We start from the raw sequence: 57,671 nt of genomic DNA on the forward strand, positions 1-57,671 counted from the left end.
GACATCAATTAAAACAAAAGGCCCAGTCGAAAGACTGGGCCTTTTGTTTATATAACATCACGAAAAGAAGGGCCCATTCGTTAGAATGGGCCCTTCTTGCATCTATGCTTACACGTATATAACTATAATTACCGCTATTTAAATGATGTGAACCTACACCTCGGCAATTTTCAATGCTTAGCCATGACGAGCACAAATCAATACTTTTAACTCTTATGTACTTATTATTCAGTATTCTAACTGGGGCTCTAACGGGCTGAGTGGGACGTTTTGATAAGTATTAACGAGCGGTTGGTGATGTTGCAGAATATAAAACAGCATTTGCTAATGCATTATATTAGTTGGTTATTTTTAAGAGGTTGGAAATAACAACGGTGGATCGGAAAAGGTAATCACTCCGCGCTTATGCTGTTTATCTGAGAGCGGATAAGCGCGGAGGAGGAACGGTAAAACCTTATTTGGTCAGGGCGACAATACCTAATGTCAGACCAGCCAGTGCCGCTGCACCGCCAGCGATCGCGCCTGCTGTTTCCCAGTTGTCCTGTGTTGTACCCTTCATACAGGTATTGGTGTGAACCAAACGACCCTGATCATCGTAAACGGGTACGCAAGGTGAGTCGTGAGCACAGCCAGCCAGCAATGTGGCCAGAAGGGTTACCAGAATGAATTTTTTCATGATATAGCCTCTAAAGAGTCCGTTTCAATACGGCAGAAAGATACCGTATTACGGAATGGCTTATTTTATCATCTTCACTATAGCGCCCTGATAGGGGAAATAATCTCAATTTATGTGTTACGTAAATATCATGGAGAACAAGTATTGAAATCGTCGAAATTGTGAAGAAATAATGTAGGAGAAAATAATGAATACCGGATTCATTCAGAGGATTTAAGGGGGAAAGCTGTAACGCCTTGAGACGTTATAGATAATGACGTTCACGGGATCAAAAAAGGCGCCCTGAGGCGCCTTTGCAGAGAATTAATGGAGATTACTCCGTATGTTTGCCAAATCGGCGCCGGACGACGACGAAGAAAACCGGGACAAAGAAGATTGCTAGCAGCGTTGCCGTTAGCATCCCTCCCATCACGCCGGTACCCACCGCATTTTGTGCTCCGCTGCCTGCGCCATGGCTGATCACCAACGGCATTACGCCGAGGATGAAGGCCAGAGAAGTCATCAGGATCGGACGTAAGCGCATACGTGATGCCTCGAGCGTAGCTTCAATGATCCCTTTCCCCTCTTTATCCATCAGATCCTTAGCAAATTCGACGATCAAGATGGCGTTTTTGGCGGCAAGACCGATAGTTGTAAGTAGGCCAACCTGGAAGTAGACATCATTATTCATACCACGCAGTGAGGCCGCGATCAGTGCGCCGACGACGCCTAACGGCACGACTAGCATGACGGAGAACGGTATTGACCAGCTCTCATAAAGTGCCGCCAGGCACAGGAAGACGACGATCAATGAAATTGCATAGAGTGCAGGAGCCTGGTTGCCGGACAACCGTTCCTGATAAGACATACCCGTCCAATCAAACCCGATACCCGCAGGCAGCTTAGCAGCTAGCTGTTCCATGAGCGTCATAGCCTCACCGGTACTTTTACCGGGAGCTGCTTCACCCAGAATCTCCATTGATGGCAGACCGTTGAAGCGCTCCAGGCGCGGAGAGCCATAAACCCAGCGTGATGTTACAAAGGCAGAGAACGGAACCATCTTCCCGTTGCCGCTGCGTATGAACATATTATTGACGTCGCTTGGCAGCATACGAAACTTCGCGTCAGCCTGCAGATAGACTTTCTTCACGCGGCCATGGTCGATAAAGTCGTTAACGTAATACCCGCCTAATGACGCTGAGATTGTTTCGTTGATATCCGACAGCGAAATGCCCAACGCCTGCGCTTTCTCCTGGTCAACATCAAGCTTGAACTGAGCTGTATCTTCTAGCCCGTTTGGACGGACACGGACAAGCTGATCAGGGTGTTGCTGCACCATGCCTAATAGTTGATTACGTGCCTGAGTCAGGGCCGTGTGGCCAAGGCCGCCTTGATCGATAAGCTCGAAGTCAAAACCCGTTGCGGTACCCAGCTCAATAATTGCAGGCATGTTGAATGGGAATACCATCGCATCTTTAATGCGGCTGAACGCTATCGTGGCACGCTTAATGACTGACTCAGCGTTGTTCTCATCGCCACGACGTTCATCCCAGGGTTTTAAACTGACAAACGCCATACCGGAGTTCTGCCCCTGACCGCCGAAGCTGAAGCCGTTAACGGTAAATACGTTCTCGACATTGGCTTTTTCATCATTCAAATAATAGTGCGTTACGGTATCCAATACTTTCTGCGTGCGCTCTTGCGTTGCTCCCGCAGGGAGCTGGATCATGGTCATGAATACACCCTGATCTTCCTCCGGCAGGAAAGAAGTTGGCAAGCGTACAAACAGTACAGCCATCCCGACCACAATCAGCAGATAAACAATCAGATAACGGCCCGTGCAGCGGAGAATGCCACTTACGCTATTGGTGTAGTGGTTTACGCTGCGTTCGAACTTCGCGTTAAACCAGCCAAAGAAACCTTTCTTCTCATGATGATCGGCGGACGCCGGCTTAAGCAGCGTAGCGCATAATGCGGGTGTCAAAATTAAGGCGACCAGAACGGACAGCGCCATCGCCGATACAATGGTAATAGAGAACTGGCGATAGATAGCGCCAGTTGACCCACCGAAGAAAGCCATTGGTACAAAGACTGCAGATAGCACCATCGCAATGCCGACCAGCGCTCCCTGTATCTGGGTCATGGACTTATCCGTTGCTTCAACCGGGGATAGCTTCTCCTCAGCCATTACGCGTTCGACGTTCTCGACCACCACTATCGCATCATCAACAAGCAAGCCAATGGCAAGCACCATCCCAAACATGGTCAATGTGTTAATTGAGTAGCCAAAGATTGCCAGTACTGCGAAGGTCCCCAGCAGTACAACCGGCACCGCAATGGTCGGAATGAGCGTTGCGCGGATGTTTTGCAGGAACAAATACATCACAAGGAAGACGAGAATGATAGCTTCAAATAGCGTTTTAACAACTTCATGAATAGAGAGGGTGACAAAGGGGGTGGTGTCATATGGATAGACCACCTTCATCCCCTGAGGGAAATAGGGCTGTAGTTCTGCCAGTTTGGCCTTAATGTCGTTCGCAGTATTTAATGCGTTGGCCCCTGTCGCTAACTTGATCCCAAGGCCTGATGCAGGTTTACCATTAATTCGTGCAACCACGTTGAAGTTTTCACCGCCAAGTTCAATATGCGCAACGTCACTTAAATGCACGACTGAGCCATCGGCATTGACGCGTAGAGTGACTTTGCCGAATTCTTCAGGATCTTTCAGGCGGGTCTGCGCAATAATGGACGCGTTAAGCTGCTGCCCTTTTACTGCAGGCGTTCCACCCAACTGGCCGGCCGCAATTTGGTCGTTCTGTACCTTCAGTTGGTTGATAACGTCTACCGGCGTCAAATTGTATTTATTCAGCAAATTGTTATCGAGCCAGATACGCATCGCGTACTGAGCACCGAATAACTGCACATCGCCGACGCCGTTTAGACGGCTGATAGGATCCTTCACGTTAGAGGCGATGTAGTCGGAGATATCGTCTTGTACCGTACTCGGGTTATCGGAAATAAAACCGGCGACCAACAGGAAGCTGCTGCTTGATTTCTCGACGCTAATCCCTTGTTGCTGAACTTCCTGTGGCAGCAGCGGCGTCGCCAGCTGCAACTTATTCTGAACCTGAACCTGAGCAATATCGGGGTCGGTACCGGATTCAAAGGTTAACGTAATGGTCACTGAACCCGCGGAGTCGCTGGTTGAGGACATGTACATCAGGTTATCAATACCGTTCATGTTCTGTTCGATAACCTGAGTGACGGTGTCCTGCACTGTCTGCGCATCAGCTCCGGGGTAAGTAGCCGAGATGGCAACGGCTGGTGGGGCTATTGTGGGGTACTGAGCGATAGGTAATTGCAAAATAGCTAAGCCGCCGGCAATCATCATGATGATTGCCAGCACCCAAGCAAACACCGGTCGGTGGATAAAAAACGTAGACATGGGATCGGTACCTTATTGTGCCGCAGGGGCCGTAGTATCTTCTTCAGCTTTTACGGTGACACCCGGGCGTATTTTCTGCAGGCCACTGATGATCACTCTCTCGCCGGCTTTCAAACCGCTGGTAATAAGCCAATGGTCACCAATGGCTTGTGTTGCCACCACGCTGCGTGCCTCGACCTGATTTTTATCGTTAACCAACAGGACCGTTGCGTCTCCACGCGGCGTACGAGTCAGCCCCTGTTGCGGAACCAGCATGGCATTCGGGTTTACGCCTTCATCTACACGTGCGCGGACAAACATGCCCGGTAACAGTTCGTGCTGTGGATTGGGAAAAATAGCTCGTAGAGTAATTGACCCCGTGCTTTCATCGACGGTGACATCAGAGAACTGCAATGAACCTTTCAACGCGTAAGCCTGTCCATTTTCCATCAGCAGTTGAACGCTTTTAGCCTCGTTACCGTGTTGCAGGCTCTCTTGTTTGAGCCGCATGAAATCGCTGCTGGACTGGGTGACATCGACGTAAATCGGGTCGAGCTGCTGTACGGTCGCTAATGCATCGGACTGGCCGTTAGTGACCAGAGCGCCTTCCGTTACGCTGGACTTCCCAATACGGCCTGAAATTGGCGAGGTAACCTTGGTGTAGGCTAAATTAATCCGTGCATTCTCGACGGCAGCTTTGGCTGCCATAACGTCAGCATCGGCCTGGCGAGCCGTCGCGACGGCCTGGTCGTAATCCTGCTGACTGATGTATTGAGTACCCAACAAGGGAACGTAGCGTTTCACCGTCAAATGGGCGATTGCCGCGGCGGCCTGCGCTTTTGATTCATCGCCTTTTGCACTGCTATAGGCTGCCTGGTAGGTTGCAGGATCAATTTGATACAGCGATTGTCCAGCCAGAATATCGGCGCCTTCGGTGAAATTACGCTTAAGGATGATTCCACTGACCTGCGGTCGAACTTCGGCAATACGGAATGCGGTGGTGCGGCCCGGGAGCTCTGTGGTGATGGACAATGGCGCGTTGTTCACAACATGCACGGTCACTTGGGGCATTGGCGCGTGCGCTTGTTGATCTCCTGAATTATCACAACCGCTGAGCAGCGCGGTGGTGATAATTAAGCTAGATATAAATTTAACTCTGGCGTAACTCGTCATTGCAGTTCCCTTATAGACTGATAACCCATTTTGGCTAATAATCTGTGGAAGAAATAATGAATAAAAAAGCAGTTCGTCATCCTACAAATAAACAATGATGGATGTAAGTGTTAGTTATTTTAGTCTGGCCAGCAAAAGCACGAAAACACAAAATCATTGTGTCTAAATATTTAATTTTTGTGGGTGGGGGAGTTATATATTCATCGCTGTAATATATTTTTATAAATTCATTCGTTGTGTGTATTTATTGATTTTATGATGCGATAAAACTTTTTGCTAAATACTACGTGTAACTTGAGTGGTAAATTTAATCCAGTTTGACTATTCCAATCGCCGCATATTGATAGGGAAACGAAACCCTGTATGGCAAGAAGAACGAAAGAAGAGGCGTTCAGAACCCGGCAGATGCTGCTTAATGCTGCGATTGAGCAGTTTGCGCTACATGGCGTCAGTGGTACGACGTTGACTGATATTGCCGATGCGGCTGGTGTTACACGCGGCGCTGTTTATTGGCATTTCACCAGTAAAAATGAATTGTTTAATGCCATGTGGCAGGAACAGCTACCGCTGAGAGAATTGGTGCATCATAAACTGATACAGTTGGATGATACTAATCCATTAGAACATTTGAAAAATAAATTCATTATCGCTTTGCAATATATTGCCGAGACGCCAAAACAGCGTGCATTGATGCAAATCCTCTATCATAAATGTGAATTCAACAATGAAATGTTGTCAGAACCTGAAATCAGGAAAAAGATAGGTTTTAATTATGAGCTTATGCGGAGCACATTCCAGATGTGCGTGCGTAATGGTCTATTACCGGTTGATACAAATATCGAAATTATATTGATAATATTGCACAGCGCTTTTAGCGGGATTATCAAAAACTGGCTAATGGATCCGCAGCAATTCGACCTTTACCAACAGGCGCCATTGCTGGTCGATAACATTATGGCTACCTGCTATCGTCAGCGTCGCTGACCTGGCCGGATTTCGTGTTAGTGAATGACGGCGCCTGAAATTAATTCATTTAACCGCCCTCGCGCTGTCCTCCGCATGCGGTATCTGTCATCTTGTGTTCTACTGATCCTGCTTATAATGAGGTTTTTATGCATGATGACTTTCGCCAGATTGGGGATTTTCAGGTTGCCGCACTGAGTGATGGCAATATGGAAGCCAGCCTGGATCTACTATCGGGGATAGAAATAACGGATGCAGGGGAAATACAGCGCAGCGCTGGCGTTGTTGAACCTGGCAATCTCCACATTTATGGCTACCTGATTTGCGGGCGTGGGCGCACCATTCTGGTGGATTCAGGGACGGGTGGGGTAAATAACGTTGGCGGTCAACTGAAGTCCAATTTGCTCCGGAGAGGCGTTACGCCCGATCGCATCGATACGATACTGCTGACTCATGCTCACCCGGATCACATTGGTGGGCTACTGGATGATAACCATCAGGCGGTTTATCCCTGTGCTGATGTCTACCTACATCCCAATGAATTAGCCCACTGGCTCGATGATGAACGATTTGCACAGGCAAACGAGCGCGCACAGCGTAATTTTACCCGTGTACGCAAGACGCTGGATGTCTATGGCACACGAGTCCACGTTCTTAATGAACGGCCTATTGTGGAAGGTCTTTCCGCTGTACCATTACCAGGTCATACGCCGGGGCATACGGGCTATAGAATTGATGCGGATGATAGGAGCCTGCTTATCTGGGGAGACATTGTGCATTTCCCTTATATTCAGACGGCGCGGCCGGAGGCAACGGTGGCCTTTGATATCGATCCTGTACAGGCGCAGGCGTCACGCCAGAGGATTATGGCGCAGGTAGCGGAAGAGGGCGTGCTGGTGGCGGGAATGCACTTTGGCGGTTCGGGATTTGCTTTGGTGCTGCCGGCTGAGCGCGGGTATCAGCTGATCTATTCTGCGGTTTAAAAAGAGCAATAAAAAAGGCGCGTCCCCATGCCGAGTAGCGCCTTCTTAAACAGCAACTTAACTGATTAGTATCAGTTCATGCCATATTTTTTCAGTTTTTTACGCAGAGTACCGCGGTTGATACCCATCATCAGGGCGGCGCGGGTCTGGTTACCACGGGTGTATTGCATCACCATGTCCAACAGGGGCTGTTCTACTTCAGCCAGTACCAGCTCATACAGATCATTAACATCCTGACCATTCAGTTGAGCAAAATAGTTCTTCAGTGCCTGTTTAACCGAGTCACGCAGGGGTTTTTGAGTTACCTGGTCCTGAGAGTTAACGGTAGAAACGGTCAGTACGTCAGAATTTACGCGTTGTTCGAACATAGTTCTGTCAGCTCTTTATTTCTAATTACGCAAAATTTTCGAAGTATGCCTCCAACGCCGCCAGCTGTTCGCCGGCATCTTCAATGGCGTTGAATGTGCGCCGAAACTGGTCATTTGGAGCGTGTTCCTGGAGATACCAGGATACGTGTTTACGCGCAATTCGGTACCCTTTAGCCTGACCATAAAAGTCATGCAGTTCCCTAATATGCGTACAAAGCAAGCGCTTCACCTCTGCCAGAGGCAGTGGCGGGAGCAGCTCCCCAGTGTCCAGATAATGCTGGATTTCCCGAAAGATCCAGGGTCTTCCCTGAGCCGCACGTCCTATCATCAGGGCATCAGCCCCCGTATAGTCGAGTACAGCCCTGGCTTTAAGCGGGTCAGTAATGTCGCCATTCGCGATAATCGGAATGGAAACGTTCTGCTTAACTACCCGAATGCTGTCGTACTCAGCGTCTCCGTTAAACAAGCAGGCGCGGGTGCGTCCGTGAATAGTCAGAGCTTGAATGCCACAGTCTTCAGCCAGTTTGGCAATTTCTACACAGTTACGGTGTTCTGGAGCCCAGCCAGTGCGAATCTTGAGTGTGACAGGAACGTCCACCGCCTTAACAACCGCGTTCAGGATAGCGTTCACCTGATCCGGGTATTGCAGTAGGGCTGAGCCTGCAAGCTTGCGATTCACCTTTTTTGCCGGACAGCCCATATTGATATCAATAATCTGGGCACCGCTTTCCACATTAATGCGGGCGGCTCCGGCCATCTCTTCAGGATCGCTACCGGCGATTTGCACGGTACGAATACCTGGTTCATCAACGTGCACCATCCGTAGACGAGATTTGTCGCTCTCCCAAACCTGAGGGTTTGAGGACATCATCTCGGATACTGTTAAACCTGCTCCCATCTCGTAACACAGCGTCCTGAATGGTCTGTCAGTGATGCCAGCCATAGGTGCTGCAATCAGGCGATTTCTGAGCTGATATTGTCCGATGCGCATGAGTTAAGAAATGACCATACTGTGACTGCAAGGCGGCGTATATTACGCATTTTTCGCACGAGATGAAAGGCCAAACTTTGAGCAATCAGATGTTGTAGATCAATGAATCTCAGCGTTGGGAGTGAATTGTTAATAAATATCTATATTAATCATCACATTAAATGGAAGTGGATGATTTGTGCTCAATCATAAATTCGTAAAACTTCTCGCGATTTCTTACGTAAAGGGGATGACTCGACCGATAAAGAGATGATTTTATGAACGAAAACGGAGCAAGAAATGAGATCTGCTTCTCATTTATGGCGCTGATGGCCGATATAACAGGGGAAAATGCGGCCCGAAGGCCGCATCGAAAAACGATTATTTTTTGCGCCCGGTAATGCGGCACCACTCTTCTTTCTCCACCACAGGGTCGAGTTCAAAGAGATCGGCATAGGCTTCGCACACGCTTTCAGCCTGGCTTGCCAGGATACCAGAAAGTCCCAGCAGACCGCCTGTAACGGGCAGTACGCTGATTAATGGAGCCAGCTCGCGTAAAGGACCCGCCAGGATGTTAGCAACCACCACATCGGCTTTCATGGCGTCTGGTTGGTCTTGCGGCAGGTACAGTTCCAGACGCTCAGAAACGCCATTACGCTGGGCGTTGTCACGGCTGGCCTGAATCGCCTGAGGATCGATATCGATCCCGATGGCTTTGGCCGCACCCAACTTCAGCGCGGCGATCGCCAGGATCCCCGATCCGCAGCCAAAGTCGATAACCGTTTTACCCTCTAAATCCAGCCCATCTAACCATTGCAGACACAGAGAGGTTGTTGGGTGGGTACCGGTACCAAACGCCAGGCCCGGATCGAGCATGACGTTGACGGCGTTTTCATCCGGCACATCGCGCCAGCTCGGACAGATCCACAGCCGCTCACCGAAACGCATGGGGTGGAAATTGTCCATCCATTCGCGTTCCCAATCTTTATCTTCCAGTTGCTCGATTTTGTGCGCAAAGCCTACACCCAACAGCGGGTGCTGCTCGAGGAGGGCAACCACCTCTTTCATGTCGGTTTCTGCATCGAACAGGCCGATAACGTCGGTATCACCCCACAGGCGAGTTTCGCCCGGCAGTGGCTCAAATACCGGCGTGTCATGCGTATCCTGGAAGGTGATGGAGACCGAGCCGGCTTCCATCAGCGCATCGCTAAGGTCTTCGGCATTTGCGCCGGTAGTGTTCAGTTTTAGTTGGATCCACGGCATGGCAAAACTCTTTATTTATCAGTAGAAATTACGGCGTCCTGTGGGACGGGTTGACCGAAACGGTTCCCCACCACAAACGCCAGCAAACTTAGCAGTAATGAAGGCACAATCGGATGGAAGCCCAGATACTGAATTTTAAATGTGGCGAGCACGGCGTACAGTACGCCGCCGACGATCATCGCGCTCAGCGCGCCAGCTGCATTCGCCCGCTCCCAGTAGAGGCCCAGCACCAGCGGCCACAGGAACACCGCCTCCAGGCCGCCGAAGGCCAACAGATTCAGCCAGATAATCATTTCCGGCGGACGCCAGGCGGCCAGCATCATCAAAATACCCAGCACCAATGTGGTCCAGGTCGAAATGCGCTTCAGACGGTGTTCATTACGTATTTTAGCCGGACGCGCACTGAGCCACAGATCTTTCACGATAGTCGCAGAAGCTTGTAGCAAATGAGCATTAACGTTCGACATGATAGCGGCCATCGGCGCGGCAAGAAACAGGCCTGCCGCCCACGGCGGTAATACCTGTACCATCAGCGTAGGGATGACCAGATCCGGTACGGTCAGATGTGGCAGCACCGCGCGGCCCAGTGCGCCAGCAAGATGCATTCCCAGCATCAGCAGCGCCACCACGATAGTACCGATGATAATACCGCGATGCACCGCCTTGCTGTCTTTATACGAGATACAGCGTACCGCAGTATGCGGTAGGCCGATGACCCCGAAGCAGACCAGTACCCAGAATGAAGTCATAAAGGTTGGCGTCAGGATATCGTCAGCCCCTTGCGGAGACACCAGCTTCGGATCGATCTGTTCCAGCGTTTCGACCGCGTTATGCAGCCCCCCTGCCGCGTGAACCACACCGACCAGCAGCACGATGGTACCAATGAGCATAACCATGCCCTGCATCGTATCGTTGAGTACGCTGGCGCGGAAGCCGCCAAACGCGGTATACAGCGCAATGGTGATGCCGAAAATCAGCAAACCATTTTCGTATTTAATACCCGCCGCGGTTTCCAGCAGGCGGGCGCCGCCGATGAACTGCACCGCAATGGCACCGACAAAAGCAACCAACAGGCTGATGCTGGCAATCCATACTACCGCACGGTTTTGATAACGCGCTTGCAGCATGTCATTGAGGGTAATCGCATTATAGCGGCGAGCCAGAATCGCGAATTTCTTACCCAGAACGCCCAGCGATAGCCAAATAGTCGGCACCTGAATCATCGCTAGCAGCACCCAGCCAAGGCCGTATTTATAGGCGGCTCCTGGGCCGCCGATGAACGAGCTGGCGCTGATATAGGTGGTGGTCAGCGTCATGGCTAGCACCAGACCCCCCATAGAGCGACTGCCGAGGAAATACTCGCTGAGGAATGATCCGCTACTGCGCTTACGCATGGCGTACAGCGACAGACCGAACACGACCATCAGGTACAAAACCAATACGATGATAATTTCAGTTTGCATCGTTATCCTCCAGCGGGATATCACGGAAGATAAAGCGCACCATCGCCCAGCACAGCAGTATAAAAATCAGCGGCATCAGCAGGCAGGCCATCTCAAACCAGTGCGGCAGGCCGGTGAAACCCTGCATCGAATCTGGTAGGTAAGCACTTGCTAACCATGCAGCAAGATAGAAAAGGGTTAGCCACAGCGCCCAGCGCGCCTCTTTATGGGCCTGAACAAAACGCTTGTCCATTTTTTGTCCCTTGTGGATGAAGAAAGCGGGGATTGTACCGCAAGGAAAAGATGAGGGGAGAGAAAAAGAAAAAAGGCCGGAAATTCCGGCCTTTTGCTGCGATAACAGGATTATTTTTCCTGTAATCCGAGTTTTTTCTCCAGATAGTGGATGTTAGTTCCACCATGCTGGAAGTGCTCGTCGCTCATAATGCGCATCTGCAGATCTACGTTGGTTTTGATGCCATCGATGATCAGCTCCTGCAGCGCATTCTTCATGCGAGCAATCGCCACGTCGCGGGTCTCACCGTAGCAGATGAGTTTGCCGATCATTGAGTCATAGTACGGTGGCACGGTGTAGCCCGCGTAGATATGAGACTCCCAACGAACGCCAAAGCCGCCAGGCGCGTGGAAACGGGTAATTTTACCAGGGCTTGGCAGGAAGGTATTCGGGTCTTCGGCGTTGATACGGCATTCTACCGCGTGGCCACGAACCTGAACTTCTTCTTGCTTGATGGACAGCGGCTGACCGGCAGCAATACGCAGCTGCTCTTTGATCAGGTCAACGCCGGTGATCATCTCGGTAACCGGGTGTTCTACCTGGATACGGGTGTTCATTTCAATGAAGTAGAACTCGCCGTTTTCGAACAGGAACTCGAAAGTACCCGCACCGCGGTAGCCGATATCCACGCAGGCTTTCGCGCAGCGTTCGCCGATGTAGCGACGCAGTTCCGGGGTAATGCCCGGTGCTGGTGCTTCTTCGACAACTTTCTGGTGGCGGCGCTGCATAGAGCAGTCACGTTCAGCCAGATAAATAGCGTTACCCTGACCATCAGCCAGTACCTGGATCTCGACGTGGCGAGGATTTTCCAGGTATTTTTCCATGTACACCATGTCATTGTTGAAGGCTGCTTTAGCTTCAGCTTTGGTCATGGCAATGGACTGCGCCAGGTCGGTGTCGCTGCGCACAACGCGCATACCACGACCGCCGCCGCCGCCGGAGGCTTTGATAATCACCGGGTAGCCGATGCGTTTAGCATGAGCGCGGTTAGCGTCCATGTCGTCGCCCAGCGGGCCGTCAGAGCCTGGAACGGTCGGTACGCCGGCTTTTTTCATCGCGGTGATGGCGGACACTTTGTCACCCATCAGACGGATGGTGTCAGCTTTCGGGCCGATGAAGATAAAGCCAGAGCGTTCAACCTGCTCCGCAAAGTTGGCGTTCTCAGAGAGGAAGCCATAGCCTGGGTGAATTGCAACAGCACCGGTAATTTCAGCAGCGCTGATGATAGCCGGGATGTTCAGGTAGCTTTTCACGGATGGAGCCGGGCCAATACAAACCGTCTCATCCGCCAGTAATACGTGTTTTAAATCGCGATCCGCTGTGGAGTGCACGGCGACGGTCTTGATGCCCAGTTCTTTACAGGCACGAAGAATACGCAGTGCGATCTCGCCGCGGTTAGCGATGACAATTTTATCCAGCATCTTCGCCTCGTTACTCGATGACGACCAGAGGCTCGTCAAATTCAACCGGTTGACCGCTTTCTACCAGGATTGCTTTCACAGTCCCGGCTTTGTCAGCTTCGATCTGGTTCATCATTTTCATCGCTTCAACGATGCACAGGGTGTCGCCCACGTTAACTTTCTGGCCCACTTCCACGAATGCTTTAGCATCCGGGCCTGGTGTGCGATAGAAAGTACCAACCATTGGGGAACGTACGATGTGACCACTGATTTCAGCTTTAGCCGGAGCTTCAGCTGCAGCTGGTGCTGCTGCTGCCGCAACAGGTGCCTGCGGTTGCATAACAGGCGCTGCGTAGGCCTGCTGCATCACTGGATAGCCGGTGCTCGGTGCTGAGCGGCTGATACGTACAGACTCTTCGCCTTCAGAAATTTCCAGTTCGTTGATGCCAGACTCTTCGACCAGCTCGATCAGTTTTTTAATCTTACGAATATCCATGAGTGGGTTCCGTACTCTTTGTTTAGTGTGATTGTGACAGGCGTTTTACCGCCGTCTGTAAAGCGTATGAATAGCCGTCAGCCCCAAGTCCGCAGATAACGCCAGAGGCGATATCGGACAGATATGAGTGGTGGCGGAATGGTTCGCGCGCATGCACGTTGCTCAGGTGGATCTCGATAAACGGAATACTCACCGCCAGCAGCGCATCGCGAATGGCAACGCTCGTGTGCGTGAACGCGGCCGGATTAATCAGGATATAGTCAATGTTGTCTTTAGCCTGATGAATACGGTCGATGAGGACGTACTCGGCGTTAGATTGCAGACTGTCGAGCGTGACGTTCAGCGTTTCGGCTTCCGCGTTTAAGCGGCTAACGATCTGGGAAAGCGTCAGCGTGCCATACTTCTCTGGCTCACGGGTGCCTAACATATTCAGGTTCGGGCCGTTCAAAAGCAAAATGCGAAACTTGTCAGTCATTGTGCTGCTATCTCCTGCAATTCTCGGGTAAAAAACAAAATATACCTTCGATGCGCGATTGTCACCTTTTCAGAGGCCTAAAACCACTGTCGGGTAAACCAAGGTCGCACATTATAACTATTTCGTAGCATTTGGCAGCTAAATACTGGTCTTATCAGGGAAGATTATCAACCGCTATCGTGTAAAGAACACCGAACGATAAAAGAAATGCGGGAAAACGCACACATCGTGACGCTAACGCCACCATTGGCGAAACTTCTTATATCGGCACGCTAACAGTTCGATTGCGCACCCGGCGTAAATCACCGGCTGAGGTGAGATAATCTTCACCGACCAGAGAAAATGTATCGGCGCGAGGATCGCGACAAGATAGACGAAGTTATGCAAAAGCTGCCAGCGACGTCCCAGTTTTCGCTGCATCGCCTGTGTTGATGTTACCGCCAGCGCCAGCAAAATCAGCCAGCAGGCAAAACCTAATAGCAGGTAAGGGCGCGTCACAATTTCTTGTCCCAGCAACGAAAGATTCTGAATGCCTAACTCCAGCAAACTGTAGCTGGTGAGGTGGATTGTCGCCCACGCAAAGCACCACAGCCCTAGCAATCGGCGAGTGCGTATCAACATCGGTTGTTTAGCGTAGCGCGACAGCGGGCTGACCAACAAGGTTGCCAGAAGCAATTTCAGAGCCATCCTACCGGTAAAATGCTGGATATCTTTCACCGGATCGGCGCTCAACTGCCCTTGCGACACCGCCCAAAATAACCAGACGAACGGCAAAAATGCGGCAAGATGCAGTAAAACTTTCAGCCAGGTGACCTGTTTTAACGTCAGACGCATTAGAAATTCTCCCGTAGGTCCATGCCGCGATACAGCGAGGCAACTTCGTCAGCATAGCCATTAAACAGCAAGGTTGGCTGGCGTTTCACATCGAGAATGCCGCCGGAACCAATAAAGCGCTCCGTCGCCTGCGACCAGCGCGGATGGTCAACGTGTGGGTTTACGTTGGCGTAAAAACCGTATTCGTTGGGGGCCGCGAGATTCCAGGTGGAATCCGGGCGATCGCGGGTGAGCATGATGCTGACGATCGACTTAATGCCTTTAAAGCCATACTTCCACGGTACGGTCAGACGAATCGGAGCACCATTTTGCGGCGGCAGCGCTTTGCCATACACGCCGACGGTTAGCAATGTGAGTGGATTCATGGCCTCGTCCAGGCGCAGTCCTTCTATATAAGGATACGCCAGGCCGCCGCCGATAAAGCGATCCTTTTGCCCCGGCATATTCTCCGGTGAGTAAAGGGTTTTGAAGGCTACGTATTTCGCATTGCTGGTGGGCTCTACGGCGGCCAGCAGTTTGTGCAATGGGAAACCAATCCACGGCACCACCATCGACCAGGCTTCCACGCAGCGCATACGATAGATTCGCTCCTCCAGCGGGAAGCGCTTCGTCAGATCGTCGTGATCGAGGGTCAGCGGTTTCGCGACTTCACCACCGATGGTCAACGTCCACGGATGGGTGGGCAAGCTGCCAGCATTGGCCGCCGGATCGGCTTTATCGAGGCCAAATTCATAAAAGTTGTTGTAGCCGGTGACTTTATTTTCCGGCGTGAGCGTTAATTGGCTTTGCCACTGAGTGGGCTTATTGAAGGTCAGGGCTGGTCCAGACGGGGCGGGTGGACGGTCATTACCTTTAAACCAGTCCGTAAGGCTGGAGGCATGCAGCGGAAGGGAAGCGGCCGCGGTTCCGATGCCGAGCATCTTCAAAACCTGGCGGCGTTTCAGCATAAATACAGACTCGGCGGTGACGTCTGATTCGGTTAATTTTTTAGGGCTCATTGTGCTCTCCGTCATGCTTTTTTCTAAGCATGACGGAGGCAATCTGTTATTGCGAATTTATCACGAAAAATTGCAAATTAGGCGATTTTGACCAGCGTACGACCCTGGATCTGGTTGTTGATAATCTTGTCGGCAAACTCGGGAGCCTGTGCCAACGTAATTTCCGTAGCGCTCTGTGCAAAGAATGATTCCGGTAAATCGACAACCAGGCGTTTCCAGGCTTGTGCGCGACGATCCGCTGGCGTCATCACTGAATCCACGCCTTGCAAACGGACGTTGCGCAGAATAAACGGCATCACGGTTGTTGGCAAAGCGAAGCCACCGGCCAGGCCGCAGGCCGCCACGCAACCGCCGTAGTTCATCTGTGCCAGCACTTTTGCCAGTACTTTATCGCCAACGGTATCAATGGCGCCGGCCCATATCTGTTTTTCCAGGGGACGGGTTTCGGCAAACTCTGCGCGGTCAAGAATACGGCTTGCGCCCAGCGCTCGCAGATAGTCATGGGTGCTTTCGCGTCCGGAGACTGCGGCCACCTGATAGCCGAGCTTATGCAGCAGCGCGATAGCGGTACTGCCAACGCCGCCGCTGGCACCGGTAACAACAATTTCACCGTCTTCAGGACGAACGCCGGCTTCTTCCAGCGCCATCACGCACAGCATGGCGGTAAAACCTGCGGTACCGATGATCATGGCTTTACGGCCATCCAGACCCGCTGGCTGTGGCACCAGCCAGTCACCGTTAACGCGAGCGCGATTGGATAGGCCACCCCAATGGTTTTCACCCACGCCCCAGCCGGTCAGCAACACCTGCTGGCCCGGCGTAAAGCGCGCATCGTCGCTGGCATGAACCGTGCCGGCGAAATCAATCCCTGGCACCATAGGGAAATTACGGATGATTTTCCCTTTTCCCGTAATCGCCAGCGCATCTTTGTAATTCAGGCTGGACCACTGGACATCAACGGTGACATTACCCTGCGGCAGCAGACTATCGTCAACGGCCTTTACTGCGGCAACGGTTTTGCCATCCTGCTGTTCTAAGATGAGAGCCTGCATAACCCTTCCTTACGTGGACTGTGTAGTGAAAAAATTTACCCAGGACTATACTCGTTTATCATCATCTGATAACGATTTGGCGCAATAAATTGCCAGATCCGCCAGGTTTGGTAGTATGCCGACCTGGTATGATATGTTAGTGCTTACTTCTGGTAAGACACGGACGCTAGCTCCCGATATTCTGTCGGGTACGTTTAACCTACGGAGTTAACTCAGGGATGCGATTAACGACGAAGTTCTCCGCCTTTTTCACGCTCTTAACCGGGCTGACCATCTTTGTGACGTTGATAGGCTCCTCATTGAGTTTTTACAACGGCATACAATATAAGATAGCCAATCGCGTTCAGGCCGTGGCCACCGTGCTGGATAACCGTCTGGTCAACACCTCGTTTGATAAGCTGGATAGCCAACTTGATGAGATTATGGTGCCGCTCGACATCGTCCGTATCGACTTTACGCTCGACGGCAAATCGCTGTTTCATCATGCGCGCAATAGCAGCTACCTGCCGGTTGGCAGCCACTACCAGTACCGTGAGATAGCAGTCCCTTCACTCAAACATCCCGGCATGACGATTCACCTGGTCTATCAGGATCCGATGGCGAACTACTTTCGCTCGCTGCTGACCACGGCACCGCTGACCGTCACGATAGCCTTTATGGTGTTGGTGGTGTTTATTGCGGTGCGCTGGCTGCGTCGGCAGTTAGCAGGGGAAGAGTTGCTGGAGATGCGCGCGGTTCGGATCCTCAATGGCGATCGCGGTGCGAAAGCGAAAGGCAATATCCACGAGTGGCCAACCCGTACCAGCAGCGCACTGGATACCTTGCTCTCTGAAATACAGTTTGCTGGAGAGCAGCGAAGCCGCCTCGACACGCTGATTCGCTCTTACGCTGCGCAGGACTCAAAAACGGGCCTAAGCAACCGCCTTTTCTTTGACAACCAATTGGCGACGCTGCTGGATGACCAGGAGAACGTTGGCTCTCACGGCATCGTGATGATGATCCGCTTGCCTGATTTTGATTTCCTGCGCGACAACTGGGGGCGTGCGGCAGCCGAAGAACATGTCTTCACGCTGATTAATCTGCTCTCTACTTTTATTATGCGTTACCCCGGCGCGCTGTTAGCGCGCTATCGCCGTAGTGATTTCACCGTATTGTTACCGCACCGTACTTTAAAAGAAGCGGACAGCATCGCTGGGCAATTGCTGAAAGCGATTGATGGGCTGCCGCTGGCGAAAATTCTCGACCGCGACGACATGATGCACATTGGCATCTGCGCATGGCGCAGCGGGCAGACCACCGAGCAGGTGATGGAGCATGCCGAGGCGGCGGTGCGCAACGCTGTCCTGCAGGGGAGTAATAGCTGGGCGATTTACGATGATTCGCTGCCGGAAAAAGGGCGAGGCAACGTGCGCTGGCGCACTCTGATTGAACAGATGCTCAGCAGAGGCGGCCCGCGGATTTACCAAAAACCGGCGGTCACTCTGGATGGAAAGGTTCATCACCGTGAGCTGATGTGCCGTATCTTCGACGGGAAAGAAGAGGTGATTGCCGCTGAGTATCTGCCGATGGTACTCGAGTTCGGATTGGGTGAAACGTATGACCGCCAGCAGATTGGCCGCTTGATTCCGTTCCTGGGATTCTGGCCGGAGGAAAATCTGGCGATCCAGGTCACAGTAGAATCGTTGATCCGACCGCGTTTTCAGCGCTGGTTGCGCGATACATTAATGCAATGCGAGAAATCGCAGCGTCGACGCATTATTTTTGAACTTGCAGAGGTAGATGTCTGTCAACATATCACGCGTTTACAGCCGATCGTGCGTTTAATTCATGCTCTGGGCGTTCGGGTGGCGGTAACACAGGCGGGATTGGCGTTGGTCAGTACCAGCTGGATTAAGCAGTTGGAGATTGAACTGATTAAAATCGATCCCGTTCTGGTGCGGAATATTGAAAAACGGAGTCAAAACCAGCTGCTGGTGCAAAGTCTGGTGGAAGCGTGTAAAGGAACATCAATACAGGTTTTCGCCGCTGGCGTTCGCAGCCGCAGTGAGTGGCAGGTACTGACCGAATGCGGAGTTTTCGGCGGTCAGGGCGATTTTTTTGCCGCCTCACAGCCACTTGACTCAAATGTGAAAAAATATTCGCAAAGATATTCGGTTTGACCTGCTGTTTAACGTGTTTATCACGTAGAATGACGCGCGCGGTTTTTTCTGGGAGTGTGCATGTCCGCTTGCCAGAAAAATAACGCATCACGCATGTGACGACCTTTGACAGGTACAAATCCAGGAAGGAGCTGCAGTGAGTCTCCCTGCACTGAAGGAGTCAGGTTGGATTTGTAACAAAGGTAACGAACTGCACTAATTTTCACCGTTGCAGATGATTTTTGCGCCTTGTCGCTGCCACGTGTGGTTGGTAAAGTAAGCGGATTTTATTTTTCCGCCCCAGCTTTCAGGATTATCCCTTAGTATGTTGAAAAAATTTCGTGGCATGTTTTCCAATGACCTGTCCATTGACCTGGGTACCGCGAATACCCTGATTTACGTAAAAGGACAAGGCATCGTATTGAATGAGCCTTCCGTGGTCGCCATTCGTCAGGACCGTGCAGGTTCGCCGAAAAGCGTTGCTGCCGTTGGTCATGATGCAAAACAGATGCTTGGCCGTACGCCGGGCAACATTGCGGCCATCCGCCCGATGAAAGACGGTGTTATCGCCGACTTCTTCGTCACCGAAAAAATGCTCCAGCACTTCATCAAACAGGTTCACAGCAACAGCTTTATGCGCCCAAGCCCGCGCGTACTGGTGTGTGTGCCAGTTGGCGCCACTCAGGTTGAACGTCGTGCGATCCGTGAATCCGCTCAGGGTGCAGGCGCGCGTGAAGTGTTCCTGATTGAAGAACCAATGGCTGCTGCAATCGGTGCCGGTCTGCCGGTTTCTGAAGCAACTGGTTCCATGGTTGTGGATATCGGTGGCGGTACCACTGAAGTGGCCGTTATCTCCCTGAACGGCGTGGTTTACTCCTCTTCTGTTCGTATCGGCGGCGACCGTTTCGATGAAGCCATCATTAATTATGTACGTCGTAACTACGGCTCTCTGATTGGTGAAGCGACCGCTGAGCGTATCAAACACGAAATTGGCTCTGCTTATCCGGGCGATGAAGTGCGTGAAATCGAAGTACGTGGCCGTAACCTGGCTGAAGGTGTTCCACGTGGCTTCACGCTGAACTCCAACGAAATTCTCGAAGCACTGCAGGAACCGCTGACCGGTATCGTGAGCGCGGTGATGGTTGCGCTGGAACAGTGTCCGCCAGAACTGGCTTCCGACATCTCCGAGCGCGGCATGGTGCTGACCGGTGGTGGTGCGCTGCTGCGCAACCTCGACCGTCTGCTGATGGAAGAAACCGGTATTCCAGTTGTCGTTGCTGAAGATCCGCTGACCTGCGTAGCGCGTGGCGGCGGCAAGGCGCTGGAAATGATCGACATGCACGGCGGCGATTTGTTTAGCGAAGAGTAGTCAGCATGAAGTTCGGGGTAGCCAGCAGGCTACCCTCAATTTCACTGACACGAGAATACGCATAGCCTATGAAGCCCATTTTTAGCCGTGGCCCGTCGCTGCAGATTCGCCTTATTCTGGCGGTGCTGGTGGCGCTGGGTGTCATTATCGCCGACAGCCGCCTGGGTATGTTCAGTCAAATCCGAACGTACATGGATACTGCCGTCAGTCCTTTCTACTTTGTCTCTAATGGTCCTCGTGAACTGCTGGATAGCGTTTCGCAAACGCTGGCTTCACGCGATCAGCTAGAGCTTGAAAACCGCGCATTACGTCAGGAGCTGCTGTTAAAAAATAGCGACCTGCTGATGCTGGGTCAGTACAAACAAGAAAATGCCCGTTTACGTGAGCTGTTAGGTTCACCGCTGCGCCAGGATGAACAGAAAATGGTGACGCAGGTGATCTCAACGGTTAACGATCCGTATAGCGATCAGGTCGTTATCGACAAGGGCAGCGTTAACGGTGTTTATGAAGGTCAGCCGATTATCAGTGATAAAGGCGTAGTGGGTCAGGTGGTGGCGGTGGCCAAACTGACGAGCCGCGTGCTGCTGATTTGCGATGCGACCCATGCGCTGCCAATCCAGGTTCTGCGTAACGATATTCGCGTCATTGCGGCCGGCAACGGCTGTACGGACGACCTGCAGCTTGAGCATCTGCCCGCCAATACCGATATTCGCGTGGGCGATGTGCTGGTGACGTCGGGGCTGGGCGGTCGTTTCCCTGAAGGCTATCCGGTGGGCGTCGTTTCCTCTGTGAAGCTGGATACGCAGCGCGCGTATACCGTGATTCAGGCGCGTCCAACCGCGGGCCTGCAGCGTCTGCGCTATCTGCTGCTGCTGTGGGGAGCTGACCGTAACGGCAGCAACCCTATGACGCCGGAAGAAGTACACCGCGTTGCCAACGAACGCCTGATGCAGATGATGCCTCAGGTTCTACCGTCGCCTGAAACGATGGGGCCGCAGCTTCCTGCTCCTGCGACCGGTCTTACTACCACACCGCCTGCGGTGACGCCGCCACAACCCTCAACAAGGGGGCAATAGTGGCAAGTTATCGCAGCCAGGGACGCTGGGTCATCTGGCTCTCGTTTCTTATCGCACTGCTGCTCCAGGTCATGCCTTGGCCGGAAGACCTTACCGTTTTCCGGCCTAACTGGGTTCTGCTCATTCTGCTTTACTGGGCGCTGGCGCTGCCGCACCGGGTGAATGTGGGGACGGGCTTTGTGATGGGTGCCATACTGGATTTAATCAGCGGATCTACGCTTGGCGTACGCGCGATGTCATTGAGCATCGTGGCCTATCTGGTGGCACTCAAATACCAGCTGTTTCGTAACCTGGCACTCTGGCAACAGGCGCTGGTGGTCATGCTGCTCTCGCTCGCCACGGATATTATTGTTTTCTGGGCAGAGTTTTTAGTGATCAACGTCTCTTTCCGACCTGAAGTGTTCTGGAGTAGTGTAGTAAACGGCGTGCTCTGGCCGTGGATCTTTCTTCTGATGCGAAAAGTTCGCCAGCAATTTGCCGTTCAATAAGGTCGTTATGGTATCTCTCTATCTTGCTTCAGGTTCCCCGCGCCGTCAGGAACTTCTCACACAGTTAGGTATTTCGTTTGAGAAAGTGGTTCCCGGAATTGAAGAGCTGCGTCGCCCGCACGAGTCGGCGCAGCAGTATGTCGGGCGTCTGGCGCGCGAGAAAGCCCAGGCCGGCGTGGCGTTAACCGCCCACGATCTCCCGGTGCTGGGGGCAGATACCATTGTCATTCTCAACGGTGAGGTGCTGGAGAAGCCGCGTGATGCTGCGCATGCAGCCGTCATGCTGCGGATGCTCTCAGGAAATACCCATCAGGTGATGACCGCCGTGGCGCTGGCTGATAGCCAGCATACGCTCGACTGTCTGGTGGTGACTGAGGTGACTTTCCGGACGCTGTCGGATGAAGACATTACACACTATGTCACGAGCGGAGAACCTTTAGATAAAGCAGGTGCATACGGTATTCAAGGGCTGGGTGGCTGTTTCGTCAGGAAGATTAATGGCAGCTACCACGCCGTAGTCGGCTTACCGCTGGTGGAAACGTATGAGTTGCTGAGTAACTTTAACTCGCTACGTGAAAAAAGGGATAAACATGACGGCTGAACTATTAGTTAACGTGACGCCATCGGAGACGCGGGTGGCGTATATCGATGGCGGCATTTTGCAGGAAATTCATATTGAGCGTGAAGCGCGACGCGGAATAGTAGGCAATATCTACAAAGGTCGCGTTAGTCGAGTCTTGCCGGGAATGCAGGCGGCTTTTGTAGATATTGGCCTCGATAAGGCGGCCTTCCTCCATGCCTCCGATATCATGCCGCACACTGAATGTGTCGCCGGCGAAGAGCAAAAGCAGTTTACCGTCCGCGATATTTCCGAGCTGGTGCGTCAGGGGCAGGATCTGATGGTGCAGGTGGTCAAAGATCCCCTGGGTACCAAAGGCGCACGTCTGACCACGGATATTACCTTACCGTCCCGCTACCTGGTCTTTATGCCGGGCGCCTCGCACGTCGGTGTCTCACAGCGTATTGAAAGTGAAGTCGAGCGCGACCGATTAAAGAAGGTCGTGGCCGATTACTGCGATGAGCAAGGTGGCTTTATTATTCGTACCGCTGCCGAAGGGGTATGCGAAGAAGATTTAGCCTCCGATGCCGCCTATCTCAAGCGCGTCTGGACCAAAGTGATGGAGCGTAAAAAACGCAACCAGACCCGCTACCAGATGTACGGTGAACTGGCGCTGGCGCAGCGCGTACTTCGCGATTTTGCCGATGCTCAACTGGATAAAATCCGCGTTGACTCCAGGTTGACCTATGAAGCGTTGATGGAATTCACGGCGGAATATATGCCGGAAATGACCAGTAAGCTTGAGCATTACAGCGGTCGCCAGCCTATCTTTGATCTATTCGATGTTGAGAATGAAATCCAGCGCGCGCTGGAACGCAAAGTCGAGCTCAAGTCCGGCGGTTATCTGGTTATCGACCAAACCGAAGCGATGACCACCGTGGATATCAACACCGGGGCGTTTGTTGGCCACCGTAATCTCGACGACACCATTTTCAATACTAATATTGAAGCGACGCAGGCGATTGCTCGTCAGCTGCGTCTGCGTAATCTGGGCGGCATTATCATCATCGATTTTATCGACATGAATAATGAAGATCATCGCCGCCGGGTGCTGCACTCGTTAGAGCAGGCGCTGAGTAAAGATCGCGTGAAGACTAGCGTAAACGGTTTCTCCGCGCTGGGCCTGGTGGAAATGACCCGTAAGCGCACTCGCGAGAGCGTCGAACACGTGTTATGTAATGAGTGCCCGACCTGTCACGGCCGCGGTACGGTAAAAACCGTCGAGACGGTATGCTACGAAATTATGCGTGAGATCGTTCGCGTTCATCATGCCTATGATTCCGATCGCTTCCTGGTGTATGCGTCACCTTCCGTTGCGGAGACGCTGAAGGGGGAAGAGTCCCACGCGCTGGCGGAAGTGGAAATTTTTGTTGGTAAGCAGGTCAAAGTCCAGATCGAACCGCTCTATAACCCGGAGCAGTTTGACGTGGTGATGATGTAATTCGCAGCCTGCTGCAACCCAAGGAGAGATGCGTGAGGCGATTGCCGGGGATTTTACTGCTCACCGCTGCCACACTGATTGTGATTATCGCGCTGCTGGTGAGCGGCCTGCGTCTCGCCTTGCCACATCTGGACTCCGTGCGTCCGGCGCTGCTGGGGAAAATCGAGGCAGCGACCGGATTACCGGTTGACGCCTCGCAGATAGCCGCCAGTTGGCAGAATTTTGGCCCGACGCTGGATGTCCGTGATATTAAAGCCGGGCTGAAGGACGGCGGCGAGCTGTCCATCAAACGCGCGTCGATGGCGCTGGACGTCTGGCAAAGCTTACTGCATATGCGCTGGCAGTTCCGCGAACTGACCTTCTGGCAGCTGCAAATTCACACCAATACCCCTCTGCAGAACAACGACGGCGGCGATGGCATTAAGGGCGATCGTGTTGCCGATCTGTTCCTTCGCCAGTTTGACCACTTTACGCTCCGCGACAGCCAGCTCAGTTTCCTGACGCTTTCTGGTCAGCGCGCAGAGTTAACCATTCCGCAGCTAACCTGGCTGAACGACAAAAATCGTCACCGTGCTGAAGGCGAACTGAGCCTCTCCAGCCTCACTGGCCAGCATGGGGTGATGAAGGTGCGCATGGATCTGCGCGATGAAAACGGCCTGCTGAATAAAGGTCGCCTGTGGCTTCAGGCCGATGATATCGACGTTAAGCCGTGGTTAGGTCGCTGGATGCAGGACAACATCGCGCTCACCAGCGCCCGCTTTAGCCTTGAAGGCTGGGCATCGCTGGACAAAGGCGAAATCGCCACGGGTGATATCTGGTTAAAACAGGGCGGTGCCAGCTGGGAAGGTGAGCAGCAGGAACACCATCTGGCGGTAGATAATCTCACGGCGCATCTGTCGCGTGAAAAAGAGGGATGGGAGTTCCGGATCCCGGATACTCGTATCTCTATCGATAACACGGCCTGGCCGCGCGGCGCGCTGGCGCTGGCGTGGATCCCGTCGCAGGAAGTGGGCGGCCCGGATCATCAGCGCAGCGATGAACTGCGTATTCGCGCAAGCCACCTGTCTCTGGCCGGCCTGAACGGCCTGCTGCCGATTGCGCAAAATCTCTCACCTGAGCTTGCCGATATTTGGCGCACTACCCAACCAACCGGCACGGTTGATGCCTTTGCGATGGATATTCCCCTGCAAGACACGGCGAAAACGCGCTTTAACGCCAGTTGGGATAATTTGGCATGGAAGCAGTGGAAGCTATTGCCGGGGGCGGAGCACGTTTCTGGCAGCGTCGTGGGCAGCGTTGAAAATGGCTCGTTGCAGGTAGCGATGCAAAAGGCGCTGATGCCTTACGAACACGTATTCCGCGCGCCGCTGGAGATCTCCAATGGGGTTGCCACCCTCAACTGGGTGAACAACGACAAAGGTTTCATGCTGGATGGCCGCAACATTGACGTGCAGGCGACAGGCGTTCGCGCCGCCGGTGGTTTCCGTTATCTCCAGCCGAAGGACGATCAGCCGTGGCTGGGAATTCTGGCGGGGATCAGTACTCATGATGGTGGTCAGGCGTGGCGCTATTTCCCTGAGAATTTGATGGGCAGCAAGCTGGTTGACTACCTGAGCGGTGCGATAAAGGCCGGTAAGGCGGAGAATGCGACGTTGGTATACGGCGGCAACCCGCATCTATTCCCGTATCCGCATAATGAAGGGCAGTTCCAGGTCTATGTACCGTTACACGACGCCACTTTTGCCTTCCAGCCGGACTGGCCGGCGCTTACTGACCTGGATATTGAGCTGAACTTTGTCAACAGCGGCCTGTGGATGAAGGTCGACAAAGCGATGCTAGGCGGCGTCACTGCCCGCAATCTGGACGCCTCGATTCCTGATTACGCCAAAGAGAAGCTGCTGATTGACGCCGATATTAACGGCCCGGGTGCTGCGGTGGGCCCTTACTTCAAGGACACTCCGCTGAGTAAATCCTTAGGGGCAACGCTTGATGAGTTGCAGATTGATGGCGACGTGAGCGCTCGCTTACATCTCAATATCCCGCTGGACGGCGAGCTGGTGACCGCGACGGGTGATGTGGCGTTGAACAACAACAGCCTGCTGATCAAACCGCTAGATAGCACGCTGCATAATCTCAAAGGCAAATTCAGCTTTAACAACGGTAATCTGACCAGCGGGCCGCTGACCGCGACCTGGTTTAATCAGCCGCTGAACGTTGATTTCACCACTACCGAAGGCGCGAAATCATATCAGGTGGGGGTAAACCTACAGGCTGACTGGCAGCCTGCGCGGACTGGCGTGCTGCCGAAACAGCTCAATGACGCACTGAAAGGTAGCGTGCCGTGGAAAGGCAATGTCGCCATCGACCTGCCGTACAGCGGCAGTGCTACGTACAAGGTGGGCATTACCGGCGATCTACAGAATGTAAGCAGTGACTTACCATCGCCGGCAAATAAACGCGCCGGCCAGCCGCTGCCGCTGAAAATTAACGTCGACGGCAATCTGCACAGTTTTGGCCTGACCGGCAATGTCGGACCAACCAATCATCTCAACAGCCGCTGGCTTTTGGGCAACAAGCTTCGACTGGAAAGCGCCATCTGGGCTTCGGACAGCCGGACCGTTCCACCGCTGCCGGCAACGCCGGGTATCGAACTTAACCTGCCGCCGATGGACGGCGCACAGTGGCTAGCGCTGTTCCAGCATGGGGCGGCCGATGGCGTGAGCACTGCGGCGGCCTTCCCGCAAAACGTAACGCTGCGCACGCCATCCCTGACCTTCGCCGGCCAGCAGTGGAATAACTTGAGCATCGTGTCGCAGCCGACGGCGGGCGGCTCACGCGTTGAAGCGCAGGGACGGGAAATCAACGCCAGCCTGACAATGAAAGACGCTCAGCCGTGGCAGGCGGCGGTGCGCTATCTCTACTACAACCCATCGGCTAATCCGCTGGCCGCAGCGTCTACGGTTACCGCCAGCCGCCAGCCGGTGAACAGCCCGATTGATTTTCACGGCTGGCCGGATCTCCAGCTACGCTGCGTCGAATGCTGGCTGTGGGGACAGAAATATGGCCGTATCGACGGTGACTTCAGCATTAAGGGCGACACCCTATCGCTGGCAAATGGCCTGGTGGATACCGGTTTTGGTCGTCTGACCGCCGACGGCGTGTGGGTTAATTCCGCTTCCGGCCAGCGCACCTCGCTGAAGGGGAAAATCCATGGCAACAAGATTGACGATGCGGTGACTTTCTTCGGCGCTTCCACGCCGATACGCGATTCTTCGGTGGATGTGGACTACGATTTACATTGGCGCGATAAACCGTGGCAGCCGGACGTGGCCTCGTTAAACGGTATTTTGAAAGCGCACGTTGGTAAGGGGCAGTTTACCGATCTGTCGACGGGACATGCCGGGCAGCTTCTGCGTCTGCTGAGCGTGGATGCGTTACTGCGTAAGCTACGCTTTGACTTCAGCGATACCTTTAGCGAAGGTTTCTATTTCGACTCCATTCGTAGCACCGCGTGGATTAAAGACGGGGTGCTGAATACCGATGACACGCTGGTGGATGGCTTAGAAGCCGATATCGCCATGAAAGGGTCGGTTAACCTGGTGCGCCGTGAGCTGGATATGGAGGCGATAGTGGCGCCGGAAATCTCGGCGACGGTCGGCGTCGCGACGGCGTTTGCCGTCAACCCGATTATCGGCGCGGCGGTATTTGCTGCGACCAAAGTACTGGGGCCGCTGTGGAATAAAGTATCGATACTGCGCTATCGCATTACGGGCCCTATCGATAAACCGCAAATTAATGAAGTGCTGCGCCAGGCGCGCAGCGATAAAAAGCCATGATTTGACGCAAGCCTTGAATTGCCTCAATCTCATAACACAAACACCCGGAATTCAGGCCCGATACGCGTAACGCGCGCGGGCATTAACGAGTAGCGAAATAATGAGTCTAAATCTGGTAAGTGAACAATTGCTGGCGGCGAACGGCCTGAATCATCAGGATCTGTTTACCATTCTTGGTCAACTCACGGAGCGCCGTCTGGATTATGGCGATCTCTATTTTCAGTCCAGCTATCACGAATCCTGGGTTTTAGAAGACCGCATCATTAAAGATGGTTCTTACAATATCGACCAGGGCGTTGGGGTACGTGCGGTGAGCGGTGAGAAAACCGGTTTCGCCTACGCTGACCAAATTAGCCTGCTGGCGCTGGAGCAGAGCGCACAGGCCGCGCGCACCATCGTGCGTGATAGCGGTAATGGTAAAGTTCAGACCCTTGGCGCCGTTGAATACTCGCCGCTATACACCACGCTTGATCCGCTGCAAAGCATGACCCGCGAAGAGAAGCTGGATATTCTGCGCCGCGTAGACAGCGTCGCCCGCGCCGCCGATAAGCGCGTGCAGGAAGTGAGCGCCAGCCTGACCGGCGTATATGAGTTGATTCTGGTGGCGGCAACCGATGGTACGCTGGCTGCGGACGTGCGCCCACTGGTGCGTTTATCGGTGAGCGTTCAGGTTGAAGACGACGGTAAGCGCGAACGCGGAGCCAGCGGTGGCGGCGGTCGTTTTGGCTATGACTATTTCCTCGCCGATCTTGATGGCGACGTTCGTGCCGACGCATGGGCAAAAGAAGCGGTGCGTATGGCGCTGGTTAATCTGTCAGCGGTAGCGGCGCCAGCGGGAACGCTGCCGGTGGTACTGGGTGCCGGCTGGCCTGGCGTCCTGCTGCACGAGGCGGTTGGCCATGGCCTGGAAGGCGACTTTAACCGTCGCGGCACCTCGGTCTTCAGCGGGCAGATGGGGCAACTGGTGGCTTCTGAGCTGTGTACGATCGTCGATGATGGCACGATGACCGACCGCCGTGGTTCCGTGGCTATCGATGATGAAGGTACGCCGGGTCAGTACAATGTGCTGATCGAAAACGGGATTCTCAAAGGCTACATGCAGGACAAACTCAACGCGCGCCTGATGGGCGTGGCGCCAACCGGCAACGGTCGTCGTGAATCCTATGCGCACCTGCCGATGCCGCGTATGACCAACACGTACATGCTGGCAGGCAAATCGACGCCGCAGGAAATTATTGAGTCCGTTGAGTACGGTCTGTATGCGCCTAACTTTGGCGGCGGCCAGGTGGATATCACCTCGGGTAAGTTCGTCTTCTCGACTTCTGAAGCCTACCTGATTGAAAACGGTAAGGTGACCAAGCCGGTGAAAGGGGCGACCCTGATTGGCTCCGGTATCGAAACCATGCAGCAGGTCTCGATGGTGGGTAACGATCTCAAGCTGGATAACGGCGTGGGCGTGTGCGGTAAAGAAGGGCAGAGTCTGCCGGTTGGCGTCGGTCAACCGACGCTGAAGGTCGACAACCTGACCGTAGGCGGAACCGCCTGATGCGCGGCGTGCGCCCGTGAATATCGGGCGCACGCTTCTCTTTATCTCACCAAATCGTTCTCATCTCCGCGTCCGCGCATTCCCTGGTAAAGCCGGGCGACATCCACGAAGTAATCCGTCAGATAATTAATACACACCTGCACCTTCAGCGGCAGTTTGTCCTTTTCGGTATACAGCGCGTAGACCGGGCGAGGATCGGACTGATAGCGCGGCATAATGATCTCTACCTCGCCGCGGTTGATCTCATCGATCGCCCACATCAGCGGCACGTAGGCTAGCCCAGCGCCGGCCGAGAGCCAGCGGGTGAGCGTCATCGGATCGTTGGTGACGAACCGTCCCTGAGGGATTAAACGCGTCGAAATCCCCTCCGGCGCGATGAGTTCAAATTCATTATCCGGGCGCACGCTGTATTCCAGCCATGAATGGTTGGCAAGATCCGCGGGTTTTTCTGGCACGCCAGCATGTAGCAGATAGCTTTTGGCTGCACACACCACCATGGGCATGGAGCCCAGGCGGCGTGAGAACAGGCTTGAATCCTGCAGCGCGCCGACACGAATCACCACATCCAACCCATCGGCGATTAGATCCGGCGCCGGGATCCCGGTGACCAGATTGACCGTCAGACCCGGATACTCTTTCAGCATATCGGCAGTGATCCGGGCGAGAACATTTTGTGCCATAGTTGATGAACAACCGATGCGCAGCGTACCGATAGGCGTGTTGTTAAAGGCGTAGAGCTGTTCGTGAACTTCCTGGACTTCGTACAGCATTCGGCGGCAGCCCTGGTAGTAAATTTTTCCGGCTTCGGTAAGGCCAATGCTACGCGTACTGCGGTTGAGCAGTTTGACCTGGAGTTCATCTTCCAGTTTAGAGACGGTCTGGCTTATCGATGAAACGCTCATTTGAAGCTGCCGTGCCGCGGCGGTAAAGGAGCCTTGTTCGACGACTTTGGCAAACACCGACATCCGTTTTAATCGTTCCATTGTTCACTCTGGCTTAAAAGTGATTTGCATCACACTATGTAGATAAGGCTATAACTGTTACGTTAAAATACTGTTAGCTGAATAACTAAATACACAAAACCATTCTAGCAGTATCCCCGTGGTAACGGCCTGAATCCCCGGCGTCGACGTAAGTCAGTCGCCGGGCGAATGGTGCCGCCAATAGAGAGATGCCCGAATGATCAAGTGTAACGTTTCAATCTCATCTGCACGCTAGTCTAGTAAGGTCAACATGAGCCTGTTTCCTGTCATCGTGATTTTCGGTCTCTCTTTCCCACCGATTTTCTTTGAGCTATTGCTATCGCTCGCCATTTTTTGGTTGGTGCGTCGAGTGCTGACGCCAACCGGGATCTATGACTTCGTCTGGCATCCCGCGTTGTTCAACACCGCACTGTATTGCTGCCTGTTTTATTTGATATCACGTTTGTTCGTTTGAGGTGGAAGTGAAAACACTAACAAGAAAAATCTCTCGTACCGCCATTACGGTGATACTGGTTATCCTGGCGTTCATCGCGATTTTCCGCGCCTGGGTGTATTACACCGAATCGCCGTGGACGCGTGATGCCCGCTTTAGCGCGGATGTGGTGGCGATAGCTCCTGATGTCTCAGGCCTGATTACTCAGGTTGCGGTTAAGGATAACCAACTGGTGGCTAAAAATCAGGTTCTGTTTGTTATCGACCAACCGCGTTACCAAAAGGCGCTTGCTGAAGCCGAGGCGGATGTTTCCTACTACAAGGCGCTGGCAGAAGAAAAAAGCCGCGAAGCCGGGCGTCGTAACAAGCTTGGCGTGAGCGCCATGTCGCGTGAAGAGATCGACCAATCGAATAACGTGCTGCAAACCGTGCTGCATCAGATGGCAAAAGCACAGGCAACGCGCGATCTGGCGCGTCTTGATCTTGATCGTACCGTTATTCGCGCCCCGGCAGATGGCTGGGTCACTAACCTGAACGTCTACGCGGGGGAATTTATTACCCGTGGTTCAACGGCGGTCGCATTGGTAAAACAGCACTCCTTCTACGTTATGGCCTATCTTGAAGAGACCAAGCTTGAGGGCGTGCGCCCAGGCTACCGTGCAGAGGTGACTCCGCTGGGCAGCAACCATGTGCTGAAAGGTACCGTCGACAGCGTGGCTGCGGGCGTCACCAACGCCAGCAGCAGCGTGGACAGCAAAGGCATGGCGACCGTCGACTCTAACCTCGAATGGGTGCGTCTGGCCCAGCGCGTACCGGTGCGTATTCGTCTGGACGAAGAGCCGGGTAACCTGTGGCCGGCGGGCACCACCGCGACGGTGGTGATTACCGGTAAAAAAGATCGCGATGCCAGCCAGATGACCTTCTTCCAGAAACTGGCGCTGCGCCTGCGTGAATTCGGTTAATCGTCATGGGCATTTTCAGTATTGCCAACCAGCATATTCGCTTTGCCATCAAACTGGCCTGCGCGGTGGTGCTGGCGCTGTTTGTTGGCTTCCACTTTCAGCTCGAAACGCCGCGCTGGGCGGTGCTGACCGCCGCGATTGTTGCGGCTGGTCCGGCGTTTGCCGCGGGTGGTGAACCCTATGCGGGGGCGATTCGCTATCGTGGGATGCTGCGTATCGTCGGTACCTTTATTGGCTGTATCGCGGCGCTGGTCATTATCATCACCATGATCCGTGCTCCGCTGCTGATGCTGCTGGTTTGCAGCATTTGGGCGGGGTTCTGTACCTGGGTATCGTCACTGGTGCGGGTCGAGAATTCCTACGCCTGGGGGCTATCCGGCTATACGGCGCTGATTATTGTTGTCACCATTCAAACGGAACCGCTGCTGACGCCACAGTTTGCCGTCGAGCGCTGCAGTGAAATCGTGTTGGGCATCATCTGCGCGATCGTTGCCGATCTGTTGTTCTCGCCGCGATCGATCAAAAAAGAGATCGATAACGAGCTCGATGCCATGCTTATCGATCAGTACCGCCTGATGCAGCTGTGCATCAAACACGGTGACAGCGATGAGATGGATCGCGCCTGGCTTGCGCTGGGCCGCCGTACTGCCGCACTGGAAGGGATGCGCAGCAATCTGAATATGGAATCCTCGCGCTGGGCGCGGGCTAACCGTCGTCTGAAAGCACTGAATACCGTTTCGCTGACCATGATTACCCAGGCCTGCGAAACCTTTATCATGCAAAACTCGCGTCCGGAGATTGTCACCGACGCCTATCGTGAGCTGTTTGAAGAACCGGTAGAGACGGTGCAGGATGTGCATCGCCAGCTCAAACGTATGCGTCGTGTGCTGGCGTGGACGGGTGAACACGACACGCCGGTCACCATTTACAGCTGGGTCGGCGCGGCGACGCGCTATCTGCTGCTTAAACGAGGGGTGATTGGTAACGCCAAAATTAGCGCCCGCGAAGAAGAGATCCTGCAAAGCGAAGTGGTAGTGCGTCCGGACTCCGCTGAGCGTCATCACGCGATGATCAACTTCTGGCGAACGACCGTCTCCTGTGCGCTGGGCATTTTATTTTGGCTGTGGACCGGCTGGACCTCCGGCAGCGGTGCGATGGTGATGATCGCCGTGGTGACCTCCCTGGCGATGCGTTTGCCGAACCCGCGTATGGTGGCGATCGATTTCCTCTACGGTACCATCGCGGCTCTTCCCATCGGGGCGTTCTACTTCCTGGTTGTTATGCCTGCTACCCAGCAAAGTATGCTGCTGCTGTGCCTGAGCCTGGCGGTGATGTGCTTCTTTATCGGGATTGAAGTACAGAAAAGGCGTTTGGGTTCGCTCGGTGCGCTGGCCAGTACCATCAACATTCTGGTGCTGGATAACCCGATGACTTTCCACTTCAGCCAGTTCCTCGACAGTGCGTTAGGGCAAATCGTCGGCTGCTTTATGGCCTTCATCGTTATCCTGCTTATCCGCGATAACTCCCGTCTGCGTACGGGGCGTGTGCTGTTAAACCAGTTTGTATTTGCCGCCGTGTCGGCGATGACCACCAACATGGCGCGACGCAAAGAGAACCATCTCCCGGGGCTCTATCAGCAGCTGTTTTTACTGCTGAACAAATTTCCCGGTGATATCGCCAAGTTCCGGCTGGCGCTGACGCTGATCATTGCACACCAGCGCCTACGCGATGCGCCAATCCCGATAAATGACGATCTGTCTGAATTTCACCGTCAGCTTCGCTGCACTGCCGACCGAGTGATCTCCGCCAGCAGCGACGACAAGCGTCGCTATTACTTCACGCGGTTGCTTGGTGAACTTGAGGTATATCAGCAGAAGCTGCGTACCTGGGAAGCTCCGGCGCAGGTTACGGAGCCGGTTGAGCGTTTGGTCTTGATGCTTCACAAATATCAAGGCGCGTTGACCAGCAGTTAAGTCACTTTGCCCAGGCGTGGGCGATCACGCCTGGGGCCTCTCCTGAAACCCCACAATTCCCATCGCCCCCTATACTTAGAGAGAACCATTTCTCAGGAGGGTGTGATGACCACGCAAGCACTGCAGGATAATGACCTTTTTCAGACCGGATACCTGGTCAACGGCGAATGGCACCAGCTGAATACCACCTTTGACGTGCTTAACCCCGCGACGGGCGAAGTGGTGGCAAAGGTCGCGAAGGCCGGAAAAAAAGAGACTGAACAGGCCATCGCCGCGGCCGCTAAGGCATTTCCACAATGGCGAGCTAAAACCGCGAAAGCGCGCTCAGAGCTGCTTTATCGCTGGTATCAGCTGATTATCGACAATAAAAGTTGGCTGGCACGGCTGATGACCCTTGAACAGGGTAAGCCGTTGAAAGAAGCAGAAGGTGAAGTGGATTACGCGGCGAGCTTTATCCAATGGTTTGCCGAACAGGGGAAACGGGCTAACGGCGAAATCATTCCGCCGGCAAAACCCGGATCGCGCATCCTTGCGACGCGTGAACCGATTGGCGTGGTTGCCGCGATTACGCCGTGGAATTTCCCAATGGCGATGCTGACTCGTAAGCTTGGTCCCGCGCTGGCCGCGGGCTGTACCGGGGTGATTAAACCCGCCAATAACACGCCGCTTTGCGCTTTTGCGCTGCTGGCGCTGGCGAAGAAAGCGGGGATCCCGGATGGTGTACTGAATGCGGTGGCGGGCAATACGCAGGAGATCAGCGACGCGATTATGGCCAGCCACGAGGTGCGTAAAATCTCCTTCACCGGTTCGACATCGGTGGGGAAAACGTTGGTGCGTAACGCGGCAGAGACCATGAAGAAAGTCTCCATGGAGCTTGGTGGAAATGCGCCTTACATCGTGTTTGACGATGCGGATATCGATGCCGCCGTGCAGGGCGCTATTGCCAACAAATTCCGTAACGCAGGCCAGGTATGCGTCAGCGTGAACCGTTTTTATATCCATGACAGCGTCTATGAGCGTTTCGTCAGCCAACTGGCGTCAGCGGTTAAGGCGCTAAAAGTGGGAAATGGCCTGGATGACGGCGTGGTGGTTGGGCCGCTGATTGAAGCCGCGGCGGTGAAAAAAGTGCGCGAGCATGTTGAAGATGCGGTTGCGAAAGGTGCCGAAGTGCTCGCGGGCGGTGAGGCGCATGAGCTTGGCGGTAACTTCTGGCAGCCAACGGTGCTGGGGGAGTGCCATGAGCAGATGCTGTTGGCGCAGGAGGAGACGTTTGGCCCGCTGGCGGCCTGCTTCCGCTTTAGTGATGAAGAAGATGTCATTCATCGCGCGAATAATACTCCCTACGGCCTGGCGGCATATTTCTATACCCAGAATCTTTCCCGCGTGTTCCGCGTGTCGCAGGCGCTGGAAAGCGGCATGATAGGTATTAACGAATGTGCGGTATCGACCGAGCTGGGGCCTTTTGGCGGTGTGAAAGAGTCCGGGCTGGGACGTGAGGGCTCAGTGCTGGGGCTGGAAGAGTATCTTGAGGTAAAAACGTTACACATCGGGGGACTTTAGTCCTGATGGATGGGGAGAGGGCGTAAGATGGAAATCTATACTTTTGATTTTGACGAAATAGAAAACCAGGGCGATTTTTATCGGGAATTCGCTCGACTCTTTGCCCTCGACAGCGAACAGATTCGCAATCTTGATGCGCTATGGGATGCGGTCATTAGCCCGCAAATGCCGACGCCGCTGGAGATTGAATTCATTCATCTGGATGATAAACAGCGGCGGCGCTACGGGGCGCTGATTCTTCTGTTTGATGAGGCGGAAGAGGAGCTGGAAGGGATGCTGCGCTTTAACGTTCAGCGTGGATAAAAAAAAGCCCTCGCATAAGGGCGAGGGCAAGTCGTCGGACAAGACGACGAGGGTTTATTTGTACAGCTCAGCCGTAGCGTGCCAATGGTCGCCGGTACGTGCTTCAATTACGCGATAGCTGCTAGCGCCTTCTTTTTCAGCTTTTGCGGCTAACTCACTACGCATATCCATTGGGGCGCTACCCACCTGTGATACAGAGATGGTGCCCATTGGTTGAAGGTTCTGAGCCTGCTCTGCGTTCACCTGATGTACTGCGGCGCTTGCGCCGAAAGACAGAACAGATGCCAGACCAAGGGATGCGATAATCATTGCGCTTTTCATAGTGTTACTCCTCACCTTATTGTCAGCGGTGAGAGGATGTACTTTTTGTCCTGGACCGCTGTGGGTATTTATTCATTTACTGCCGACGTTTTGCTTCACACTGACTTATTTGTACAGTTCAGCCGTTGCGTGCCAATGGTCACCGGTACGGGCTTCAATGATGCGATAGGATGATGCACCCTGTTCCTCGGCTTTTTTGTTCAGCATTTCATGCATATCCATTGGAGAAGAACCAACGGAACCGATCGAAACGGTACCCATTGCCTGACGATTCTGGGCCTGATCGCTGTTGATAGAATCAGCGGCGAATGCACCAAACGAGACAACGGAAAGGATGCTTAGAGCAGCAACGGTAGTTTTGATTTTCATGATACTCACCTCGTCGAATTTTTTTGGAGGGTCTTTGTTTTGTGACCCTCATCACGAAATTAAGTATACACTAATCACATAAAATATTAATACCCGACTAATGGTTTCGCGTGTAATTACATGTCAAAAAACGTCATTTTTAGAACATATATGTATAAAAAAACGCATATTTTGGCAAAGCGGGGCTGTAAAAATGCGGAAAATCAAAAAGATAGAAGAATTTGATATTTTGTGCGATTAAGTCAGGATATATTCACTGTATCTATGAGTTAGGCCGCAGAATCGCACTAAATGCTAACGAAACGGCAGACGAAGATGTGGGAAGTGCGGGGGAAGACGGCTCCTCTGGGAGACCCAGAGGAGTAGAGAAGGGAATTACAGCTCCTGTTCGAACAGAATCTGAATCGCTTCGAAGAGATCTTTCACGGTAAAGCCTCTGGCCGGCGTGGTAAAGATGGTGTCATCACCGGCGATACTGCCGAGAATGCCTTCCGCTTTACCCAATGAGTCCAGCAGACGCGCAATTAGCTGCGCTGCTCCCGGGCTGGTATGAATGACGACCACGGAATCGTTGTAATCGATATCCAGCACCAGATTTTTGAGTGGGCTGGTAGTGGTCGGCACGCCCAGTTCGGCTGGCAGACAGTAAACCATCTCCATTTTGGCGTTGCGCGTACGCACGGCACCAAACTTCGTCAGCATACGAGAGACTTTGGATTGGTTGATATTATCGAAGCCTTCCTCTTGCAAGGCCTGAACAATTTCGCCCTGAGAGCTAAATTTTTCTTCCTTCAATAGGGCTTTAAAGGCTTTAACTAATTCTTCTTGTTTGGTTGAACTTCGCATAAGTCACCCGAGTATGGTGGTGAAATTAACATTATTATGCATATAGGTGAATTTTTATGCAAACAATTTGCCTGAAGAGGCTAATTCGAATAGAGAAAGGCGGGATTTTAGCAAAAATTAGACCTAAGAAACATGCCTATATCACGGGATCCAAATAAGTTAAAAGTAAATGAATTGTTATTAAATTGCTGTTGTTTTACGCAACATGCTGCGTATATTGTAATCGATAGTTGATGAAAATTTGGTTTCGTAGATAGGCCTTTTTCTGGGAGTGGTGCAGCGCCATCCGCAATGCTGTTGGAGACGCCGCATTCTGTAAGCAATTATATTGTAATTATTTACCTTGTGAATTAAGGTCGCCGCAACGGAGTAACTACAGGTCTCTCCTGCGTTGGTTATGCGGTCCACGACAGGTTGCTACCTGAATGTCATTAACCATAATAAGGAGTTTAGGATGAAAGTCGCAGTCCTTGGTGCCGCCGGCGGTATTGGCCAGGCGCTTGCCCTACTACTAAAGACCCAACTTCCTTCAGGTTCAGAACTCTCTCTGTATGATATTGCCCCCGTCACGCCCGGCGTGGCTGTTGATCTGAGCCATATTCCGACTGATGTTAAAATCAAAGGTTTCTCAGGTGAAGATGCGACGCCTGCGCTGGTAGGGGCTGATGTTGTCCTCATCTCAGCGGGTGTTGCACGTAAGCCCGGCATGGATCGCTCCGATCTGTTTAATGTTAACGCCGGGATTGTGAAAAACCTGGTGCAACAAATTGCCAAGACCGCGCCAAAAGCCTGTATTGGTATCATTACCAACCCGGTCAACACTACGGTGGCCATTGCCGCTGAAGTGCTGAAAAAGGCGGGCGTGTACGATAAGAACAAACTGTTTGGCGTGACCACGCTGGACATCATTCGCTCAAATACCTTTGTGGCGGAGCTGAAAGGCAAGAACTGTGGCGATGTTGAAGTCCCGGTGATTGGCGGCCACTCTGGCGTAACCATTCTGCCTTTATTATCTCAAATCCCGGGTATCAGCTTCTCTGAACAAGAAGTGAATGACCTGACCAAACGCATCCAGAACGCGGGCACCGAAGTGGTGGAAGCGAAGGCGGGTGGCGGGTCTGCCACCCTATCGATGGGACAGGCCGCAGCGCGTTTTGGTCTCTCGTTAGTGCGTGCATTGCAGGGCGAGAAAGGGGTGGTGGAATGTGCATATGTTGAAGGTGACGGCGAATATGCGCGTTTCTTCTCTCAGCCGCTGCTGCTGGGGAAAAACGGGATTGAAGAACGTCAGTCTATCGGCAAACTGAGCGCCTACGAGCAGCAGGCGCTGGACGGTATGCTGGAGACGCTGCGCAAAGATATTCAACTGGGCGAAGAGTTCGTTAATAAATAAGCGCGATACATTTTGAAGACAACAAAGGGGCCGATGGCCCCTTTGCTTTTTCCTGCTTAGTTTGATGCCGGATATTCCTGAACCGTCACCTGCATCGTCATCTTCTTATCATCACGCATCACCACAATTGGGATCACCGAACCCGGGCGAATTTCTGCCACCTGGTCCATGGTTTCCAGCGCGGAAACGGCCTGTTTGCCATTTACCGAGATGATCACGTCGTTATTCTGGATCCCCGCCTGCGCCGCCGGGCCATCTGGCGAAATATCGTTGACCACAATACCCTGAATCGGATCGATGCCGCCCTGTGCATGTACAGGTGCAATCTCACGCCCGCTGATGCCGATAAAGCCACGGATCACGCGACCATCGCGAATCAGCTTGTCCATAATCTTGGTGGCCAGCTGGAACGGGATAGCGAAGCTCAGACCCTCCGGCGTTTCACCGTCGTTGCTCTTATCGAAGGAGAGGGTGTTGATTCCCATCAGTTCACCCAGCGAGTTCACCAGCGCGCCGCCGGAGTTCCCGTGGTTGATCGAGGCATCGGTTTGCAGGAAGTTTTGTCGGCCGCTTGGGTTCAGGCCGATACGACCGGTGGCGCTGATAATCCCCTGAGTGATGGTTTGCCCGAGATTGTACGGGTTACCAATCGCCAGAACCACGTCGCCGATGTGCGGAACGCGCGCTGGATTAATGGGAATAACCGGCAGGCCAGCAGTGGCGTTAATTTTGAGTACTGCCAGATCGGTCAGGCTATCGGAGCCGACCAGCAGCGCTTCAAACACGCGACCATCCTGGAGGGCGACAATAATTTGGTCGGCGTCGTTGATGACGTGCTTGTTGGTAATGATGTAGCCGCGCTCGTCCATAATCACCCCGGAGCCAAGCGTTTTAATCTCAAGCTGGCTGTGGGTGCTGCTGTTTAAGCTGCGGTTGTACACGTTGACCACCGCAGGCGCTGCGCGACGCACCGCCGAGTTGTAGCTCGCCGGGGCTTCATCCATGCTGCTAAAGCGCTGGGAGGATAAGGGATTCCACTGGCGTAAAGAGGGCACCGTGACAATCAGTATGCCACCGACCAATAAACCGAGTGCGACCGAACGTAAGAGCTTTACAAGCATGATACCGGCATCATTGATAAGGAAACTGGACGAAGCATACCACGAGTTAACCGGACATACATTCCATGCTATGTCCGGTTTTTCGTGGATTAACGCATCAGAAGGTAGATACTTTCATCGCCGCGCATAACGTTAACCGCAATCACCGCCGGTTTGGCTTCCAGTACCTTGCGCAGTTCCGCTATCGACTGGGTCGGCTGGCGGTTGACGCCAATGATGACGTCATCTTTATGCAGACCTACCTGAGCGGCCGGGCTGCCTTTCTCTACGCTTGAGATGATAACGCCTTTTGTCCCATTTTTTGCCTGGCCGTCGCTCAGCGATGCCCCTTCGAGGGCAGGGATAATCAGCTGGGCGCTGGCGGTGGACGATGTGCTCTTATCCAGCGTGACCTCGACGTCCATCGGTTTGCCGTCGCGCAGCAGACCCAGTTTAACCTTCGAGCCCGGTTCGGTAGTGGCAATACGTGAACGCAGCTCCGCAAAGCTGTTAAGCGGTTTGCCGTTCAGGCTGGTAATCACGTCGCCTGACTTGATCCCGGCTTTTGCCGAGCCGGAGCCGGGCAGGACTTCGCTGACGAAGGCGCCGCGCTGTACGTTGAGGTTAAAGGCTTTGGCGATATCTGCCGTCATCTCCATCCCGCGAATGCCGAGCAGGCCGCGCTTGATTTCACCAAATTGAATGAGCTGCTGGGCCAGGGTTTGCGCCATATTGCTTGGGATGGCAAAACCGATCCCTACGCTGCCCCCGCCGGGCGCCAGAATGGCGGTATTGATACCAATCAGCTCGCCGTTGAGGTTAAGTAGCGCACCACCGGAGTTACCGCGGTTAATGGCGGCATCGGTCTGAATAAAGTTCTCCAGCCCTTCGAGGTTCAGGCCGCTGCGTCCTAGCGCGGAGACAATCCCCGAGGTGACGGTCTGCCCGAGTCCGAACGGATTACCTACCGCCACGGCGAAGTCACCGACGCGCAGTTTGTCGGAATCGGCGATAGCGATTTGCGTCAGGTGGCTGGCCTTCTGGATTTGCAGCAGGGCGATATCGCTTTGGTCATCGCTGCCGATGAGCTTAGCGTCAAATTCGCGGCCGTCGTTTAACTGCACGCTGATCTTCTGCGCGTCGCTTATCACATGGTTGTTGGTCAGCACGTAGCCCTTAATGGCGTCAATGATGACGCCAGAGCCCAGTCCTTCAAACTGCTGTGTTGGTTGATTGGGCGCGCTGCCGCCATCGTCACCAAAAAATTTCTTTAATTCATCGGGTACCTGCTGATTAACCGGCGCGGTGCCTTCAACCTGCACGCTAACGACCGCCGGCAGCACTTTCTCCAGCATCGGGGCGAGGCTTGGTACCGCGCCCTGTCCGGGAACCTGCGTTGGCAGCGACGCCAGTACCGGTGCCGGTACGGCAAGAGATAATCCAATGCTTAACGCTAACGCACTTAACAGTAAAGTCGATTTGCTCATTGATGCTGGCCCTCATGACCCTGGATATAAGGACAATGCTTCCCGAAAAAACTGATGTTATTGAAGTAAATATAGTCGGCGTGCGCAGAAGAGGACGGGCGCATGTCATGCGCCCGTAAAAAATAACTGAAATGCAGATTAATCGCGTTTAGCGCCGCTACGCAGCAGGCCTGAAGCGCCGTCAGAATAGTCTCGTGGCATTTGAACCGGAGCCTGGTCATTACCCGCTTCGGATTCCGCCAGACGGTTGCGGAATGGATTGGCTTCCGGCGACATACCTGGCAGCAGGTTGCTGGAGCTTTTCGCCATGTGCTGGTAGATCTGGCGGTAATCGTCCGCCATGTTATCCAGCAGTTCGGCACTGCGGGCGAAATGGCTGACCAGCTCTTCGCGGTACTCTTCCAGCTCGGCTTTGTTTTTCTCCAGCTCGTATTGCAACGCTTGCTGCTGGCGTAGCTTGCTATTACCAAAACGCATGGCCACGGCACCAATGATGATACCGACAACTAACCCAATTAGCGCGTATTCCCAGGTCATGAACATCTCCCGTTGTTTTGTTGTTCCGTAGGGTCTTGGCGGCTTCGGCAACTCCATGCCTACGCCCGATAGTGCCACTATAACCGCTATTCCCGTAGAAGTGGAATCCTGACGCATCATCGCGTAGTGTAGAACGGACTTTTTTTGGTCAATCGTGAAGTAAGACATACCGGTTTTCAAAGGAATAAGAATTAGATCATGCAAAGCCTGTCCCCCACATCGCGCTATCTTCAGGCCCTCGAGCAGGGTAGTCATCAACCCGATGATGTTCAGCGTGAGGCGGTAAGCCGCCTCGATACGATTTATCAGGAACTTCAAAGCAAACCCGCAGCTTCCGTCTCAGGCGGCGGATTGAAAGCGCGTTTCGGTAAGCTGTTAGGTAAAAAAGAGACCGACTCGTCAACGGCGGTTCGCGGCCTTTATATGTGGGGCGGCGTGGGGCGAGGTAAAACCTGGCTGATGGACATGTTCTATCATAGCCTGCCGGGTACGCGTAAACAGCGTCTGCACTTTCACCGCTTTATGCTGCGCGTGCATGAAGAGCTGGCGGCACTGCAGGGTCACAGCGACCCGCTTGAAATTGTCGCGGAACGCTTTAAAGCTGAAACCGATGTGCTCTGTTTCGATGAGTTTTTTGTCTCTGATATTACCGATGCCATGCTGCTCGGTGGCCTGATGAAAGCGCTGTTTGCCCGTGGGATTACGCTGGTGGCGACGTCGAACATTCCACCGGATGAACTGTACCGTAATGGCCTGCAGCGGCCGCGCTTTGTGCCGGCAATTGAGGCGATTAAGGCGCATTGCGATATCATGAACGTCGATGCCGGTATCGATTACCGTCTGCGCACGCTGACCCAGGCGCATTTGTGGCTGTCGCCGCTCAATACCGATACGCGTCAGCAGATGGATAAACTGTGGCTGGCTTTGGCGGGCACCTCGCAGCAGAATCAAACGACGCTGGAGATTAACCATCGGCCGTTGCCGACGCTCGGCGTGGAGAATCAAACGCTGGCCGTTTCCTTTACCACCCTGTGCGTCGACGCGCGCAGCCAGCATGACTATATTGCCCTCTCGCGCCTGTTCCACACGGTGATGCTGTTTGATGTTCCGGTGATGACGCCGTTGCTGGAAAGCGAAGCGCGGCGCTTTATTGCGCTGGTTGATGAATTTTACGAACGGCATGTCAAGCTGGTGGTGAGCGCTGAAGTGGAGCTCTATAACATCTATCAAGGGGAGCGGCTGAAGTTTGAGTTCCAGCGCTGCCTGTCACGCCTGCAGGAGATGCAAAGCGAGGAGTATTTGAAGCGTCCGCATATGCCGTGAGGCCATACCGGCATAAAACCCTGCGCAAATCACATAAAGGGGTCGATCTTTGACCCCGACTTCTCTATACTCTTGCGACCCCACGTTACGAGAGAGTTTTTTTCCCAAAACTTTCTATGCGCCGGCATAGGCTATTCGAAGGGGTAGGTTTGCTGGACAATGTCGTGTGAACCTCATCTGACTAAACGTTTGGGTGTTCACCAACGTGTAACTAATTTATTTGGGTAAGCTTTTAATGAAAACTTTTACAGCTAAACCAGAAACCGTAAAACGCGACTGGTATGTTGTTGACGCGACCGGTAAAACTCTGGGCCGTCTGGCTTCCGAACTGGCTCTGCGCCTGCGCGGTAAGCATAAAGCGGAATACACTCCGCACGTAGATACTGGCGATTACATCATCGTTCTGAACGCTGACAAAGTTGCTGTAACCGGCAACAAGCGTACTGACAAAGTATACTATCGTCACACTGGCTACGTCGGTGGTCTTAAAGAAGCGACCTTTGAAGAGATGATTGCTCGCCATCCTGAGCGTGTGATTGAAATCGCGGTTAAAGGCATGCTGCCAAAAGGCCCGCTGGGTCGTGCAATGTACCGTAAACTGAAAGTTTACGCAGGTAACGAGCACAACCACGCGGCACAGCAACCGCAAGTTCTTGACATCTAATCGGGATTATAGGCAATGGCTGAAAATCAATACTACGGCACTGGTCGCCGCAAAAGTTCCGCAGCTCGCGTTTTCATCAAACCGGGCAACGGCAAAATCGTTATCAACCAACGTTCTCTGGAACAGTACTTCGGTCGTGAAACTGCCCGCATGGTAGTTCGTCAGCCGCTGGAACTGGTCGACATGGTTGAGAAACTGGATCTGTACATCACCGTTAAAGGTGGTGGTATCTCTGGTCAGGCTGGTGCGATCCGTCACGGTATCACCCGCGCTCTGATGGAGTACGATGAGTCCCTGCGTGGCGAACTGCGTAAAGCTGGCTTCGTTACCCGTGATGCTCGTCAGGTTGAACGTAAGAAAGTCGGCCTGCGTAAAGCACGTCGTCGTCCTCAGTTCTCCAAACGTTAATTGGTTTCTGCTTCGGCAGACGGCAATTTGCGAAAAAACCCGCCTCGGCGGGTTTTTTTATGCCCGCAAAGCGGGGTATACAGGCTCTTTTTCCGCTTTTCCAGAATCCCCTCACCACAAGCCGTTCAAAATCTGGTAGACTATCATCCAATTTTCTGCCCAAATGCGCGCGATTGTTCATTTTTTGTTTAGTTTATGAACGGGAATGTCGTCTAACGTGCAGATGAGGCTTATCATCTGGCTAGCCGCCGTTGTGGCTGGTAGCAGTACAAATTCTGATTATACCTGGAGGTTTTCATGGCTGTCGCTGCCAACAAACGTTCGGTAATGACGCTGTTTTCTGGTCCTACTGACATCTATAGCCATCAGGTCCGCATCGTGCTGGCTGAGAAAGGTGTGAGTTTTGAGATAGAGCACGTGGAAAAGGACAATCCACCACAGGATCTGATTGACCTCAACCCGAATCAAAGCGTTCCGACACTGGTAGACCGCGAGCTGACCCTTTGGGAGTCTCGCATCATTATGGAATATCTCGATGAGCGTTTCCCTCATCCACCGCTGATGCCGGTTTATCCGGTTGCGCGTGGTGAAAGCCGCCTGTACATGCACCGTATCGAGAAAGACTGGTATTCGCTGATGCACACCGTGATGAACGGTTCTGCCGCTCAGGCTGATGCTGCGCGTAAGCAGCTGCGTGAAGAGCTGCTGGCCATCGCGCCGGTCTTCACTCAGAAGCCGTTCTTCTTAAGCGATGAGTTCAGCATTGTTGACTGCTACCTGGCTCCGCTGCTGTGGCGTCTGCCGGTTATGGGTATTGAACTGGTTGGTGCTGGTGCGAAAGAGCTGAAAGGCTATATGACGCGTGTCTTTGAACGTGATTCATTCCTCGCGTCCTTAACGGAAGCCGAGCGCGAAATGCGCATTGGCCGGGGTTAATTGAATGGACGTTTCACAGCTTTCTCCACGTCGTCCGTATCTGCTTCGTGCGTTCTATGAGTGGCTGCTGGACAACCAGCTGACGCCACACCTGGTTGTTGATGTTATGCAACCGGGAATTAACGTACCGATGGAGTATGCGCGTGATGGTCAGATTGTGTTGAACATTGCGCCTCGCGCCGTGGGCAACCTTGAACTGTCCAACGATGAAGTGCGCTTCAATGCGCGCTTTGGCGGCGTCCCGCGTCAGGTTTCCGTACCGCTGGCCGCCGTGTTGGCGATCTATGCGCGTGAGAACGGTGCTGGAACTATGTTTGAAGCGGAAGCGGCTTATGATGAAGACGCTGAAGGCTTTAACGACGATAGCGTGGAAAACGCTGGAAGCGAGACGGTGATGTCGATCATCGATGGCGATAAGCCAGATAGTGACGACGGCGATTCCCCGGATGATACACCACCACCGCCTCGCGGTGGGCGTCCGGCGCTCCGTGTCGTGAAGTAACGTATTGAGAACAGACCCAACGGGTCTGTTTTTTTTCATCTCTCCGCCAGGTTTCCCACACTCATTTCCCCTTCATATTTTGTGATATGATGAAAACGCTGTAAATTTCCCCCATCTATCCTGGTTAAACGGTACCTATGAGCGCATTTGACTCCAACTCAGAAGAGACTATCGGCAACAGCCTGCGTCGCCGCCCCCTGGCGCGCAAAAAACTGTCTGACATGGTGGAAGAAGAGCTGGAACAGATGATTCGTCGCCGGGAGTTTGGTGAAGAAGGGCAACTGCCGTCCGAGCGAGAGCTAATGGCCTTCTTTAACGTTGGCCGCCCTTCGGTGCGTGAAGCGCTGGCCGCCCTCAAACGTAAGGGGCTGGTCCAGATCAACAACGGTGAACGCGCGCGCGTTTCGCGGCCATCGGCAGATACCATCATTGGCGAACTTTCCGGCATGGCGAAAGATTTTCTCTCGCACCCTGGTGGTATCGCGCATTTTGAACAGCTGCGCCTGTTCTTCGAATCCAGTCTGGTGCGCTATGCCGCTGAGCATGCCACGGATGAACAAATTGCTCTGCTGAGTAAAGCGCTGGAGATTAACAGTCAGTCGCTGGACGATAATGCCCAGTTTATTCGTTCCGACGTCGACTTCCACCGCGTGTTGGCCGAGATCCCCGGCAATCCGATCTTTATGGCTATCCACGTGGCGCTGCTGGACTGGCTGATTGCGGCACGCCCTAAAGTCGCGGATCAAGAACTTCATGAGCATAATAATGTGAGCTATCAACAGCATATTGCGATTGTTGATGCGATTCGTGCCCACGATCCGAATGAAGCCGATCGCGCGCTACAGGCCCATCTTAATAGCGTTTCTGCTACCTGGCACGCCTTCGGCAAAGCCAAAAAATCCCGTAAATGATCCTCGTGTCGCGATCGGTTTAGTGAAGTCGATCGCACAATAAGCTTTCTGTATTACGCTGTCGCAAAAACTATCTGGTATAACAGGTATAAAGGTACATAGCCAATTCAGTTTAATATCACTACGAGGTATGTATGACGAACAATTTACGTGGCGTGATGCCCGCGCTTCTGACACCTTTCGATGCCCAGCAGAAAATCGACCAGGCCAGTCTGCGCCGCCTGGTGCGCTTTAACATTGAGCAGGGTGTCGATGGAGTCTATGTCGGGGGATCAACCGGCGAAGCCTTTATTCAGAGCCTAGCGGAGCGAGAGGAAGTCCTTGAAATTGTGGCTGATGAAGCCAAAGGAAAGATCACGTTAATCGCTCATGTTGGCTGTGTGAGTACGGCGGAAAGCCAACGGTTAGCGACGGCGGCAAAAAGCTATGGTTTCGATGCCGTTTCAGCAGTGACTCCATTCTATTATCCATTCAGCTTTGAAGAACACTGCGATCATTACCGTGCCATTATTGATTCAGCTGATGGGTTGCCGATGGTGGTCTACAACATTCCGGCGTTAAGCGGGGTCAAACTGACGTTGGATCAGATCAGCACGCTGGTGACGCTGCCGGGCGTCGGTGCGTTAAAGCAAACCTCCGGCGATCTTTATCAGATGGATCAGATCCGCCGCGCGCATCCGGATCTGGTGCTGTATAACGGCTACGATGAAATCTTTGCTTCTGGGCTGTTAGCGGGTGCAGACGGTGGTATCGGTAGCACCTATAACATCATGGGCTGGCGCTACATGGCGATTGTACAAGCGCTAAAAGAAGGGGATATCGATAAGGCGCAGGAGCTGCAGCGTGAGTGTAACAAGGTTATCGATCTGCTTATCAAAGTGGGCGTATTCCGTGGGCTGAAAACCGTGCTGCACTACATGGATGTGGTTTCCGTACCGCTGTGCCGCAAGCCGTTTGCGCCGGTGGATGAACAATTCCTGCCGGAACTGAAAGCGTTGGCGCAGCAGCTGATGCAGGAGCGTGGCTAATACCGCACTCGACGGCCTCCTCTCCCTGAAGGGAGAGGGTAAGGGGAAATCCCGCTCTCATTCATACCAAAGCGCGTGGGCATCGCCCACCGCGGGAGACTCACCATGAGTACAACGACCCAGAACATCCCGTGGTATCGCCATCTCAACCGGGCACAGTGGCGGGCATTTTCCGCCGCCTGGTTGGGGTATTTGCTTGATGGTTTTGATTTTGTGTTAATCGCGCTGGTGCTGACTGAAGTTCAGGGCGAGTTTGGTTTAACGACGGTTCAGGCCGCAAGCCTGATTTCAGCCGCCTTTATCTCCCGCTGGTTTGGCGGTCTGATGCTGGGTGCCATGGGCGACCGCTACGGTCGTCGTCTGGCGATGGTGACCAGCATTATCCTTTTTTCTGCGGGTACACTCGCCTGCGGCTTCGCGCCTGGCTACACCTCGTTGTTCATTGCCCGCCTGGTTATTGGTATGGGAATGGCAGGGGAGTACGGCTCCAGCGCCACCTATGTCATCGAAAGCTGGCCGAAGCAGTTGCGTAATAAGGCCAGCGGTTTCCTGATCTCCGGTTTCTCCGTTGGCGCGGTAATCGCGGCGCAGGTTTATAGCCTGGTGGTCCCGGTTTGGGGCTGGCGAGCGCTCTTCTTCATCGGCATTGTGCCGATCATATTCGCCCTCTGGTTACGGAAAAACATCCCGGAAGCGGAAGACTGGAAGCAAAAGCACGAAGGTAAAGCGCCGGTGCGCACCATGGTCGACATTCTCTACCGTGGTCAGTATCGGGTGATGAACATCATCATGACCTGCGTGGCGGGGGCGTCGCTGTGGTACTGCTTTGCCGGTGAGGCGCGCATTGCCGGGCTGGTGGCGCTGCTGGGTCTGGTCTGCGCCATTATCTTCATCAGCTTTATGGTGCAAAGCAGCGGGAAGCGCTGGCCTACCGGGGTCATGCTGATGGTGGTGGTGCTGTTCGCTTTCCTCTACTCATGGCCGATTCAGGCCTTACTGCCAACTTATCTGAAAACCGAACTGGCTTATGACCCACACACCGTGGCTAACGTGTTGTTCTTTAGCGGCTTCGGCGCGGCGGTAGGCTGCTGCGTCGGCGGCTTCCTCGGCGACTGGCTGGGCACCCGCAAAGCCTATGTGTGTAGCCTGTTAGCCTCCCAGCTGCTGATTATTCCGGTATTTGCGATTGGCGGCACCAACGTCTGGGTATTGGGCTTCTTACTCTTCTTCCAGCAGATGCTGGGGCAGGGGATCTCGGGGATCTTACCGAAGCTCATCGGCGGCTATTTCGATACTGACCAGCGGGCGGCAGGTCTGGGCTTTACCTATAACGTCGGCGCGCTCGGCGGTGCACTGGCGCCGATCCTCGGTGCGCTGATCGCGCAGCGGTTGGATCTGGGGACCGCGCTGGGTTCGCTCTCCTTCAGCCTGACCTTTGTGGTGATCCTGCTGATTGGCCTCGACATGCCGACGCGCGTTCAGCGTTGGATCCGTCCTGAAGCACTGCGCACTCATGATGCCATCGACGGCCGACCGTTTAGCGGGGCAGTGCCGCTCGGCAGTAGCAAAAGCGGTTTGGTAAAAAGTAAAAGTTAACCAGGGAGCCCGGCGTCTGTCGGGCAAATCCATGAGGAAGTGATGACGTCTTTACTTGAACAGCTTAATCAACGAATTGCGCAGTCCGGTGGCCTGATCGTCTCCTGCCAGCCGGTTCCCAACAGCCCGCTTGATAAACCTGACATTGTGGCCGCGATGGCGCTGGCGGCGGAGCAGGCGGGCGCCGTGGCGCTGCGTATTGAAGGTATCGCCAATTTACGCGCCACCCGTGCCGTGGTTTCTATTCCGATTATCGGCATTCTCAAGCGTGACCTGGACGATTCACCGGTGCGAATCACCCCTTTCCCTGATGACGTTGCCGCGCTGGCGCAGGCCGGTGCCGATATCATCGCCATCGACGGTACAGACCGCATTCGTCCAGCCACCGTGGCGTCGCTGCTGGCAGCTATTCACCAGCACGGATTAGTGTCGATGGCCGATTGCTCAACTTTTGCAGATGCCATGGCTTGCCAGCAGCTGGGCGCTGAGATTATTGGTACCACGCTTTCCGGTTACACCACGGCGGAAGCACCCGATGAGCCGGACTTTGAACTGGTGAAAACCTTAAGTGACGCGGGATGTCGGGTGATTGCCGAAGGGCGTTACAACACGCCAGCACAGGCGGCAGAGGCAATGCGATGCGGTGCGTGGGCAGTGACCGTGGGCTCGGCGATTACCCGTCTGGAGCATATCTGCCAGTGGTACAACGCGGCGTTAAAACAGGCGGTGCTATGACGACGCTGGCGATTGATATTGGCGGCACCAAACTGGCCGCTGCGCTGGTGGATGACGCGCTGAATCTTCTTGAGCGCCGTGAGTTATCTACGCCTGCCAGCCAAACACCCGATGCGCTTCACGCGGCGTTACGGACGCTTGTTTCGCCGCTCTTTCCCCGCGCGGACCGCGTGGCGATTGCGTCGACCGGGATGATTCGTGACGGCATGCTGCTGGCCATCAATCCGCAAAATCTGGGGGGATTACACAATTTCCCGCTGGCGGACACGCTAAGCGCAATGACCGGCCTGCCTGTGCTGGCGGTGAATGATGCACAGGCGGCGGCATGGGCGGAATACCGGGCGCTGGGGGATGATTATCGCGACATGGCGTTTATCACCATCTCGACCGGCGTGGGCGGCGGCGTGGTGCATAACGGCCAACTGATGTGCGGTACGGGCGGTTTCGCCGGGCATCTTGGGCATACGCTAGCCGACCCCAACGGGCCGATGTGTGGCTGCGGTCGTCGCGGCTGCGTGGAGGCCATGGCTTCTGGCCGCGGGATAGCGGCCGCAGCGCAGGGGGAACTGGCGGGCTGCGATGCGAAAACGATCTTCACTCGTGCCGGAGAAGGAGATGAACAGGCGGCCTGGCTGATTCACCGTTCGGCGCAGGCGCTGGCGAGATTAATTGCGGATGTGAAGGCGACCACCGACTGCCAGTGCGTGGTGCTTGGTGGCAGCGTTGGGCTGGCGGAAGGATATCTGACGCAGGTCGACGCTTATCTGGCGCAGGAACCACAGGCCTATCAGGTTCGGTTACAACCGGCGCATTATCGGCACGACGCCGGATTACTGGGCGCCGCGCTGCTGGCTCAGGGAGACAAATAATGGTAACAGGTGACATTCAGACTATGGGCTCGGCCGGGCTACACCCTGCGTTGGCCGAAGCGCTTGCGCTGGCGTTAACGGCACGCCCACAGGAGAAAGCGCCGGGGCGTTATGAGCTGCGTGGGGATGATGTTTTTATGAACGTCATGGCGTTTGCTACGCAACCGGCGGAAAGCAAAAAGGCTGAGCTGCATGCGCAATACGTTGATATCCAGCTTTTGCTGAGCGGCGAGGAGCGGATTCTGTTTGCTATCGCGGGAGCCGCAAGACAGTGCGAAGCGTGGCATGTGGAAGAGGATTATCAGCTTTGTTCGGCGATGGAAAATCAGCAAAGTGTAACGCTAAGGCCTGGGTCGTTCGCGGTGTTTATGCCGGGAGAACCGCATAAGCCGGGGTGCGTGGTGGATGAGGCTGGGGAAATCAAGAAGGTGGTCATCAAGGTACGGGCGGATACCCTCACCTCAATTCGCCCTCATGGTGAGAGGAAGAACACCGAGCGTTAGGGATAGACAAAAAGGTGACGCTCCCGCAGAGGGGAGCGTCACCGTAAGCTTGAGTATTGGCACTATCGACCCCTTCTCCCTATTGAGGAGAAGGGTGTGTGAAGGGGAACGCTCGTTACACTTCCAGCCAGTTCATGATCCCATCAGCGGCTTTACGGCCTTCCGCGATAGCGGTGACCACCAGATCCGAACCACGCACGATATCGCCACCGGCAAAGATTTTCGGGTTGCTGGTCTGGAACGCATTTTCGTTACCTTCCGGCGCGACAATACGGCCCTGAGAGTCCAGCTCCACGCTGTGCTTCGCCAGCCATTCCATGCTGTGAGGACGGAAACCAAACGCCATCACTACCGCATCTGCCGGCACCACATGTTCAGAACCGGCGACGATTTCCGCGCGACGGCGGCCTTTCGCATCCGGTTGACCCATCTCAGTGCGCGCCATTTTCACGCCGCTCACTTTGCCGTTAGCATTCACTTCCACACCCAGCGGCTGGACGTTGAACTGGAACTCGACGCCTTCTTCACGCGCGTTCTTCACTTCGCGTTTCGAGCCCGGCATGTTCTCTTCGTCGCGACGATAGGCGCAGATAACGTGGGCCGCATTCTGACGAATAGAAGTACGTACGCAGTCCATCGCCGTATCGCCACCGCCCAGTACCACAACGCGTTTGCCTTCCATGCTGACATACGGCTCGTCGGTAGTTTCGCCGAAGCCCATGATCTGCTTGGTGTTAGCAATCAGGAATGGCAGAGCGTCGAATACGCCAGAGGCATCTTCGTTCTCCAGCCCGCCGCGCATCGACTGATAGGTGCCGACGCCGAGGAATACGGCATCGTAATCCTTCAGCAGGTCATCCAGTTGGATGTCACGGCCCACTTCCACGTTGAGTTTGAACTCAATGCCCATGCCGGTGAAAATTTCACGGCGACGGGTCATGACCTCTTTCTCCAGCTTGAAGGCCGGAATACCGAAGGTCAGCAGACCGCCGATTTCCGGGTGACGGTCAAAGACCACCGCCTTCACGCCGTTACGGGTCAGCACATCGGCACAGGCCAGGCCTGCCGGGCCGGCACCGATGATGGCGACTTTTTTGCCGGTTTGCTTCACGCCGGTCAGGTCCGGACGCCAGCCCATTTCGAACGCTTTATCGTTGATATAGCGTTCGATGTTGCCGATGGTCACTGCACCGAACTCATCGTTCAGCGTACAGGAACCTTCACACAGACGATCCTGTGGACAGACGCGGCCGCAGACTTCTGGCAGGGTGTTGGTCTGGTGCGACAGCTCTGCTGCCTCAAAAATACGTCCCTCGTTGGCCAGCTTCAGCCAGTTTGGAATGTAGTTATGCACCGGGCATTTCCACTCGCAGTACGGGTTGCCGCAGGACAGGCAGCGATCAGCCTGTGCTTTGGCCTGGCCTTCGGAAAACGGCTCGTAAATCTCGATAAATTCGATCTTGCGGATCTTCAGCGGCTTCTTCGGCGGATCAACGCGCTGCAGGTCGATAAATTGATAAACGTTCTGACTCATGATGACCCCTTACTGCGCCTGCACACGCAGCTCTGCTGCGCTACGACTACGGTGACCCAACAGTGCTTTCACATCACTGGATTTCGGTTTAACCAGCGCGAATTTCGCGGAGAACGCCGGCCAGTTCGCCAGGATCTCTTCCCCACGTGATGAACCGGTCAACTGCACGTGCTCGGTGATCAGACCGCGCAGATGCTCTTCGTGAATCGCCAGGGTTTCGACGCCCAGCACTTCAACCAGTTCCGGGTTCACGCGTTTGCGGAAATCACCGTCTTCGTCCAGTACGTAAGCGAAGCCGCCCGTCATACCGGCGCCGAAGTTAACGCCCGTTTTACCGAGGATACAGACGATGCCACCGGTCATGTATTCACAACCGTTATCGCCGATACCTTCGACGACGGTGATCGCGCCGGAGTTACGTACGCCGAAACGTTCGCCCGCACGGCCCGCTGCGTACAGACGACCACCGGTCGCGCCGTACAGACAGGTGTTACCGATAATGCTCGCTTCGTGGCTGCGGAAGGCAGAACCCACCGGAGGACGAATGGCCAACAGGCCGCCCGCCATGCCTTTACCGACATAGTCGTTGGCATCGCCGGTCAGGTACAGCTCAACGCCGCCGGCGTTCCACACGCCGAAGCTCTGGCCCGCGGTACCGCTGAAGTGCGCTTTAATCGGGTCTGATGCCAGCCCCTGGTCGCCGTGCGTCTGTGCAATATAGCCAGACAGCGATGCGCCAACGGAACGGTCGGTGTTGCGAATATCGAACCAGAAGGTTTTGCTCTGGCGTTCATCGACAAACGGTTTCGCCTGCTGCAACAGCTGTGCGTTCAGCACGCCGTTATCAAACGGCGGGTTGTTCTCGGTGCAGAACAGCGCCTTACCCGGATGCGGCTCAGCGGTTTCCAGCAGACGAGACAGCTCCAGTTTCTGCTGCTTGGCGGTGAAGCCTTCCAGCTCTTTGAGCAGGTCGGTACGGCCAATCAGATCCACCAGACGAGTCACGCCCAGGCTTGCCATCAGCTCACGGACTTCACGAGCGATAAATTCAAAGTAGTTGGTCACTTTGAACGGCAGGCCGTGATAGTGGTTCTTACGCAGTTTTTCGTCCTGGGTTGCTACACCCGTTGCGCAGTTGTTGAGGTGACAAATACGCAGGTATTTACAGCCCAGCGCGACCATTGGGCCGGTGCCGAAGCCGAAGCTTTCTGCGCCCAGAATTGCCGCTTTGATGATATCCACGCCGGTTTTCAGGCCGCCATCAACCTGCAGACGGATCTTGTGACGCAGACCGTTTGCGACCAGCGCCTGTTGGGTTTCTACGAGGCCCAGCTCCCACGGACAGCCGGCATATTTCACTGAAGAAAGTGGGCTTGCCCCGGTGCCGCCGTCATAACCGGCGATGGTGATCAGGTCCGCATAGGCTTTGGCCACACCGGTGGCGATGGTGCCGACGCCCGGTTCGGAAACCAGCTTCACGGAGATCATCGCCTTCGGGTTGACCTGTTTTAAATCGAAAATCAGCTGCGCTAAGTCCTCGATAGAGTAAATATCGTGGTGCGGCGGTGGGGAGATCAGCGTCACGCCCGGTACCGAATAACGCAGTTTGGCGATGTATGGGGTGACTTTATCCCCTGGCAGCTGACCGCCTTCGCCAGGTTTTGCACCCTGAGCAACTTTAATCTGAATGACGTCGGCATTGACCAGATACGCCGGCGTCACGCCGAAACGGCCGGAAGCCACCTGCTTGATGCGCGACACTTTGTTGGTGCCGTAGCGCGCCGGGTCTTCGCCGCCTTCGCCGGAGTTAGAGTTGCCGCCGATGCTGTTCATCGCTTCCGCCAGCGCTTCATGCGCTTCCGGGCTCAGCGCACCGATAGACATCGCTGCCGTATCGAAACGCTTGAACAGCGAGCTGGCCGGCTCAACGTCAGCCAGATCAACGGTATCGCCGTTCGGGGCAATCGCCAGCAAATCACGCAGCGTCGCCGCTGAGCGTTCGTTAACCAGTTTGGCGTATTCCTGATAATCGCTGTATTCGCCGCTCTGAACCGCCTGTTGCAGCGTGCGCACCACGTCCGGATTGTAAGCGTGGTATTCGCCGCCGTGGACGTACTTCAGCAGGCCGCCCTGATCCAGTGGTTTACGCGCCAGCCAGGCACGTTTCGACAGGTTCAGCAGATCCTGCTGGAAGTCATCGAACGATGCGCCGCCGATACGGCTAACCACGCCCTGGAAGCAGTGGCTGACGACGTCGTCATGCAAGCCAACCGCTTCAAACAGTTTGGAACAGCGGTAAGAGGCGATAGTCGAGATGCCCATTTTGGACATGATCTTGTACAGACCTTTATTGATGCCGTTACGGTAGTTCAGCATCACCGTGCGGTAATCTTTTTCGATAGCGTGGGTGTCAATCAGACGCCCCAGGGTCTCGTAGGCCAGGTATGGATAAATCGCCGTTGCGCCAAAGCCGAGCAGTACCGCAAAGTGGTGCGGATCGCGGGCGCTTGCGGTTTCAACAATAATGTTGGCATCGCAGCGCAGGCTCTTATCTACCAGACGCGCCTGAACCGCGCCTACCGCCATTGGTGCCGGCACCGGCAGACGATTTTTCGCGATGTTACGGTCGGAGAGCACAAGCAGAACGGTGCCATCACGGACCATCTGTTCGGCTTTATCGCACAGCGCTTTTACCGTCTCTTCCAGGCTGGTTTCGGTCACATCAAAGGTGATATCCAGCGTGTCAGCGCGGTAGTGCTCTTCCTTCATCGTGGTGAGCTGATTGAAATCGGAGTACAGCAGAATCGGTGATTTGAAGCTCAGACGGTGCGCCTGGCCTTCCGCTTCGCAGAAGACGTTCATTTCACGGCCGATGCTGGTGGCCAGCGACATGACGTGAGCTTCACGCAGCGGATCGATTGGCGGGTTAGTGACCTGCGCAAACTGCTGGCGGAAGTAGTCATAAATAATGCGCGGCTGGCTGGAAAGCACGGCAAACGGGGTATCATCCCCCATTGAGCCAACGGCTTCCTGGCCGTTTTCGCCGAGCACGCGGATGACGGAATCCAGCTCTTCGGCGCTGTAGTTAAACTGTTTCTGGTAGCTGGCGAGCGTATCGTCGTCCAGCTCGCGGCTGCCGACCTCTTCGTTCGGCAGATCTTCAAACGGCACCAGACGGCGAACGTTTTTCTCCATCCACTCTTTGTACGGATGGCGGCTTTTCAGATCGTCATCGGTTTCCGCTGAATGCAGAATACGGCCAGAACGGGTGTCGATAACCATCAGCTCGCCCGGGCCTACGCGGCCTTTTTCGACCACTTCATCGGGCTGGTAGTCCCAGATGCCGACTTCAGAGGCGCAGGTGATGAGCTTATCTTTGGTGATAACGTAGCGCGCCGGGCGCAGGCCGTTACGGTCAAGGTTACAGGCCGCATAGCGACCGTCAGACATAACGATACCTGCCGGACCATCCCACGGCTCCATGTGCATGGAGTTAAAGTCAAAGAAGGAGCGCAGATCCGGATCCATATCCGGGTTGTTCTGCCAGGCCGGTGGTACCAGTAAACGCATGGCGCGAATGATGTCCATACCGCCAGCCAGCAGCAGTTCCAGCATGTTATCCATGGAGCTGGAGTCAGAGCCGGTTTCATTGACGAACGGCGCAGCATCATGCAGATCGGGGATCAGCGGGGTCTGGAATTTATAGGTACGGGCGCGCGCCCACTGACGGTTACCGGTAATCGTGTTGATTTCACCGTTGTGCGCCAGATAGCGGAACGGCTGTGCCAGCGGCCAGCGAGGTACGGTATTGGTGGAGAAGCGCTGGTGGAACAGGCAGATGGCGGATTCCAGACGCAGATCCGCAAGATCCAGGTAGAAGCGCGGCAAATCCGCCGGCATACACAGACCTTTATAGATATTGACCAGGTTCGACAGGCTACAAACGTAGAAGTCTTTATCTTCCTGGAGGCGTTTTTCGATACGACGACGCGCAATAAACAGGCGGCGTTCCATATCACGTGGACGCCAGCCAGCAGGGGCGTTCACAAAAATCTGCTCAATACGTGGCAGAGAGGAGAGGGCGATTTCACCCAACACGCCCTCATTGGTTGGCACATCGCGCCAGCCGACAATAGACAGCGTTTCGCGCTGCAGCTCTTCTTCTACAATATGACGGGCAGCGGCGGCCAGTTCAGGATCCTTATTAAGGAACAGCATCCCGACGGCATAGTTTTTCGCTAAGCGCCAGCCGCGCTCTTCGGCGACGATGCGAAAGAAACGGTCAGGTTTTTGCAGCAGCAGACCACAACCATCGCCGGTTTTACCATCAGCGAGGATTGCCCCACGGTGCTGCATGCGGGCCAGTGCGTGTATAGCGGTACGCACTACCTTGTGGCTAGGTTCGCCTTCTATGTGGGCGATCAGGCCGAAACCACAGTTATCCCTCTCAAGGGATTTATCGTACAACATATCAGTGAACCTCCCCAGGCTCTACGGGAGACCCTCTTAATCGATTGCGCGCAAGGCACAGCAAGAGCATGGCGACGGGGTATGGCATTCTTTGCCTACCTCGCATTCGCCCTCTTTTATCCTTTTCGCGTAGGTCACACAAGTTTGAGGACTTGCTTAAGAGGGAATCTCAATTACTGCATAAATATGATGAGCAGACTGCTCATCCAGAAAGCTTCCAGCGGATTTCCAAGTTATCGGGAATCGATACATAGGTCAAATGGCAATCTTATTTATACAAAAATGTGCTATGGGTTAGTTAACTGAATGATTAAAAAGGGGAATGTGGCTATTTTTTCTCGCGTCAGACGGAATGGAGGGGCTGAGCGAGTGTGATCTGTCTCACTATATGAAAGCGCTGCGATAATCGTTATACGCTGTTTTTTATCTGATAAGCAGAATTTAATGCTGGCATTGAGTGTGGGGATATAGGATCACTCTGTTTTTCAACGACGCGCGGATTATTGCAAATTTGTCGGCAGATATAAGCAAAAATAATCTCATTACTTATGAATGAAATTGCAGTTATTTTGAGTTGTTATGCAATGAGGTAAGCGGTCTTCATGGCGATTGATCCAGGTCATCG

50 protein-coding genes are annotated in these 57,671 nt (G+C 54.0%); 27 read left to right on the forward strand and 23 right to left on the reverse strand.

The features are described 5' to 3' along the window. Positions 1–454: 454 nt before the first annotated feature. The 3 genes from KCR01S_RS06980 to KCR01S_RS06990 form a co-directional block, all read right to left on the reverse strand. Entirely contained in the window at positions 455–676 is a 222-nt protein-coding gene (locus tag KCR01S_RS06980; protein ID WP_035891258.1) for a lipoprotein, read from the reverse strand. Positions 677–989: 313 nt separating this feature from the next. After that, on the reverse strand, positions 990–4,100 hold the full coding sequence (locus tag KCR01S_RS06985) for an efflux RND transporter permease subunit (protein ID WP_061281537.1): 3,111 nt from the start codon (positions 4,098–4,100) through the stop codon (positions 990–992). Positions 4,101–4,112: 12 nt separating this feature from the next. Beyond that, positions 4,113–5,252 (reverse strand): efflux RND transporter periplasmic adaptor subunit, encoded by a 1,140-nt coding sequence (locus KCR01S_RS06990; RefSeq protein WP_061281540.1) that lies wholly within the window; start codon positions 5,250–5,252, stop codon positions 4,113–4,115. Between the two features lie 363 nt (positions 5,253–5,615). Here KCR01S_RS06990 and envR point away from each other — a divergent pair, with 363 nt between their 5' ends. Further along, entirely contained in the window at positions 5,616–6,236 is a 621-nt protein-coding gene (gene envR / locus KCR01S_RS06995; protein ID WP_061281542.1) for an acrEF/envCD operon transcriptional regulator, read from the forward strand. A 128-nt stretch (positions 6,237–6,364) separates the two neighbouring features. Further along, positions 6,365–7,198 (forward strand): MBL fold metallo-hydrolase, encoded by an 834-nt coding sequence (locus KCR01S_RS07000; protein WP_061281544.1) that lies wholly within the window; start codon positions 6,365–6,367, stop codon positions 7,196–7,198. Between the two features lie 71 nt (positions 7,199–7,269). Here KCR01S_RS07000 and fis read toward each other — a convergent pair whose 3' ends face one another. The 11 genes from fis to acuI form a co-directional block, all read right to left on the reverse strand. Next, the gene (gene fis, locus KCR01S_RS07005) at positions 7,270–7,566 is read right to left on the reverse strand and encodes a DNA-binding transcriptional regulator Fis (protein WP_000462905.1); all 297 of its coding nucleotides are present in this window, start codon (positions 7,564–7,566) and stop codon (positions 7,270–7,272) included. 25 nt (positions 7,567–7,591) lie between these two features. Next, on the reverse strand, positions 7,592–8,557 hold the full coding sequence (dusB, locus tag KCR01S_RS07010) for a tRNA dihydrouridine synthase DusB (protein ID WP_061281546.1): 966 nt from the start codon (positions 8,555–8,557) through the stop codon (positions 7,592–7,594). A gap of 360 nt (positions 8,558–8,917) precedes the next feature. After that, positions 8,918–9,799: a 50S ribosomal protein L11 methyltransferase gene (gene prmA / locus KCR01S_RS07015; protein ID WP_061281548.1), complete on the reverse strand. Its 882-nt coding sequence runs from the start codon at positions 9,797–9,799 to the stop codon at positions 8,918–8,920. 11 nt (positions 9,800–9,810) lie between these two features. After that, positions 9,811–11,262, reverse strand: coding sequence for a sodium/pantothenate symporter (gene panF / locus KCR01S_RS07020; RefSeq protein WP_061281551.1), 1,452 nt, complete (start codon positions 11,260–11,262; stop codon positions 9,811–9,813). Beyond that, positions 11,252–11,494 carry a YhdT family protein gene (locus KCR01S_RS07025; protein WP_061281553.1) on the reverse strand — a complete coding sequence of 81 codons (243 nt, stop codon included), beginning with the start codon at positions 11,492–11,494 and terminating at the stop codon, positions 11,252–11,254. The genes panF and KCR01S_RS07025 overlap by 11 nt, the downstream gene beginning before the upstream one ends. A gap of 110 nt (positions 11,495–11,604) precedes the next feature. Further along, positions 11,605–12,954, reverse strand: coding sequence for an acetyl-CoA carboxylase biotin carboxylase subunit (accC, locus tag KCR01S_RS07030; RefSeq protein ID WP_061281555.1), 1,350 nt, complete (start codon positions 12,952–12,954; stop codon positions 11,605–11,607). A 10-nt stretch (positions 12,955–12,964) separates the two neighbouring features. Next, a complete protein-coding gene (gene accB, locus KCR01S_RS07035; RefSeq protein ID WP_061281556.1) occupies positions 12,965–13,429 on the reverse strand; it encodes an acetyl-CoA carboxylase biotin carboxyl carrier protein in 465 nt (154 codons plus the stop codon). A 22-nt stretch (positions 13,430–13,451) separates the two neighbouring features. Further along, positions 13,452–13,904: a type II 3-dehydroquinate dehydratase gene (gene aroQ, locus KCR01S_RS07040; protein ID WP_061281558.1), complete on the reverse strand. Its 453-nt coding sequence runs from the start codon at positions 13,902–13,904 to the stop codon at positions 13,452–13,454. 234 nt (positions 13,905–14,138) lie between these two features. Continuing rightward, positions 14,139–14,738, reverse strand: coding sequence for a protein-methionine-sulfoxide reductase heme-binding subunit MsrQ (gene msrQ, locus KCR01S_RS07045; protein ID WP_061281560.1), 600 nt, complete (start codon positions 14,736–14,738; stop codon positions 14,139–14,141). Continuing rightward, a complete protein-coding gene (msrP, locus tag KCR01S_RS07050; RefSeq protein WP_061281563.1) occupies positions 14,738–15,736 on the reverse strand; it encodes a protein-methionine-sulfoxide reductase catalytic subunit MsrP in 999 nt (332 codons plus the stop codon). The genes msrQ and msrP overlap by 1 nt, the downstream gene beginning before the upstream one ends. 77 nt (positions 15,737–15,813) lie before the next feature. Further along, positions 15,814–16,788, reverse strand: a complete 975-nt coding sequence (acuI, locus tag KCR01S_RS07055; protein ID WP_061281565.1) for an acrylyl-CoA reductase (NADPH) — start codon at positions 16,786–16,788, stop codon at positions 15,814–15,816. Positions 16,789–17,006: 218 nt separating this feature from the next. Between acuI and csrD the strand changes: the two genes are divergently transcribed. The 8 genes from csrD to tldD all read left to right on the forward strand — a co-directional run bounded on the left by csrD (position 17,007) and on the right by tldD (position 29,301). Beyond that, the gene (gene csrD, locus KCR01S_RS07060; RefSeq protein ID WP_061281567.1) at positions 17,007–18,947 is read left to right on the forward strand and encodes an RNase E specificity factor CsrD; all 1,941 of its coding nucleotides are present in this window, start codon (positions 17,007–17,009) and stop codon (positions 18,945–18,947) included. Between the two features lie 304 nt (positions 18,948–19,251). Further along, the gene (gene mreB / locus KCR01S_RS07065; RefSeq protein WP_000913396.1) at positions 19,252–20,295 is read left to right on the forward strand and encodes a rod shape-determining protein MreB; all 1,044 of its coding nucleotides are present in this window, start codon (positions 19,252–19,254) and stop codon (positions 20,293–20,295) included. A 68-nt stretch (positions 20,296–20,363) separates the two neighbouring features. Then, positions 20,364–21,371 carry a rod shape-determining protein MreC gene (mreC, locus tag KCR01S_RS07070; RefSeq protein ID WP_052283996.1) on the forward strand — a complete coding sequence of 336 codons (1,008 nt, stop codon included), beginning with the start codon at positions 20,364–20,366 and terminating at the stop codon, positions 21,369–21,371. Continuing rightward, entirely contained in the window at positions 21,371–21,859 is a 489-nt protein-coding gene (mreD, locus tag KCR01S_RS07075; protein WP_052283997.1) for a rod shape-determining protein MreD, read from the forward strand. The genes mreC and mreD overlap by 1 nt, the downstream gene beginning before the upstream one ends. Positions 21,860–21,866: 7 nt before the next feature. Beyond that, complete coding sequence (locus KCR01S_RS07080; protein WP_061281569.1) at positions 21,867–22,460, forward strand: Maf family protein; 594 nt, start codon at positions 21,867–21,869, stop codon at positions 22,458–22,460. Then, complete coding sequence (gene rng, locus KCR01S_RS07085) at positions 22,450–23,919, forward strand: ribonuclease G (RefSeq protein ID WP_061281571.1); 1,470 nt, start codon at positions 22,450–22,452, stop codon at positions 23,917–23,919. Before KCR01S_RS07080 ends, rng begins: the two co-directional genes overlap by 11 nt. Before the next feature lie 32 nt (positions 23,920–23,951). Beyond that, entirely contained in the window at positions 23,952–27,755 is a 3,804-nt protein-coding gene (gene yhdP / locus KCR01S_RS07090) for an AsmA2 domain-containing protein YhdP (protein WP_061281573.1), read from the forward strand. A gap of 100 nt (positions 27,756–27,855) precedes the next feature. Further along, positions 27,856–29,301 carry a metalloprotease TldD gene (tldD, locus tag KCR01S_RS07095; RefSeq protein ID WP_061281575.1) on the forward strand — a complete coding sequence of 482 codons (1,446 nt, stop codon included), beginning with the start codon at positions 27,856–27,858 and terminating at the stop codon, positions 29,299–29,301. 41 nt (positions 29,302–29,342) lie between these two features. Here the strand turns inward: tldD and aaeR are convergent, their stop codons facing one another. After that, entirely contained in the window at positions 29,343–30,284 is a 942-nt protein-coding gene (aaeR, locus tag KCR01S_RS07100) for an HTH-type transcriptional activator AaeR (protein WP_061281577.1), read from the reverse strand. Between the two features lie 250 nt (positions 30,285–30,534). Between aaeR and aaeX the strand changes: the two genes are divergently transcribed. The 5 genes from aaeX (at position 30,535) to KCR01S_RS07125 (ending at position 35,514) form a co-directional block, all read left to right on the forward strand. Next, positions 30,535–30,738: a p-hydroxybenzoic acid efflux pump operon protein AaeX gene (gene aaeX / locus KCR01S_RS07105; RefSeq protein ID WP_035891204.1), complete on the forward strand. Its 204-nt coding sequence runs from the start codon at positions 30,535–30,537 to the stop codon at positions 30,736–30,738. Between the two features lie 7 nt (positions 30,739–30,745). After that, complete coding sequence (gene aaeA, locus KCR01S_RS07110; RefSeq protein WP_061281580.1) at positions 30,746–31,678, forward strand: p-hydroxybenzoic acid efflux pump subunit AaeA; 933 nt, start codon at positions 30,746–30,748, stop codon at positions 31,676–31,678. Between the two features lie 5 nt (positions 31,679–31,683). Beyond that, a complete protein-coding gene (gene aaeB, locus KCR01S_RS07115; RefSeq protein ID WP_061281582.1) occupies positions 31,684–33,651 on the forward strand; it encodes a p-hydroxybenzoic acid efflux pump subunit AaeB in 1,968 nt (655 codons plus the stop codon). A 105-nt stretch (positions 33,652–33,756) separates the two neighbouring features. Next, the gene (locus KCR01S_RS07120) at positions 33,757–35,211 is read left to right on the forward strand and encodes an NAD-dependent succinate-semialdehyde dehydrogenase (RefSeq protein WP_061281584.1); all 1,455 of its coding nucleotides are present in this window, start codon (positions 33,757–33,759) and stop codon (positions 35,209–35,211) included. Positions 35,212–35,238: 27 nt separating this feature from the next. Continuing rightward, a complete protein-coding gene (locus tag KCR01S_RS07125; protein WP_061281586.1) occupies positions 35,239–35,514 on the forward strand; it encodes a barstar family protein in 276 nt (91 codons plus the stop codon). A 54-nt stretch (positions 35,515–35,568) separates the two neighbouring features. Here the strand turns inward: KCR01S_RS07125 and yhcN-B are convergent, their stop codons facing one another. From yhcN-B to argR, 3 genes are all read right to left on the reverse strand, one after another. Beyond that, entirely contained in the window at positions 35,569–35,835 is a 267-nt protein-coding gene (yhcN-B, locus tag KCR01S_RS07130) for a DUF1471 family stress response protein YhcN-B (protein WP_052284007.1), read from the reverse strand. Between the two features lie 105 nt (positions 35,836–35,940). Next, positions 35,941–36,204, reverse strand: a complete 264-nt coding sequence (yhcN, locus tag KCR01S_RS07135) for a peroxide/acid stress response protein YhcN (RefSeq protein WP_061281588.1) — start codon at positions 36,202–36,204, stop codon at positions 35,941–35,943. Positions 36,205–36,579: 375 nt separating this feature from the next. Further along, positions 36,580–37,050, reverse strand: coding sequence for a transcriptional regulator ArgR (argR, locus tag KCR01S_RS07140; RefSeq protein ID WP_061281590.1), 471 nt, complete (start codon positions 37,048–37,050; stop codon positions 36,580–36,582). Positions 37,051–37,504: 454 nt separating this feature from the next. Here argR and mdh point away from each other — a divergent pair, with 454 nt between their 5' ends. Further along, a complete protein-coding gene (gene mdh, locus KCR01S_RS07145) occupies positions 37,505–38,443 on the forward strand; it encodes a malate dehydrogenase (RefSeq protein ID WP_061281592.1) in 939 nt (312 codons plus the stop codon). A gap of 56 nt (positions 38,444–38,499) precedes the next feature. Here mdh and degS read toward each other — a convergent pair whose 3' ends face one another. From degS to zapG, 3 genes are all read right to left on the reverse strand, one after another. Further along, complete coding sequence (gene degS / locus KCR01S_RS07150; RefSeq protein WP_061281595.1) at positions 38,500–39,564, reverse strand: outer membrane-stress sensor serine endopeptidase DegS; 1,065 nt, start codon at positions 39,562–39,564, stop codon at positions 38,500–38,502. An 89-nt stretch (positions 39,565–39,653) separates the two neighbouring features. Then, positions 39,654–41,030 carry a serine endoprotease DegQ gene (gene degQ, locus KCR01S_RS07155; protein WP_061281597.1) on the reverse strand — a complete coding sequence of 459 codons (1,377 nt, stop codon included), beginning with the start codon at positions 41,028–41,030 and terminating at the stop codon, positions 39,654–39,656. 138 nt (positions 41,031–41,168) lie between these two features. Further along, positions 41,169–41,567 carry a Z-ring associated protein ZapG gene (zapG, locus tag KCR01S_RS07160; RefSeq protein WP_052284013.1) on the reverse strand — a complete coding sequence of 133 codons (399 nt, stop codon included), beginning with the start codon at positions 41,565–41,567 and terminating at the stop codon, positions 41,169–41,171. A gap of 198 nt (positions 41,568–41,765) precedes the next feature. Between zapG and zapE the strand changes: the two genes are divergently transcribed. The 11 genes from zapE (at position 41,766) to nanQ (ending at position 51,042) form a co-directional block, all read left to right on the forward strand. Further along, the gene (zapE, locus tag KCR01S_RS07165; RefSeq protein WP_061281600.1) at positions 41,766–42,890 is read left to right on the forward strand and encodes a cell division protein ZapE; all 1,125 of its coding nucleotides are present in this window, start codon (positions 41,766–41,768) and stop codon (positions 42,888–42,890) included. Between the two features lie 235 nt (positions 42,891–43,125). Further along, positions 43,126–43,554: a 50S ribosomal protein L13 gene (rplM, locus tag KCR01S_RS07170; protein ID WP_052284015.1), complete on the forward strand. Its 429-nt coding sequence runs from the start codon at positions 43,126–43,128 to the stop codon at positions 43,552–43,554. Positions 43,555–43,569: 15 nt separating this feature from the next. Then, entirely contained in the window at positions 43,570–43,962 is a 393-nt protein-coding gene (rpsI, locus tag KCR01S_RS07175) for a 30S ribosomal protein S9 (protein ID WP_000829815.1), read from the forward strand. Positions 43,963–44,259: 297 nt separating this feature from the next. After that, on the forward strand, positions 44,260–44,898 hold the full coding sequence (gene sspA / locus KCR01S_RS07180; protein WP_052283620.1) for a stringent starvation protein SspA: 639 nt from the start codon (positions 44,260–44,262) through the stop codon (positions 44,896–44,898). Positions 44,899–44,902: 4 nt separating this feature from the next. After that, positions 44,903–45,400 (forward strand): ClpXP protease specificity-enhancing factor, encoded by a 498-nt coding sequence (sspB, locus tag KCR01S_RS07185; protein ID WP_061281601.1) that lies wholly within the window; start codon positions 44,903–44,905, stop codon positions 45,398–45,400. A 137-nt stretch (positions 45,401–45,537) separates the two neighbouring features. Continuing rightward, a complete protein-coding gene (gene nanR / locus KCR01S_RS07190; RefSeq protein WP_061281604.1) occupies positions 45,538–46,311 on the forward strand; it encodes a transcriptional regulator NanR in 774 nt (257 codons plus the stop codon). Between the two features lie 134 nt (positions 46,312–46,445). Further along, positions 46,446–47,339: an N-acetylneuraminate lyase gene (nanA, locus tag KCR01S_RS07195; protein ID WP_061281606.1), complete on the forward strand. Its 894-nt coding sequence runs from the start codon at positions 46,446–46,448 to the stop codon at positions 47,337–47,339. Positions 47,340–47,444: 105 nt separating this feature from the next. After that, entirely contained in the window at positions 47,445–48,935 is a 1,491-nt protein-coding gene (locus tag KCR01S_RS07200; protein ID WP_061281607.1) for an MFS transporter, read from the forward strand. A gap of 42 nt (positions 48,936–48,977) precedes the next feature. Continuing rightward, a complete protein-coding gene (locus KCR01S_RS07205) occupies positions 48,978–49,670 on the forward strand; it encodes an N-acetylmannosamine-6-phosphate 2-epimerase (protein ID WP_061281609.1) in 693 nt (230 codons plus the stop codon). After that, positions 49,667–50,539, forward strand: coding sequence for an N-acetylmannosamine kinase (gene nanK / locus KCR01S_RS07210; RefSeq protein WP_061281611.1), 873 nt, complete (start codon positions 49,667–49,669; stop codon positions 50,537–50,539). The genes KCR01S_RS07205 and nanK overlap by 4 nt, the downstream gene beginning before the upstream one ends. Continuing rightward, positions 50,539–51,042 carry an N-acetylneuraminate anomerase gene (nanQ, locus tag KCR01S_RS07215; RefSeq protein WP_061281612.1) on the forward strand — a complete coding sequence of 168 codons (504 nt, stop codon included), beginning with the start codon at positions 50,539–50,541 and terminating at the stop codon, positions 51,040–51,042. Before nanK ends, nanQ begins: the two co-directional genes overlap by 1 nt. Positions 51,043–51,157: 115 nt before the next feature. Here the strand turns inward: nanQ and gltD are convergent, their stop codons facing one another. Together gltD and gltB are read right to left on the reverse strand one after the other, a co-directional pair. After that, positions 51,158–52,576 carry a glutamate synthase subunit GltD gene (gene gltD, locus KCR01S_RS07220; protein ID WP_061281614.1) on the reverse strand — a complete coding sequence of 473 codons (1,419 nt, stop codon included), beginning with the start codon at positions 52,574–52,576 and terminating at the stop codon, positions 51,158–51,160. 9 nt (positions 52,577–52,585) lie between these two features. Next, on the reverse strand, positions 52,586–57,046 hold the full coding sequence (gltB, locus tag KCR01S_RS07225; protein WP_061281616.1) for a glutamate synthase large subunit: 4,461 nt from the start codon (positions 57,044–57,046) through the stop codon (positions 52,586–52,588). Between the last annotated feature and the right edge of the window lie 625 nt (positions 57,047–57,671).

It is taken from the genome of Kluyvera cryocrescens NBRC 102467, assembly GCF_001571285.1.
GTDB lineage: Bacteria > Pseudomonadota > Gammaproteobacteria > Enterobacterales > Enterobacteriaceae > Kluyvera > Kluyvera cryocrescens.

Coding starts and splice junctions, on each gene's coding strand:
- KCR01S_RS06980 (WP_035891258.1), bottom strand. CDS start 676: ATGAAAAAATTCATTCTGGTAACCCTTCTGGCCACATTGCTGGCTGGC.
- KCR01S_RS06985 (WP_061281537.1), bottom strand. CDS start 4,100: ATGTCTACGTTTTTTATCCACCGACCGGTGTTTGCTTGGGTGCTGGCA.
- KCR01S_RS06990 (WP_061281540.1), bottom strand. CDS start 5,252: ATGACGAGTTACGCCAGAGTTAAATTTATATCTAGCTTAATTATCACC.
- envR (WP_061281542.1), top strand. CDS start 5,616: ATGGCAAGAAGAACGAAAGAAGAGGCGTTCAGAACCCGGCAGATGCTG.
- KCR01S_RS07000 (WP_061281544.1), top strand. CDS start 6,365: ATGCATGATGACTTTCGCCAGATTGGGGATTTTCAGGTTGCCGCACTG.
- fis (WP_000462905.1), bottom strand. CDS start 7,566: ATGTTCGAACAACGCGTAAATTCTGACGTACTGACCGTTTCTACCGTT.
- dusB (WP_061281546.1), bottom strand. CDS start 8,557: ATGCGCATCGGACAATATCAGCTCAGAAATCGCCTGATTGCAGCACCT.
- prmA (WP_061281548.1), bottom strand. CDS start 9,799: ATGCCGTGGATCCAACTAAAACTGAACACTACCGGCGCAAATGCCGAA.
- panF (WP_061281551.1), bottom strand. CDS start 11,262: ATGCAAACTGAAATTATCATCGTATTGGTTTTGTACCTGATGGTCGTG.
- KCR01S_RS07025 (WP_061281553.1), bottom strand. CDS start 11,494: ATGGACAAGCGTTTTGTTCAGGCCCATAAAGAGGCGCGCTGGGCGCTG.
- accC (WP_061281555.1), bottom strand. CDS start 12,954: ATGCTGGATAAAATTGTCATCGCTAACCGCGGCGAGATCGCACTGCGT.
- accB (WP_061281556.1), bottom strand. CDS start 13,429: ATGGATATTCGTAAGATTAAAAAACTGATCGAGCTGGTCGAAGAGTCT.
- aroQ (WP_061281558.1), bottom strand. CDS start 13,904: ATGACTGACAAGTTTCGCATTTTGCTTTTGAACGGCCCGAACCTGAAT.
- msrQ (WP_061281560.1), bottom strand. CDS start 14,738: ATGCGTCTGACGTTAAAACAGGTCACCTGGCTGAAAGTTTTACTGCAT.
- msrP (WP_061281563.1), bottom strand. CDS start 15,736: ATGAGCCCTAAAAAATTAACCGAATCAGACGTCACCGCCGAGTCTGTA.
- acuI (WP_061281565.1), bottom strand. CDS start 16,788: ATGCAGGCTCTCATCTTAGAACAGCAGGATGGCAAAACCGTTGCCGCA.
- csrD (WP_061281567.1), top strand. CDS start 17,007: ATGCGATTAACGACGAAGTTCTCCGCCTTTTTCACGCTCTTAACCGGG.
- mreB (WP_000913396.1), top strand. CDS start 19,252: ATGTTGAAAAAATTTCGTGGCATGTTTTCCAATGACCTGTCCATTGAC.
- mreC (WP_052283996.1), top strand. CDS start 20,364: ATGAAGCCCATTTTTAGCCGTGGCCCGTCGCTGCAGATTCGCCTTATT.
- KCR01S_RS07080 (WP_061281569.1), top strand. CDS start 21,867: ATGGTATCTCTCTATCTTGCTTCAGGTTCCCCGCGCCGTCAGGAACTT.
- rng (WP_061281571.1), top strand. CDS start 22,450: ATGACGGCTGAACTATTAGTTAACGTGACGCCATCGGAGACGCGGGTG.
- tldD (WP_061281575.1), top strand. CDS start 27,856: ATGAGTCTAAATCTGGTAAGTGAACAATTGCTGGCGGCGAACGGCCTG.
- aaeR (WP_061281577.1), bottom strand. CDS start 30,284: ATGGAACGATTAAAACGGATGTCGGTGTTTGCCAAAGTCGTCGAACAA.
- aaeX (WP_035891204.1), top strand. CDS start 30,535: ATGAGCCTGTTTCCTGTCATCGTGATTTTCGGTCTCTCTTTCCCACCG.
- aaeB (WP_061281582.1), top strand. CDS start 31,684: ATGGGCATTTTCAGTATTGCCAACCAGCATATTCGCTTTGCCATCAAA.
- KCR01S_RS07120 (WP_061281584.1), top strand. CDS start 33,757: ATGACCACGCAAGCACTGCAGGATAATGACCTTTTTCAGACCGGATAC.
- KCR01S_RS07125 (WP_061281586.1), top strand. CDS start 35,239: ATGGAAATCTATACTTTTGATTTTGACGAAATAGAAAACCAGGGCGAT.
- yhcN-B (WP_052284007.1), bottom strand. CDS start 35,835: ATGAAAAGCGCAATGATTATCGCATCCCTTGGTCTGGCATCTGTTCTG.
- yhcN (WP_061281588.1), bottom strand. CDS start 36,204: ATGAAAATCAAAACTACCGTTGCTGCTCTAAGCATCCTTTCCGTTGTC.
- argR (WP_061281590.1), bottom strand. CDS start 37,050: ATGCGAAGTTCAACCAAACAAGAAGAATTAGTTAAAGCCTTTAAAGCC.
- mdh (WP_061281592.1), top strand. CDS start 37,505: ATGAAAGTCGCAGTCCTTGGTGCCGCCGGCGGTATTGGCCAGGCGCTT.
- degS (WP_061281595.1), bottom strand. CDS start 39,564: ATGCTTGTAAAGCTCTTACGTTCGGTCGCACTCGGTTTATTGGTCGGT.
- degQ (WP_061281597.1), bottom strand. CDS start 41,030: ATGAGCAAATCGACTTTACTGTTAAGTGCGTTAGCGTTAAGCATTGGA.
- zapG (WP_052284013.1), bottom strand. CDS start 41,567: ATGACCTGGGAATACGCGCTAATTGGGTTAGTTGTCGGTATCATCATT.
- zapE (WP_061281600.1), top strand. CDS start 41,766: ATGCAAAGCCTGTCCCCCACATCGCGCTATCTTCAGGCCCTCGAGCAG.
- rplM (WP_052284015.1), top strand. CDS start 43,126: ATGAAAACTTTTACAGCTAAACCAGAAACCGTAAAACGCGACTGGTAT.
- rpsI (WP_000829815.1), top strand. CDS start 43,570: ATGGCTGAAAATCAATACTACGGCACTGGTCGCCGCAAAAGTTCCGCA.
- sspA (WP_052283620.1), top strand. CDS start 44,260: ATGGCTGTCGCTGCCAACAAACGTTCGGTAATGACGCTGTTTTCTGGT.
- sspB (WP_061281601.1), top strand. CDS start 44,903: ATGGACGTTTCACAGCTTTCTCCACGTCGTCCGTATCTGCTTCGTGCG.
- nanR (WP_061281604.1), top strand. CDS start 45,538: ATGAGCGCATTTGACTCCAACTCAGAAGAGACTATCGGCAACAGCCTG.
- nanA (WP_061281606.1), top strand. CDS start 46,446: ATGACGAACAATTTACGTGGCGTGATGCCCGCGCTTCTGACACCTTTC.
- KCR01S_RS07200 (WP_061281607.1), top strand. CDS start 47,445: ATGAGTACAACGACCCAGAACATCCCGTGGTATCGCCATCTCAACCGG.
- KCR01S_RS07205 (WP_061281609.1), top strand. CDS start 48,978: ATGACGTCTTTACTTGAACAGCTTAATCAACGAATTGCGCAGTCCGGT.
- nanK (WP_061281611.1), top strand. CDS start 49,667: ATGACGACGCTGGCGATTGATATTGGCGGCACCAAACTGGCCGCTGCG.
- nanQ (WP_061281612.1), top strand. CDS start 50,539: ATGGTAACAGGTGACATTCAGACTATGGGCTCGGCCGGGCTACACCCT.
- gltD (WP_061281614.1), bottom strand. CDS start 52,576: ATGAGTCAGAACGTTTATCAATTTATCGACCTGCAGCGCGTTGATCCG.
- gltB (WP_061281616.1), bottom strand. CDS start 57,046: ATGTTGTACGATAAATCCCTTGAGAGGGATAACTGTGGTTTCGGCCTG.